Below are 57,366 nucleotides of genomic sequence, written 5' to 3' on the forward strand. Positions count from 1 at the left end.
CGATCTACCTGCCACCTCATCTGTTAAATGTGCGACCGTCATCGCGAGCAAGCTCACTCTCACAGGGTTTAGTGGCGATCAAAAAAACCGGGGATGACACCCATCCACTGTGGGAGCGAGCTTGCTCGCGATAGCAATTGTTCATTCAACATGGATGTCGACTGATCCGCCGCCATCGCGAGCAGGCTCACTCCTACAGGTGATCTCCAGCGAACTCAAAATCTGAGTAAGACAAAAATCCACTGTGGGAGCGGGCTTGAACTGGTCAAGTAATTCTGGACACCAGTTAAGGTTTCACGNTCCACCGCCATCGCGAGCAGGCTCACTCCTACAGGGGGCAGCGGCGATAACANNGCCCCCGTTGGAGTGCGGAGCGCTCCCAAAAATCTTCAATAGGTGCCGAGATTTTGGGGCTGCTACGCAACCCAACGGGGGCAAGCCCCCTAGCCACATAGCCCCCTCGCCACAGGGGATGGTGATTTACGCCTTCGGCTCGACGTTATCCAGCGCCTGGTTCACGGCCAATTCTCCCAACATGACCACTTGCGTGATCCCCAGCAGGGTCTTGCGGTGTGAGTTATCCAGTAACGCGGCGAAGTTGCTGAGCATGGTGGTGGCCGAGCCCAGTGATTCGCTGGCGTTGGCCAGCAGGGATTCGGTGTCGTACTTGGGGTTGGCGAGGAACATGGGTTCGGGTTCGTGGGGGCTTGCCATAATGTGGGCCCCCGGGTTGAGGTAGTGGTCGAGGGCGCGCTCGGCGGCTTCGTGGAGTTTTTTTGAATCGAGGGATTCGTAGGGGGATGCCGGATCGGTCTCCGGTGGGTTTGGCGTTGGTTTGATCATAGATGGAACTCCTGGATAACTAATGAGGAGCCATCACCCTTCGCTACCAAACGTAGGGTGGCGGCCATACACAGGTTGGTAGACCGGTCCAGGAACCCGGCGCCCCCGAAGGAGCCCTGCGCATGGCCACCATAAAAACAGAGATAAAAACGACCTCTGCAAAAGGTGGTGCTATGCGCCTGGACATACCGGGCTACCAAACCCGATCACTGTTTTTCAGTGACCCAGGAACGATAAAACCCATGCCCCAGACGCACAAGCCGGCGGATTCTGTCTTACGTGTAGGGAGTGGCGCAAGGCGTTGTAGCCTCCATGCGGTAACAGCAAGCTTCATTTAAACGTGTCTGATTTTTTGTTTAAACGGGCTGCGGGCAACCCTCACTCGGTCGTCACTTCAACAACCACCGCGCCATCAACCGCGTCGTCAACGGCATCAACCAATACACCATGTTGAACGACACCAACCCTGCAACCGTTACCTTGAATACCCAGACCGGCCATCGCAGATCAGCCAGTTCAAGCAGCATCGCCAACCCCCACGGCAAGAACACCGTCAACGGCAAAACGATCAACCACGACAGCACCCATTGCTTCCATCGCGCAACAGTCACCCGACCTTGCACTGGTTCAAACCAGAATTTCGAATCATCGTCAGTACGGTGATAATCCTGCCGCAACCAAGGCAAGGACTCGCGCAACAACGCATGACGAACCTGGGATTCCAGCCACGCCACAACGTGCCCCTTACTCACGAACCGCAAAATGATCGCGTAACGCAGGTGCGAGCCAACAGGCATGACCACGTCCGTCGCCAGGTAACCCGGAAACTGCCGATGCGCGTCGATGGCCTTGTTCATCCATTGCTCATACAACGCCTGATGCTGTGGATTGACCTCATGCACAATCACGCTGACGCCAATCTCGGCGTCAATGCTCATGCCTGCTGCCGCCTGAGCAGCGCCCGCTGGTAAATGCGTTCGCGCGCCAGAATCATCGGGTCGTCACTCGGTGCAATGCCGTCGGTCAAGCGCCCGGGATTGAAGTCGAGGCGCTGCTGGGCGGATTGTTGCTGTGCGGCAGGAACAAGCGCATCCAGGGTCAGAATCCCCAGTTCAACTTCATCGTGGCTGCGCGGCCATGGGATCGAACCGTCCTCGATGGCATCCCCAGGCGCCGACAATTGCACCACCAGACGCAACTTCACAGCGCCCCTGCCCAACCGAGCGCTGATTTCGTCCTGTAAATAATCCGCAGGCATCGCGGCGGCTTGCTGCTCATTCAATGCCGGTTCTGCCCGCAACGGTTCAATCCGGTAGCGACCGACATGCGCTTCACCCTGACGGTTGGTGAACACCAGGGCGTTGATGCCGAAGTACTCGATACCGGCGTAACTGCTCGGCGCGGGCTTGGGCGTTTGAAGGAAATGTTCGGCGCGGGGATGACTGGCCAGAAAGGTTTGCAGCGGCAGCGGGTCCGGCGGCGTAGCGAAGTTGGCGGCGATGCCTTGCAGAAAACTCAGGAAGTCTTCGGGTGTGGCCACCGGGAAGCCGTCGAACGAGTGGGTCACGATATCGGTGAATTCACCGTCCGGCAGGGTAAAACGAATGGCCAGGCCATGAGGGCTGGCCATCGGGTCGCCGTCCTCGGTGGCGGGTACGCCGCTGAAATTGGAGAACCGCAGCAACACCGGCACCGGTTGCCCCTGCAAATGGGCCGCCCGGCTCAGTACCGGAGCGGGCGGCGACGCCATGAAGGTTCCGCTGAGCAACACACCCTTGGCATGGGTCGCGCGAAAGCCCGGGTGATGGCCGAACGTCGCGGTCAGCGCGTCAAGTAACGCGTCGTAAAGTCTGTCCTTGGACATGGGGGCACTTCTCATGGGTGACACATCATGCTCGTGGGCGGCAAAAGCGGAGGGCGCGGTCAGCGTCCCCGCCAGCAGCGCGCCGATCAATAATCGGGTGGGCCGCATTAGATTCAGCCCTTGCGCAGGCCGGGATTGAGGGCGATGTGTTTGTACTCGACAAAATCATCCATGGCCGCCACGCCGTTCAGGCGCCCCTGCCCCGACTGTTTGAAACCGCCCTCCTCAAACTCGTCATAGACCACGGCCCAGTCATTGACCCACACCGTGCCCGCCTCCAGTTCGCGAGCCACCCGCAGCGCGCGGTCGACATCGCGGGTCCAGACACTGGCGGCCAGGCCGAACTCGCTGTTGTTGGCCAGTTCGATGCCTTCGGCTTCTCTGTCGAACACTTGCAATGTCAGCACCGGGCCGAAGGTCTCGCGCTGGACGATGGCCATGTCGGGATCGCTGACCCGCAGCAGCGTCGGGCGATAGAACGCGCCCTTGGCCAACGGCCCATCGGTCACCGGACCACCGCGAACGATGACTTGGGCGCCGGCGGTGATCGCCTCTTTCACGATTTGATTGACCCGTTGTACGTTGGGCTTATCGATCAACGGCCCCATCTCGCTGGCCGAATCGGCCGCAGGCCCGACGCGCACCGCTTCCAGCCGCGCGGCCAGTCGCTCGGTCAACGCCGTGGCGATATCCCGTTGCACCAACAGCCGCGAACCGGTCATGCAGAACTGGCCGGCGAATACCGTCAGGGCTTTCACCAGAGTCGGCACGGCGGCGTCGAGGTCGGCGTCGTTGAACACCAGCATCGGCGTTTTCCCACCCAACTCCAGGCCAAAACGCTTGAGGTGCTGGGCACCCGCGGCTGAAATCGCCCGGCCGGTGCTGGTGCTGCCGGTGAAGCTGATCACCGGAACACGCGGTGATTCCACCAGATGGATCGAGCCCGCCGCGCCCTGCTCGCTGAACAGATTGATCACGCCACGCGGCAGCGACAGCGCCTCGCTCATGATCCGGGCCACCAGGCAGTTGGTCTGGGCGGTTTGCCCGGGCATCTTGATGACCGTGGTGCAACCGGCCGCCAGCGCCGGAGCCAGCGAGCGAATCATCAAGACCACCGGCGAGTTCCACGGCACGATGATGCCCGCCACGCCCACCGCCTGACGAATCACCAGGGAAATCTTGCCGGGTTTTGGCTCGGCCGCACGCCCGTATTCGGCACGCGCCAGCGCCGCGTAATAGCGCAGCTTGGAGGGCACCATACCGACTTCAAACGCGGCTTCTGGCCGAATCTTGCCGTTCTCCAGTGCGAGGGTGTCGATCAGCTCATCGGCGTTGCGTTCGAAGGCATCCGCCAATTCCAGCAATACCTGTGCGCGCAACTGGCGGTCGTCTTTCCAGGGCGTTTTGGCAAATGCCCGTTGCGCGGCCTTGATGCCGGCTTGCGCTTCGTTCAAGCCGCCTTCTGCGTATCGGCCAATCAGCTCGTAGGTCGCAGGGTCGATGGAGTCTTTGTAAACACCGGAGTCCAGCCATTGGCCGTCGATCCAGTTCAATACCGGGGTGCTGTTCATAGAGGCAGGTTCCTGAAAATTAAGCGTAGAGACGGGCAATGTGCTCGGCGGTGGCAATCACGGTGATGTTGGTGGCGACCGAGGGCACGTCGGGGAAGATCGACGCGTCCACGACGCGCAGCCCCTGCACACCGATGACCCGCGCTTGCAGGTCGACCACCGCCCGCGCATCCCCCGGCCGGCCCATTGGTGCCGTCGAGGTCGGGTGGTGATAGGTGTCGAGACTGGCTTTGACGCTGGCCAGCAACGCCTCGTCCGAGTCGTTGCCTTGGCCGGGGTTGAGCTCGGAATGGATCAATGCATTCAGCGGCCCCGTGTTGCCGATTTTGCGGGCCAGGCGGATGCCATCCAGCAGGCGCTGGCGGTCCTTGGGCTCGGCGAGAAAATTCAGGTCGATGGTCGGTGCCACGAACGGATCACGACTGGCCAGCGTCACCTTGCCCCGGGACAGTGGCCGCGTCAGGGCGACGGCGAGCACGAAGCCGACACCGGTCGGGCTCTGATCATGAGGAAACAAGTGGGTGGCGGTGATGTGCAGGTCCAGCTCGCCATTTTCGGCGGAACGGCTGTGGGTCCAGAGCTTGGCACCGATGGTGGGCGACTGGCTGCCGATCACGTCAGGCTTGGCGGCATAGGCGTTGTAATAGAACGGGTGATCCACCAGGTTCTGCCCGACCGGTAGTTCAGCGACGGGTGGAATCTGCAAGGCACGCAGGTCTTCGCCAGGCCCAACCCCGGAACGCAAGAGAATCGCGGCGCTGCCGTAGCTGCCGGCGGAAAGGATCACTTCAGCGGCCAACAATTTTTCACCGTTGGCCAGTTGCACGCCGATCGCACGTTTGCCGTCGAACAGCACTTTGTCCACCAGGCTGTCGGTCTGGATCTGCAGGTTGTCGCGGGCGCGCACCTCGTCGGTGAGGTACGCCATGCCGGTGTTGACCCGCACGCCGTTGACGATGTTCATCGGGTACGGGCCCACGCCATGGGCGTCAGCGCCGTCGAAGTCCTCGATCACCCGGTAGCCATTGGCGAAGGTCGCGTAGATGAACGCGCGCTGCATGGGGGTGACATCGGCCTTGCCGAGTTGATGCACCGGCAGCGGTCCTTCATGGCCGTGCAACGCGCTGGCACCGCCGCTGTGGGTTTCCAGTTTTTTGAACGACGGCAGCAGTTCTTCGTAGCTCCAGCCTGGCAAATCCCAACGCTTGAAATCGGTGGCGCGGGCACGGATGGCCACCGCGCCGTTGATCGCCGAACTCCCTCCCAACACCTTGCCACGCAAGGCGCCGATGGGGTGGTCGATGTAGCCCGCTCGGGTCTTGTAACCCCACTCGAATTCAGGATTGGCGTTAGCGCCGACGATGTCGCTGCTGGCCACGATCTCGGGGTAATTGTGCGGGCCGTAGCCATGGCCGGCTTCAAGCAATAACACCTGGCGCGCGGTGTTTTCGCTCAAACGACGGGCCAGCACCGCGCCCGCCGAACCACCGCCAACGATGATCACATCTACTGCCGCGCGATCAGCGCCACGCTTGCCAGCCATACCGCTGGACTCCAACGCTTGCGCCAAACCACTGCCCGCCGCCAACGTCGCAGCGGCCACAACTCCGCCGGCCAGAACCGCCCGGCGAGCAGGATTGTCAAGGGTACTCTTCATCCGTTTTCTTCCCTGTCAGACGTCAGAATGCGTCTGTTAGGGAAAAGCATATGGGACGGTGCGCAGGCTCATAAGCCGGCAAAAGACGATTCCCGGTTTCGTTTTTCCAGAACGATTGAACGCGTGTGAGCCGCAAGCATTTGCTCCCACACCGGCGGGTTGCCGATCTGTTCGATGAGGAAGCTGGTCAGCGCATGAAGCTTGGGCGACGCTCGCTGGGATTGCCGGTAGACCGCCGAAATGTTGCCGCCACGCGGGGCATAAGGCGCCAGCACTTCCTTGAGCTCACCGGCCACAATCGCCGGCGCTGCCAGGAAGGTCGGCAGAATCGCCAGGCCCATGCCGGCCTTGGCGCCTTCCATGAGTTGATGGCCATTGTTGGTGCGCATCCGGCAGCGCACACGGAACGATTCCAGGGTGTTGTTCACCGGCAGCGTCCACATACCGTGAGGTTCGCGATTCACATAGAGCATGGCGAAATGCTGGGACAGCTCTTGCGGGGTTTGCGGTGTGCCGTGTGCGGCCAGGTATTCCGGGCTCGCGCAGATGATGTGGCGGTTGGGCGTGATGGTCTTGGCGACCAGCGAGGAGTCCGGCAACTCGCCGATGCGGATGGCCGCGTCATAGCGTTCTTCGTGCAGATTGACGTGGCGATCATCGAACTCGATATCCAGCCGCAACTCCGGGTAACGCACCGCGAAGGACGACAGGATCGGCGTCAGGTAACGAATGCTGAAGGCCATCGGCGCGGCAAGTCGCAGCACACCGCGCAAGCTCGATTGAAACGCCTGCACCGCGTCTTCGGCGTCTTCCACATCAGCGAGAATACGCACGCAATAACGGTAAAACACTTCGCCCGACTCCGTCAGCCGGGCCTGACGCCCCCGCTCCAGCAAAATACTGCCCAGGCGCTTTTCCAGTTGCTGGATCCGCAGGCTGACCATGGATTTTGCGATACCCAAACGCCGAGCGGCTTCGGAAATACTGCCGGTGTCCACCACCATGACAAAAGAATGCATCTCGGACAGCTTGTTCAAGTTTTAATAATCCAGAGAAAATCGGGGGCATGCCCNGCGAGAATCGTCCTGCGTAACATCTGAAGCTCCTTTAATGAACCAACCGAACGGCGGCAATCTAGGCGCTTTGCTGTCTTGTGAACCAGTCCCGAAAAACGGGTTTGTCTTTCCCATCCATTGGACGATCGTTCTTGTATAGTTGGCCTCTTTTGGCCGAATGGATGCCGCCCGGTGCTCGACCTCAATGACCTTCAGTACTTTGTGATGGTGGTGGACCACGGCGGCTTCGCGCCGACCGCACGGGCGCTGGGCATTCCAAAATCCAACCTCAGTCGCCGCATTGCGCTGCTCGAAGAACGCCTGGGCGTGCGCCTGATCATCCGTAACACCCGCAACTTCAAGGTGACGGAACTGGGCCAGACGTATTACGCCCATTGCCGTTCCATGCTCAAAGGCGCGGAAGCCGCCGAAGCCGCCGTCGCCATGACGCGCACAGAACCCGGCGGCTTGTTGCGCGTCACCTGCCCGACGGTGTTACTGGAGGAGTGCGTCGGCGGCATCATCACCCGATTCATGGCCATGCACCCGCGTGTCGAAGTGCATCTGGAAGCCAGCGACCGTCAGGTCGACGTGGTCGCCGAAGGCGTTGACCTGGCACTGAGAGTCCGCCCGCCTCCCCTTCAGGATTCGGACCTGGTCAACCGCGTCATGTCCCAGCGGCCGCAATGCCTGGTGGCCAGTCCCGCGCTGTTGAACCGCCTCGGTGTACCCCACGAGCCGGGAGAACTGGCACGATTCCCCAGCGTCCATCACGGCAGCCCGCAACGTGATTACAGTTGGACGTTGTTCCATCAAGATGGCGCGGAATTTACGATCCAGCATCGTCCGCAACTGATTACCAAGGGACTGCCGATGCTGCGCTGCGCGGCGATAGACAGCGTTGGCATTGCGCAGATGCCGATGTCGCTGGTGCATGACTTTATCGAGCGCGGGCAACTGGTGGTGGTGGTGCCTGACTGGGCGCCGCGGACTGAGATGATCTATGCGGTGTTTGCGAGCCGGCACGGGATGCTGCCGTCGATGCGGATGTTGATTGATTTCATGGTGGAGCAATTCAGGTTGCTGGATGATCCGGCGCGGGGGATGCGCGGGAGTCCGTTGGTTTGATAAGGCCAAATGCTGGACCTTGCAGGTGAGGTGCCAGACGGCCGCTATTCCACTGCTATGCTGATAGCATCTGTTTCTGCGGTCGAGACGAGTAGCATGGCAGCACAAGGCAAGCAATCCTCGTTCACGCTTAAGGCCATGGCCTACCTGGCTGGGATTTTCGTTGTCGCTTGGGTTGCCATAAATTCGCTCGAAACTTATTTCGAACTGACATTGTTGGCAGATACCACGAGCTGGCTGCTACGTTTGGGGGATTGGCTTTTGCTGGAAACGCCAATGCCGAATTGGTCGCTGCTGATGATTATCGCGATTTTCATCAGCACGCTGTCTGTAGCGATTTACTACGTCCGCATCCCTGATGGAACTGACGGCGAGTTACACGAGATAGAGCGAAAGGTTTACAAAAAGAACAATCCTCAGTTTCCAAAATTGACCGATAACCAAACGCTACTGATGGAAGTTTTGGCCTATCATGCGAACTTCAGAAAAGTTGCAAACTTGAACTCGGTTTGCAAACTGGTCTCACTCAGCACGTTAGAAGTTGAAACCGGTCTTAAGCAACTCCAGGCTAAACGTCTCGTGACGCAAAAAGTGACCCGAGGTACGTTTGGCGCCACCATTTTTGAACTTACTTTGGCAGGTAAGGATTATGCGTTGGAGCGATTTGACCTTACGTAGCAGTGATGCCTAAGGCGGCGAAAGAAACGGCGAAATGTTCGCCATCGCTCGCGTTATGTAAATGTCTTTCTCCCCCACTGGGGCAACGTAATGAAGCGCACTGCGTGCAGCCTCTACACCCGCCAGACGGCNATTTACTGTGTGGCGCGTTGAAACAGCCGCACTGATGGACGTGCAATCATCAAAAAAATTCTTAATCGCTAGGCGGCCAGCTCGACGTAACTCGACTCCCCTCCTCCAGTCTCACCCGGCAACTGATGCAAGATAAGACAAGCAGTGCCATAGAAATCAAGCCCCGAAAAATTCGGGGCTTGATGGGGTCAGACGACATCAGGATTTACGTCCTCCACCTCCGCTCATCCCATCATCATTGCGCCCTGTTCCAGACGACTTGTCGCGGTCATCGGCGAAATTGCCACCGCGTCCGCTTCCTTGCCCGCCGCTGGACGATTGATCAGCCTTGTTAGACTGCTGTCCGCCGGAAGCCTGGCCGCCTTTTTGGCCTGGCTTGGACATGTTTTCCTTATCGTCGGTAAATTCCCCTCCGCGATTGGTACCCTGCCCACCTCCAGACATGCTGCCTTTATCACGCGAGGGCTGTCCGCCAGAAGCTTGACCTCCTTTTTGACCGGCTTCAGACGCGCGTTGTGGATCGTTGGCAAAATTTCCGCCAGACGCTTCTCCGCCTTTCTTGCCGGCTTCAGAAGCCTTGTCCCGGTCATTGGAAAAATTGCCTGGATTGTTGTTTCCTGTATTGGCCATTTTGGTTCACCTCTACATCATTGGCACGAGCATGGGCCCGTACAATTCGGAGGACACGCAAAAGGGAAAGTTTGAACGGAAATACGGGGCTCACGACGAGCGGATTTGGACGTTTGGTTCCATTAAAATGTCGCTCATTCGACTGACGGCTGTCCCATTCGTCGATGCCACCTTACGATGGCTTTTCACACCAAATAATCGATGTTTACTAGACTGAATAGCGCTTGCAAGCCCTCCCTGCATCGCACTCAGGAGGTCAATCAATGACTGAACACATCGTGCATTTTCATTGCCAGATCGACCAGGCGACGACCGAACGGTTCAGGGATTGCTGCCTTGAGGCCATCGATCAAGGTGCCACCTCCCTTCTGTTGAACCTGTCCACTTGCGGGGGCAGCACCAATTTTGGCTTCACTCTCTACACGTTCCTGAAGTCCCTGCCGGTNCCGCTTTGCGCGATTAACGCGGGCAATATCGAATCCATGGGCATCATCATGTTCCTGGCGGCGAACCGTCGCATCACNTCTCCTCACGCACGCTTTCTGATTCACCCGATGAACTGGTACTTCAGCCAAAAATCCGTCGACCACCAACGACTGCGGGAATACCTGTCCAGCCTCGACAATGACCTCGCACGCTACGTGCAAATCTTCATGCTCGAAACCGCTGATGCAGCGACCAAACTCGACATTTTTCATTGCTTGTCTGCGGAGGAAAAAGTTATCGCCGCACATGAATCGCTGGCCTATGGTATTGCTCATGAGATGAAGCAGATGGTGTTTGCGGATGACGTGAAACATTGGAAGGTTAGTGGTGGGTAATTGATCGGACAACCGGATACAAAAAGCCCACTGACCGTCACCGGGTCAGTGGGCTTTTTTTTACTGCGTGACGCGTTGGAACAACGCCCTCCCAGTCCGTTGCTGAGTGATCAGTATTGGGCTGGAGCGATCTGATTGCCTTTGACCGCCCGTTCCTTGCCAATCCGGACCTGCACGCGCATATCGCCAACAACTCGCCTCTCAATCCGGTCGACCCGCGGTTCACGTTCTTCCATTGAGGAAGATGATTATGTATCGGCCAAGCACGGTTCCTTATCAGGAGCATCGAGGGTTCAGGCGAACGTTCACTCCGGGTCATTTGAGCCTGGGATTGTTCTTTCCTTTGGAGGCCTTCGATGGGGACACTCCGAGCATGCTCAACCAGGTCGAATTGGCCAAGCGAGCAGAGGCACTGGGCTTCTCCGCGCTCTGGTTTCGCGACGTGCCTCTTCGGGACCCTGGTTTCGGCGATGTTGGCCAAGTCTTCGACCCATGGGTTTACCTGGGCTATATGGCCGCTCATACGTCGGAGATAGCGCTAGGCACCGCATCCATCGCCATCCCTTTACACCATCCTCTGCACACGGCCAAGGCATCAGCCAGCGTCGATCAGTTGAGCGCAGGTCGATTGATTCTTGGGGTAGCCTCCGGCGATCGCCCAGTGGAGTTTTCGGCCTTTGACGTCGATCCCGAAAGGCGCGGAGAAATCTTTCGAGAGCACTACGAAGTGATTCGCCGAGCCCACAGCACAAGCTTTGAACCCATCCGCTGGAGCGGTGGTGAGCTGCAGGGCGCAGACCTCATTCCGAAACCCACAACCCAGGTCATTCCAATGCTCGTGACCGGGCATAGCCGCCAGTCACTGGATTGGATCGCGCGCGAAAGCGTCGGATGGATCAACTATCCGCGCGCGCCGAAAATGCAGCGACTGATCGTGGAAGATTGGCGACTGGAAGTCATGAAGCAATGTGGTTCCATCTATAAGCCCTTCACTCAGTCGCTTTACATCGACCTCAGTGAGAACCCGTCCACGCCACCCACTCACATTCATTTGGGGTTCAGGCTTGGACGCGTCCACCTCCGGGCTTTGCTGGAGGCGCTTGAGGAAATCGGGGTGGACCACGTTATCCTGAATCTCAAGTACGGAAAGCGCCCTGCTGCGCAAGTCATTGAGGAGCTGGGCGCTCACCTCGTTGCGCAAAATCTTTCACAGCAGAGCCCTCGATACATAGGACTGACCATCAGACGCACCGGGTGCGTCTGGCCGATTGAACAGGCGGATGCGGCACTGACTCACTCTAAGTCGAAACTTGCTCAAGGAATATAAGTTGCAAAGGCTCGGCCAGAAGGTCGTCGCTGGCCGCGGCAAAGCGCTGAAAGTACGGCGTGGCAAAATGCGCATCGAGTGCAGCCTGATCCGTGAAGGCTTCGCGCATGAAGAACGTGCCGGGCTCATCCTGTCGTTCAAACAACACGTAATCCAGGTTTCCCGGCTCCGCTCGTGTCGGTTCGACCAAGGCCAGGAGTGCTGCTTTCAAGGCCTCTTGCTGACCCGCTTTGGCCTTGAGTACCGCAATCGATACCCGTGCTTTTTCAATCTCAACCATGACCCNGGCAACCACTTTCTTTTATGCATAGTGCGCTCCTGATGGATCAGCCAGGCTGTCCATCTGTCATTGCCGGTGGGTGATCAGAAACCTTCGAGAACGATCTTGCCCTTGGCCTTGCCACTCTCCACCAACGCATGGGCGCGGCGCATATTGGCGGCGTTGATGGTGCCGAAATGCTCGCCGAGCGTTGTTTGAATCAACCCTTCATCGATCAGGCTGGCGACACGATTGAGCAGGTGATGCTGGTTAATCATGTCCGGAGTTTCGAAGAGCGATCGGGTAAACATCAGCTCCCAATGCAGGGACAGCGACTTGGTTTTGAGCGGCATCACATCCAGGCTTTGCGGGTCGTCAATCACCCCCAGACGCCCTTGCGGACGCAGCATTTCAACCAGTTGCTGAAAATGGATTTCAGTGTGGGTAAGGCTCGCGATGTAACTGACAGACTCCAGGCCCAGTGCCTGCAATTGCGCCGGCATCGGTTGATGGTGGTCAATCACATGGTGAGCGCCGAGTTGCCTGACCCAGTCGGCTGTTTCCGGGCGCGATGCAGTCGCGATGACCGTAAGGCCGGTGAGCTGGCGGGCCAGCTGAACCAGCATCGAACCGACTCCACCGGACGCCCCGACGATGAGAAGGCACTTGCCCTCCCCCGAACCCTCGACGACACCGAGCCGGTCAAACAACAATTCCCAGGCAGTGATTGAGGTCAACGGCAACGCGGCCGCATCGGCTGCACTCAATGAACGAGGCTTGTGCCCGACGATCCGCTCATCGACCAGATGGAATTCGCTGTAGCTGCCGGTGCGGGCAATCGAGCCTGCATAGAACACTTCATCACCCGGCTGAAACAGCGTCACCTCAGAGCCGACCTCGCGGACGATACCTGCCGCGTCCCACCCCAGTATTTTCGGTTCCTTGGCGAAAGTGCCGGCGCGAACCTTGGTATCGACGGGGTTGACTGAAACGGCCCGCACTTCCACCAGCAGATCCTGGGGGCCGGGCGCAGGTTTAGGGACCTCGGCGTCCTGCAGGGATTGAGGATCTTCAATCGGTAAGCCGTGTTGGGTAAACGTAATCGCTTTCATGGACACTCGCTGACTAAGGGGTTGATGCCTGACGTTGCGAGTAGTTTTGTCTTCCCCACGGCAAAGAAAAACCGGCAGAATGCGCCAACACTTTCACTGCTGGAGTGAAAATGATCCGTATTGATGACCTCGGTCTGTTTCTTCGCAGTGCGGCCTTGGGGAGTTTTACCGCCGCAGCGCATGAGGCCGACCTGCTGCCGGGCCAGGTCGCTGCCGCGATCAAGCGTCTGGAGCGAGAATTGAACGTGCGTCTGTTCGCACGGACAACCCGAAGCCTCCGTCTGACGGCCGAAGGCGAGCAATATTTGCCCACCGCGCTGTCAGTGCTTGAGGCCTTGAAGCAAGGACGCGAAAACCTGCGCGGTGAAAACGCCCGCCTGCAAGGGGTGCTTCAAGTCTCCGCGCCGTCGGATCTGGGACGTAATGTGCTGTTGCCTTGGCTTTCGGCATTCCGACGCGAACACCCAGCGCTCAGCCTGCGCTTTTTCCTTTCCGACCAGGTGGCCGACCTCTTTCGCGATCCGGTGGATGTCGCCATTCGCTATGGCCTGAACGAAGACGCTAACTACATCGCGTTGCCGTTGGCGCCGTGGAATCGGCGCGTGCTGGTCGCATCGCCTGACTATGTGGCGCGAAACGGCAGTCCACAGGCACCGGAGGATTTGCTGGATCACGCTTGCTTGCTGTATCTGCAAAACGGCCGAATCTACGACAAATGGAACCTGGGCCACCGCACCGTGCAGGTGTCCGGGCCGCTGTTCAGTGACGACGCCGACATCGCCCGGCGCTGGGCCATCGAAGGCGAAGGCATCGCCTACAAATCCTGGCTGGATGTGAGTGCGGATGTCATGGCAGGACGGCTCGTGGTGTTGATGGAGAATCATCAGGGTGAGGGTTTACCGCTGAGTCTGGTGTGCGCGCACCGCAAACAGGTGTCCCCGGCAGTTTCCCGGCTCCATGCATGGTTGACGAGCCAGTTCGTTACGCTGAAGCCTGTTTGACGTGGTCAGGGCTGCAGCATTCGCGTTCTCCCGCGCCTCAGGGTTCGGCGGCTCGATGCGCTCAATATTTCCCAGCACCAACGCTCGCCCGGCAAACAGCCCGCCCGATGTTTCCAAGGCAAAACGTTCGGCATCGCGTTTGCGCACTTCGTCGATCACCGCGTCGGCTTCGTGCTCCGACGCCCCCAGAGTCACCACGGCCTGACGGCCGAGCAGCAGGGCGGCCTCAAAGGTTTCCCGCACTATGTAGTCGGCGTCGTGTTTGACCAATTCCAGCGCATGTTCGCGGTCAAAAGCGCGTACCACCAATTTCACCTGCGGGCAGAAGTGCCGCGTACTTTCGACAATGCGAGTCGCGGCTTTTTTATCGTCCACACAAACAATGATGGCGCGAGCGTGATGGGCGCCAGCGGCGTGCAATATTTCATGGCGGGCGCCATCGCCGTAATAGACCTTGAAACCATAGGGTGTCACGGCGCGGATGACCTCTGGATTTATATCGATGATGGAAATTTTCGCTCCCTGAGCGAGCGGCGCTTGGCAGGCAATCTGCCCCACACGGCCAAAACCGATGATGAGTACATTGCAGCGCAGATTCTGTGCGGCTTCCACACCGTCCAGGGAAACGGTCCGCGCGCGAGCAAACCGTTTGTACAGCAATAAAGTCACCGGCGTTATGACCATGGAGAGCACCACAATAGCCGTCATATTGGCGTTGACTTCAGGACTGATGGCCCTGAGTTTGAGCGCTTCGGCAAACAGCACAAAAGCAAATTCGCCACCCTGCGCCATCAGCAAGGCGCGATCCAGCGCGTCGTCATGACCGCTTTTCGCGAGGCGCGCGACCGCATAAATACACAGCGCCTTGACCACCATCAGCGCCAGCACGCCGGAGATGATGAGCTTCCAGGCCTCGGCCACCAATTGCAGATCCAGCGACATGCCGACGCCGAGGAAAAACAGCCCCAGCAGCAGGCCGCGAAACGGCTCGATGTCGGCCTCCAACTGGTGGCGGAAAGTGGATTCGGACAGCAACACACCGGCCGCGAAAGCCCCCATCGCCATTGAAAGACCGCCGAGTTCCATCAGCAACGCTGCGCCCAACACAACCAGCAGCGCAGCGGCAGTCATTACCTCGCGCGCTTTGACTTGGGCCAATACCCGAAACAGGGGATTGAGCAGCCACAACCCGATGGCCACCAATGCACCCAAGGACAGCGCTGCGATACCTATGCGTTGCCAAAGTGGAGACGTGGGTCCATTCGCCAACTCCGTGGGCGCCAGAAATGCCACCACCGCCAGCAAAGGGGCTATCAACAGGTCTTCAAACAGCAAAATGGACACGACGTGCTGCCCTCTCGGCTCGGTAATGTCACCGCGTTCCGAGAGAACTTGCATAACCAGAGCCGTGGAGGTGAGTACAAAACCCGCTGCGCAGACAAATGACACCTGCCAAGAGAATCCGAAAGCCATGCCGACAAAAGTGAGCAGACATGCACTGACCACCACCTGCAGGCTGCCCAACCCAAAGATCTGCCTACGCAGGTCCCATAGGTGAGAGGGTTTCATCTCCAGGCCAATCACAAAAAGAAACATGACCACGCCCAACTCGGCCACCTCAAGGATGGTGTGGGGGTCATTGAAAAGTTGCAGTCCGAAGGGGCCAATGATCAGGCCCGCCGCCAGGTAACCGACCACTGAGCCGAGCCCGATGCGTTTGAACAGCGGCACTACCAGCACGGCGGCGGCAAGCAAAATGACGACGCCCAATAATTGTCCTGCATTGCCTTCAACGGCCATAGCATTGACCCTCATCCCACATCAGGACCGGTAATGCTTCCACGGCCAGGCGTGTTGAGCAGAGCTTTCAAGCTGAGCGCTCAGTTCTGCAAATTCTTCTGGACTAAGCACCAGATCCGGAGCGTTCACCAAGAATTGTAGCTATTCATCCTTATCACTTTCTCGTAAGTCATCCTTATCACGCTCTCGTAAGAGCCAGCAGACGATGCCGAGTACCAGGGTGGCAAATCCTAGTGCGGCAATGGTGAGCGCAGGAGTAGCGGCAGAATCGAGAATAACGAACTTCCGGCTGAGCGCCAGCAGGGCGATCAACAGCACTGTGCGAACCTGAACGATGCTGTTGCGTCTTAAGGCGGGGCGCACAATCGAATGCTTGAACTCCAGGGCTATCAGCACGGTGAAGATTGAGCCAAAGAGGGCCTGGAAAACATCGTGGTCCAGAGGATCAATCGCACCACTGATCAACAACGGCACGACCCTGCGACAGAGCTGCAGTAGCGCCATCATAATCACAGACGCGATGATGAGACTGAGCGCAAGAACAACCAATTGTTCGAAACGTTCGTAAGCACTCATCAGCGCCCACTGAAGTCTGAAATTTTTCAGCGTCGAGTTGCGCTCACGCCTTTCAGAATCAGGCTTTGACACGATAACCCTCCACACTTGCGTCTTCAGTCTGCCGGGCCCGTCCAAGCATGAGGCTAAGTCCCAGTCTCCGCGGCAGGTGTCAGATCATCCGATTGGCCAGGTGGACTACCCTTTTCGGAAGTCTTTGACGCATCCACCTCGACCTTTTTGAAGACCACTTCGCCACGCTCTTTGTCGTAACCCAACTCGACACTGTCGCCGGCTTTCAGCTTGCCAGCGAGCATTTCCTTCGCAAGCCGCGTTTCGACGGTCTGGCGAATCTGACGTTTCAACTCGCGCGCGCCAAACTCTGGCTGATAACCAACGTCCGCCAGATGATCAATGAGTGAGCCATCAACTTTCACTGTAATGTTCTGTGCAGCTGCGGTTCGAATGACCCGATCAAGCTGAATGTTCACAATCGATCGGATGTTGTCACGGGTAAGGGCATGAAACACGATGATGTCATCAATACGGTTCAGGAATTCGGGACGAAAATGCCCTTTCAAGACTCCCATCAATTCATTACGTAACGCTTTTTCCGTAAGGCGTTCATCTTCAGGGCGCTCGAGATTCTCCATGATGATGGGAGAGCCCAGGTTACTGGTGGCAATGATGATCGTATTGCTGAAGTCCACAACACGTCCCTTGCCGTCCGTGAGACGCCCATCGTCGAATACCTGAAGCAATACGTTGCTCACATCGGGATGCGCCTTCTCGATCTCGTCGAGCAGAATCACACTGTAGGGCTTGCGGCGGACACGCTCTGTCAACTGACCGCCCTCGTCGTATCCCACATAACCGGGTGGCGCACCGATCAACCGAGCAACTGCATGACGCTCCATGTACTCCGACATATCAATACGAATGATCGATTGCTCGTCACCAAACACCGTTTCCGCCAACGCTTTGGCAAGTTCAGTTTTGCCGACGCCCGTAGGGCCAAGAAAGAGAAACGTGGCAATAGGTCTGTTGGCTTGGCCAAGACCGGCCCTAGACAACCGAACGGCATCGCTGACTGCGAGCACAGCATCTTCCTGCCCCACCAGCCGATCACGCAAAGTGTCTTCCATATTCAAAAGCTTTTGACGCTCTTCCTGCGTAAGTTCGGTCACAGGAATACCGGTGAGACGGGACAACACCTCGGCAATTGACTCCAGGGTCACCTCAAGGGTTTCGGAACCTGTCTTGCGCTGCCAAGCTTCTGTTTCCTCTCCCAGTTGCGCTTGTTTTTGACCAATGCGTTCTTCAAAGCCTTTGGATTCATCAAAACGTTTACGGGAGGATGCATAATCCTGTTCACGTTTAAGTTGCGTAATCTCGGCTTCAAGCTCCTGGATGCTGGCCGGCCTTGACGAGGAACTGATTCGAACGCGGGCCGCGGCCTGATCGATTAGGTCTATGGCTTTATCCGGCAAATAGCGCGAGGTGATGTAACGATCCGACAGCTCTGCTGCCGCCACAAATGCTTCATCGGCGAATGTGACTTGATGGTGAGCCTCAAGCTTGTCGCGCAGCCCACGCAGGATAATGATGGTCTGCTCTACGGTGGGTTCGGCTATCAGCACAGGCTGAAAACGTCGTTCAAGCGCTGCGTCTTTTTCGATGTGCTTTTGATACTCATTGAGTGTCGTCGCACCGATCAAGCTAAGCTCTCCGCGTGCCAATGCGGGTTTGAGTACGTTGGCAATATCGAGGCCGCCCTCCTCACCACCCTGCCCCGCGCCAACGATCGTATGTAACTCGTCGATGAACAGAATAAGCTCCGAGCTTTTTGCGGCGACTTCATCAAGCAGTTGCTTGGCTCGCTCCTCAAATTCACCACGATATTTAGAGCCCGCAACCATTGAGTTCAGATTGACTTCAACAAGCCGCCTGCCACGCAGAATCTCAGGGACATCGCCCTTTACTATTCGTTGTGCAAGCCCTTCAACGATGGCTGTTTTACCGACGCCAGGTTCGCCGATAAGAACCGGATTGTTCTTTCTGCGCCGCGCCAGCACCTCGATGGTATTTTCGATTTCCTGCGCGCGCCCCAGTACGGGATCGAGTTTGCCCTCACGAGCCAGTGACGTCAGGTCGCGACCGAACTTGTCGAGTGTCGGTGTTCCCGTCGGGGTGTCGACTCGCCCATCCTCAGCCCCCTTACCCACCACCTTGACCACCTTCTGCCGCAAGGCTTCAGGCGTTACGCCGTATTTTTTAAGCAATGTCCCGGCGATACTTTCTGGTACAGAGGCAAGCCCGATCAACAAATGCTCTGGGCCAACGTACGAATGTCCTAAATCACGAGATGCCTGGAACGCAAAATTGAAAACTTTCTTTAACCGTGGCGAAATGCTCATCTGGTCCACCGGGGCCTGGGCCTCCGCTGTGCCCCTCTGAGCATGTTGATCGATGTAGCCTTTGATCTCGTCCGGAGAAAGCTTCAGCTCCTTAAGCAACGCCGTACCCACATCGGTATCCGCAAGCACATACAACAAATGCTCAGTATCGAGCTCGCTACGGTTGAGCTCATGGGCTTTCTCACCCGCGCGTTGCAGGATTTCCAGCGTCTGGGAACTGAATGCATCGGTTGCATCGACAGATTCTCGAGGCACTTGCGCAGAGAGCCTGAAGTCATCACCCGCTTGATCCTTTGCTCCGCCCATGCTGTCGAAAAAGCGGGACACACCCCCGCCCAGTAGAGAGTCGAATGGATTCAACATGCTTTGATGGCGTAAGAGTTGACGGTAATCGTGGTCGCAAATGGACATTGTCCTGGCTTGGCCATTTTGCGATACGGTCACTCGCGCTACAGCGGGTCTCGCATTACATATTTCACAGAGAGTAGCCATGATGAGTTGTCTCCAAAGATGGATAACACGGACTCATTCGGATGGATCTACGTCCCCGTAAACGATGCTCAAGACATAGGGGCATGAGATCCGCAATACGCTGAGATTGCTCAGGAAGACGATTACGTTGGAGGGAATGGTAGTCTCGGCAGACGACGCCATCCAATAACGATAGTCGGATCTCATCCAAACACGCTATGGGCGACCCAGGATACCGACGAACGACGTCTGATAAATTCGTGCTCAAAAATACCGCCAGTCGTAAACCACCAACTCATCAGCAAATGAGGCTATGGAATCACCAGCGTGATCGAGCAACGATTCGATGTCGGAATTCGCAGGGGCGAATCGATCAGCAAGGACATGATTGCGGTTCGCACCAAAACCATCGGATAAAAAAACCGCCGAAAATGACAGCAAAAGAACGAGCGCGCGAGATCTTGCCTGCACTGGAGGAAACGGAGAACGCGTTCAGCGATTACGGCAAGCGCCAACAACGACTATAGTCAATGGTGCGCCAGAGCGAATCCAGCCTTTCCGCTACCAACCTGGCCTCAATCCAATACCGCGAAGGCACGGCTGATCTCCTCGTGCTTCTTGATGCGGATCGTGAACGTCTCGCAACCGAAGACACTTAGGCTCAGGCCTCGAACGAGGTGTATCGAGGCATCGTCGCCATTTATAAATCACTTGGCGGTGGATGGAGTTATCCCCCCGGGCAAGTCGTATCCCGCTGAGCAGACCCCAACCGCCCATCTATAAGGGCTCAAGCCATGCACACTTCAGAATTGGATGATGCGAAAGAAACGAATGGCGACCTGGTTCAGGGGCCGCTGCCGGCCGGCACTGTCGCGCCCGACTTCACTCTGTACGCAACCCCTGATCAGCAGTTGTCCCTGCGCGGGCTAAAGGGAAATCCCGTGATACTGGCGTTTTATCCCGCAGACTGGACTTCGGTTTGTGGCGACCAACTGACCTTGTACAACCAATTGCTACCCACATTCAGAGAATACGGTGCGACGCTACTGGGTATCTCGGTTGACAGCGCTTGGTGTCATCAGGCCTTTTCCAAAGATCGGAATTTTCACTTCAGCCTGCTCGCCGATTTCGAGCCCAAAGGGGCTGTGGCGCGACAGTATGGAGCGTACGACTCCCACCTGGGAGTTTGTAAGCGGGCGTTGTTCGTGATTGACAAGGAGGGAGTGATCGCCTGGAGCTACATCTCACCAATGGCAATCAATCCGGGGGCGGACGGCATTCTGGATGCGCTGGATGCTCTGGCGAATTCATCACAATGCACGCCAACCTAAAATTAACAGGTGATCCCATGGCCACTCTCAAAGTCCCGGTAAGTGCCAGCGACCATCGCCAGGGAAGTGCGCATGCCAAGGTCACACTGGTGGAATTTGGCGACTATCAATGTCCCTATTGCGCTGAAGCGTATTGGATAGTCAAGAATCTGCAACAGCATTTTCGCGATGATTTGCTGTTCGTGTTCCGTAATTTTCCACTGACCACTGCTCACCCGCATGCGATGGCTGCAGCTGTCACCGCTGAGTTTGCCGGGAGTCGAGGATTCTTCTGGGAGGCGCACGACGAATTGTATGAAAATCAGGATCGATTGGGCCTGCCGCTGTTTCGGGCCATCGCTCTAAAACATGGCCTCTCCGACGAAGAACTCTATCTTGCCATGCAAGACGGTACCTACGTACCCAAAATAAAATCCGATTTTAATGGCGGCGTACGGAGCGGCGTGAATGGCACCCCAGCGTTTTACATTGACGGGCTTCGCTATGACGGGGCTCCAGAGTTCACCGAGATGAGTCAGATGATTGAGCTTTCGTTAGTGAGTTGACGAAATCGCTAGATAGTGAAATCGCTTGGCATCACCCACACCGTAGCCGAGGGCGAACGTGCCCCATTGCGCACGCGCACCAGGTGTGCATTCGATAATATTTCAATACGGGAGATTGAGGAATCCACGGTGCTGCCAACGATAAGCATCGCTCGTAAAGCAGCGGCACGAAAATATCAGCCCAGCGAACCGAGGACATAAAAAATGGCGATGTTAATTTTTGACAGCTCGGAAGATTCCATAGTCGAGGCGCGTGTCCTGGTCGAGGCGCTGAATGAATGGTTGGCGGAACAGCAGCCCAGTTGCCCGCTAAGGTCCGCCCGTGCGCAATGTTGCTATCGGCCCGATGGCACGCTGGATTCTGTATTGACCGTACTAACAGACGTGGTGGTGGACTAGGTCAGGTGTTGCACTCAGTTTTTGCGACCGTCCCCAAGGTTGACGCCTATACCCGTCCACCCGTTCGCTTATCCGTTAGTTTCCTTCTACATTAAAGAGGTGCACACGGAGCCAGCAGCGAATGAAATCTTTGAAGTATTATGAAAAAAATCGACACGCCACATGGTTAGAGTTGTTTTTTGACCTGATTTTTGTTGTTGCAATTGGCAAGGTTACGCATACTCTTGGACATCTTCATCACGGCCACTTTGAACAGGAGCAATTATGGACATTTTTACTGCTTTTTGTTCCATTATGGTGGATCTGGTCCAGCCACACGATTTACTCAAATAGGTTTGATACAGACAGTAACCTTCACCGCTTGGCAACATTATTTTTAATGTTGCTGCTCATTGTGCTGTCTGCACGGATTGGGGAAGAATTGGAAGTAAACTATGCGCTTGTCATTGCCTGCTATTTTGGTATACGTGCCATCATCAGTATTATGTACATTTCGTCCATAAATAAATTCGATCACCGTAGCGAATTCTCCTCCAGGCTTGGCTTCGCCCTGTTAGTTAGCGCAGTTGTTAGTCTTTCATCCATTCTTTTTGACCCACCTATGCGTTACTTTGTCGCTTACATTGGGATTTTACTTGACATTCTGCTCCCTCTATTTTCTTGGGGTAAGCTAAAGCCATTGCCCGCACATACAGAACACTTGGTTGAACGACTAGGTTTACTCACCCTCATCTTATTGGGCGAGTCGGTAATTAGCCTTTCTGGAGGGTTATCTGACATTCAATGGGATCGTTATAATGTGATGGCGGCAATCACCGGATTTATCATGATTTGCAGTATCTGGTGGATCTATTTTGATAGCTTTTACCTACTGAGCAAAAATGAAAGTAGTATGAGTGGACACTCCTTAATCTACTCGCACCTTTTTCTATTTATGGGGCTAGCACTTCTCGCAAATTTGATCAGGCATGCGATCTTGAATGACATTGCGATGCGCGATTTCCAGATTACGTCAATCATCGGCATGGCTTTATTTTTCTTAGGCAAGCAATATGGCTACTTCATAGCGGTACCTAAAATAAGGAAATACATACTACAAAACACCTTGATCGTGTTTTCTCTAGGTGGGTTGGTTATATTCCTACCCCGCGTCGAGTACATATTGGTCGGCCTGACAGCAACCATGATCTGCTATGTTTTCCTAAATTTCAGGTATCGTTGAATCTTTATAATTAAGCCATATCACGGGTGGATCAGCTATCCGCGCGCACCAAAGACTCAGCAGCTGATTGTCGAGGACTGGCGCACTGCGGATCGTGCCGAATGTGGTTAGCTGTTCAAGCCCTTCACCCAGTCGCTATACATCCCTACCAACGAGAAGCGGGTGGTCGCCTGGTAAAGCACGGGGGGGGAACACCGCGCGGCGGGAGGCCCGCGCCAAGCGGCAAAAACCTAATCAAAGAAGGCCAGGGTGCGAACTTCGATACTCTCGCGCGGCGGGGCTCCCGGCGGCGTATTGGGGTCTTTGAAGGCGGTATGGGGCGTGAAGCGGGCACGGCCGTCGTGACGTGAGTCATACCCCTTGATCAGCAAGACTTCGTCACGGGGCATGTCCGGAAAATAGTACCAGCGCTGTTGCGGATTGTAGGCCAGGTGGTAGATCTCACCGATACGATCCGGATAGACCAAGTCGGTGGCCAGCAGGTCATTGGAGTCAAGCGTCGAGGCGTCCAGCACGGCCAGCGGCGAGCGCTTGACGGGCCCGCTCATCGGGCGCCAGAGGTTAATCTGGGCCACCGACACCAGTGCGGCGGCCTGATCCAGGCCCAGCACGTCGCGAATACGCTCAGGACCCGAGCGCTCGGTGTAGTCATTATGCACACGGCTGGCTGGGCCGCGAATATCCCGCCCCTCGGCGTCGCTGCGCCTGGTGTGGTCGAAGATGACGACCCGGCTCGCGCCCGTCAGCTCCTTGATCAAGGCCTTGACCTCGTCATAGTAGACGCTTTTCACCAAGGCATCGTCGTAGAGGTCGTCGACCACCGTATCCCGCCGATGGAGCTCAAACCCCTGCTTGTCCAGAGACAGGCTGCCTGCCAACGGACGACCGTTGTGTATCGTGACCTCGCGCTCCTCCTGCTCGGCAAAGTAGTGCGGTTCACTGTCACCGGTCAGAGCCTCGGTATGCACATAGGGCTTCGCATCGTGCTTGACTAGGTAGGTAAGTGTCGTGATGACGCTAGCGGGCGTATCAGTTGTGTGCTTCAAGTAACACCTCCCGGTCTGCTGACCGCTTCCGGCGTGGTGTCACCGTGGCGGATCTGTAACTTGTACGTAGTCACCTTCCCGCTCAATCGTATGCCTTCGAATGGACACTATCAAATGCAGCCCGAGGTGCATGGCACCCGACCGGTAGAAAAGGACCACTCTTACCTCGGCATCGACGACCAGCTTGACCATGACTGGCGTGTCGCACTCCGGGTCTGCGCCGATCATGAGCATCCGATATCCCGGCCCGCCCGTTACAATCGTTTGTCTGCCATAACGGGTTCGGACGTTGGTTAAATCAAACTTCCCGTACCACTATCTAGAGAAGCGGAATGCTATAACTCACAAAAATACGATTCTGATCTACGTTACGAGATGCTTCGCTGTTGGACTTGCCGTTACGCCAGCCGAACCCGACGCCTTTTAGCGCTCCCGACTGAAGGACGTAGTCCAGGCTAATGTCTCTTTCCCATTCCTTTTGGTTGGTGCCTGACGTCGTTTTAATGTTACCGCCAGAGAGGTACATGACCGAGCCTTTTAGGCCAGGGACACCCAGAGCGGCGAAGTCGTAAGCATACTGACCGAAAGCTGTGCGCTCGCCTGCGCGGGTGAAGGTTTGGATCAGGCGGTCTGTATACAGATACAGGCTTGCTCCACCGGCGCCCTTGTCTACCAGGCTACCCTGACTGAGTTGAGTGAAGTTGCTGCCATCCGACACACTTTGGTACCCCGCAGTAATCGCGTGGCCACCCAGTGTGTAAATCAACGCGGCACTCCAGGTACGGTTGTCGATTTCTCCATCACCGTTTTTGGTGTAGCCACTAACTCTGTAGCCTGACGTACCGGAGCTATTTGCACCTGACGAGTCAGTTTTGAAGTAGCGCAGGTCGGTTTTTAGGGACTGATTGTCCGAGATGGCAAGGGTGTGAATCAATCCCAAAAAATGCTGCGTATAGTAGTTATCGAGGCCGGCGTAGTAGTACTGAGCTGTCAGATCCTTGGTGACTTTCCAATCGCCCCCGGCGAAGTCAAACTGATTGCTTTCACGCGTACCACCAGTAACGGCCAGCCCCGTCTGATCGCTCGAACCACGTCCTATTGCATGTTCGATCCGACCTCCAGTCAAGGTCAGGCTATTGAGCTCGCTCGAGGTGATTTGAACGCCCTCGAAGGTTTGCGGAAGCACGCGCCCATCGTTGGCGACCAGAATTGGGAGTTTCGGAATCAAGGTGCCGTAGCGAAGTTCAGTTTTCGACATTTTGACTTTTCCGGTCAGCCCCAGCCTGCTCCACCAGCTGTCCGCCGCTTTGCCGTCATCGTTGGGGATCATCGAGCTGCCCACGTGGCGGCCGGCACCGCTGTCGAGGGTCACGCCGAGCATGCCGACGGCGTCAAGGCCAAAGCCGACGGTGCCTTCGGTAAAGCCCGACTGGTAGTTGAGGATAAACGCCTGGCCCCACTCTTCGGTCTTCGACGGGGCGGCGGCGCCGTCACGGTTGTCGTTATTGAAGTAGAAGTTGCGCATGCTCAAGTTGGCTTTACTGTCGCTCAGGAAATCAGCGCTCGCCAAAGGGCTCAGGGCAATGCCCAGACCGCCGGTCAATACGCTTAATACATTCAACGTGGCTTTCATCAGGACGAACTCCGGCGCGGAAAGTAATAGAAGCAACGCAAGATTTTCAGGTGCGCGTTTTTTTATTATTCTTAACATCCTGCTGAAAACGAGAAATCGACGATGCCTCGCCCCTCCTGCATCAAGTTAATATTGTTAATGCAAGTTCCAAAGTCGCTCATCGCACCTGTTTCTGTTATGCAACGCGATAGCGATAGAGCGGATTGTGTGAGAAAGGCGCAGGGAGTGCCTTGCCTAGGGAAATGGAGTTCTGCGTTGCAGTCTGAAAATTTATCTTATCGTCTGAATTTCAGGATTGGGGCCGGACCCAATTGTCGGTCGAGTACCCAAAGGCTCAGCGGGCTGACCTGACGACTGTCCTCTATAGCAACCCGCGGCGCGCCGATCACGACGCCCAAGGCCCAGACTGCGGTGTAATCATCTGCGACAGGTACCGAGACGGACGACGAACATGGCGGTTCCCCCGCAATGCCGCCTACGCTTGTTGGATGGTCCCCATGCTTTTGCTCAGGCGATGTATCGGGTTGGAACGATCTGATTTATTTTGACCGCCCGCTCAATGCCAATCCGGACCTGCCCGCGCGTATCGCCAGCAACTGGCCCCTCACTCCGGTCGACCCGACCAGCATGTACGGCGCAACGGGCAAAGATTGCACCCACTACCCCACCTGTCGTTCCCAAGCGACCGATGCCGCAGCACCTCTGGAAACAGGGGCGCTGTTCACGTTCTCCCCATTGAGGAAGATTAGTATGTATCGGCCGAGCACGATTCCTTATCAGGAGCATCGAGGGTTCAGCCGAACCTTCACTCCGGGTCATTTGAGCCTGGGATTGTTCTTTCCTTTGGAGGCCTTCGATGGGGACACTCCGAGCATGCTCAACCAGGTCGCATTGGCCAAACGAGCCGAGGAGCTGGGCTTTTGCGCGCTCTGGTTTCGCGATGTGCCTCTTCGCGACCCTGGCTTCGGCGATGTCGGCCAAGTCTTCGACCCTTGGGTTTACCTGGGCTATATAGCCGCTCATACGTCAGAGATAACGCTTGGCACCGCATCCATTGCCATCCCTTTACACCATCCACTGCACACGGCCAAGGCGTCAGCCAGCATCGATCAGTTGAGCGCAGGTCGCTTGATTCTGGGGGTAGCTTCCGGCGATCGCCCTGTGGAATTTTCGGCTTTTGGCGTCGATGCCGAAAGGCGCGGAGACATCTTTCGAGAGTACTACGAGGTGATTCGCAGAGCCCACAGCACCAGCTTTGAACCCATCCGCTGGAGCGGTGGTGAGCTGCGGGGCGCAGACCTCATTCCGAAACCCACAACCCAAGTGATTCCAATGCTCGTAACCGGGCATAGCCGCCAGTCACTGGATTGGATAGCGCGCGAAAGCACCGGATGGATCAACTATCCACGCCAACCGAACATGCAGCGACTGATCGTGGAAGATTGGCGGCTGGAGGTCATGAAGCAATGTGGTTCCGTCTATAAGCCCTTCGCTCAGTCGCTATACATCGACCTCGCTGAGAACCCGTCAACGCCGCCCACTCGTATTCATTTGGGGTTCAGGCTTGGACGCGACCACCTCCGGGGTTTGCTGGAGGTGCTTCAGGAAATCGGGGTGGACCACGTTATCCTGAATCTCAAATACAGTAAGCGCCCTGCTGCGCAAGTTATTGAGGAGCTGGGCACTCACATCGTTCCGCAATTCGGAGTACAGCCTCGTTCCGAAGCGAACTGAAACCAATACGTTACTGGACGGATTCATCGTCAACTCTGCGACATAAAAAATGGCAGTGATGCCGCAGGCGGTTCAGAGGCCCGCAAGCGAGCCCGCCCGAGGAGTGAAGTCAGAAACCTTCTAGAACGATCTTGCCCCGGGCCTTGCCGCTCTCGACCAGCGCATGGGCACGACGCATGTTGGCCGCATTAATCGCACCGAAGTGCTCGCCCACAGTGGTCTGCAGAACACCTTGGTCAATCAGAGCGCTGACGTGCTGCCCTCTCGGCTCGGTAATGTCACCGCGTTCCGAGAGAACTTGCATAACCAGGGCCGTGGAGGTGAGTACAAAACCCGCTGCGCAGACAAATGACACCTGCCAAGGGAATCCAAAAGCCATGCCGACAAAAGTGAGCAGAACAGCACAGACCACCACCTGCAGGCTGCCCAGCCCAAAGATCTGCCGACGCAGATCCCATAGGTGCGAGGGTTTCATCTCCAGTCCAATCACAAAAAGAAACATCGCCACACCCAGCTCGGCCACCTCAATGATGGTGTGGGGGTTATTGATCAGTTGCAGTCCGAAGGGGCCAATGATCAGCCCCGCCGCCAGGTAACCGACCACTGAGCCGAGCCCGATGCGTTTGAGCAGCGGCACTGCCACCACGGCGGCGGCAAGCAAAGTGACGACAGCAAATAATTGTCCGACGTTGCCTTCAGCGGCCATAGCATTGACCCTCATCCCACATCAGGACCGGTAATGCTTCCACGGCCAGGCGTGTTGAGCAGAGCTTTCAAGCTGAGCGCTCAGTTCCGCAAACTCTTCAGGACTAAGCACAGCATCTGGAGCGTTCTCCAAGAACTCTCTGCGGTAGGAATGGCACCTGAAGTGTAGTGCAGCACACCGGCATCGTTTGAAAGGGTGACAAAAAATTCAGTTGCTTCTCCCCGTCCGTACCGTAAAGGGCCGGCTAACAATCCTTTCATTTATACCGAGCGCGCAGGCTTGGCTTGAATCTTTGGCCAGGTACTTTGGCCACGATATTAACCTTAAATATAAGTGTTTTAATTGGCCCTCATCAAATCCATCTGATACGGCTTTTTTTTGATCACCTGAGCCTTTTTCGTCAACCAACAGTCTATAAAGTGCATGCCCGATGTTCTTTAAAACAACAAAAAGCAGCCAACTCGTTTTGGCGCTTGGGCACACTGACGCGCTCAAGAATCTAGACCATCCCAGGATCAAAAATAGAACCCTGTTTTATCAGAACAAACGGGACAAATAATAATTCATTTGATTTGGAGATGGTGTCGTGCGAAAGCTTGGCTTGGGCTTCCTGGTAACTGGCGTTTTTGGGCAACTATCAGCACTACTATGGACCTACACGTCCACAGGACAAACTTGTCAAAATAACGTCGACAATTCACACATCCAGCAAAAAGTGACAAAGTTCGAACAACTATTCGATGACACCGCAAATAAAGTTGCGGCAGAGCTCAGTGCAAAAGATTCCGACGGGCTCGCGCACCTTGCGAGAAACGAATCCCGCATACCCGACTCAACGGAGGCTGAGGCCGTACAGTTTTTGATGGAAAAGCCAGATGAAACTACAGTACTTACGCTGCCTTCATTGCCCACACAGGCACACAAATGGACAATTATTCTAAGCGGTCTGATTGCTTTCACCGGCCTGCTCTTGGCACTCTTCGCTCGTAAAAAAACCATTCATACGCAATGGCATGTCTTTCGTACCATTCCAGGCTCGCTAATCACGCTGGAACGCCCGTGCTTGACATGCGGCGGCTATATTCTCCACCCTAAAAAAGAAGCTTCAACCACGCCTTCATCCGGCGTTTGGGTGGTCGAAATTGCATTGAACACACCCAGTCGCCATCGCGCAGTAAAAGCCATTCAACAGTTGGAGTTGCCGGTAGCGCGTAAAGAAAACAACTTTGTCGTCATCGGCCCGTATAAACAAAAGCAGGACGCGGCTCGCGTCGTGAAAGAGTTGAGTGAACGTCATGGCGTTCGAGGATGGATGATGGCAGGAAATTGACACAGTCCGATTTATCGCTGGGCCGACCTCGAACAACCAGCTACTTATTGCATTCCACAAGAGAGCATTCATGATCGCAAAAGAACTTAGAGCCGAACTCGCCCTGAAAAAGTTTCTGGACGCCAACTTATGGATCCAACTTGAACTCAGCGAGCTGAACTACAGCCTCGCTGAAAACTGTGGGCTCTCGCCGGAAGAATATCGCCTTAAATTTCTGAAAGAAGCATTTGAAGCAGAAGCCGACGCGCACGGCTGCGATTGCTGGGACTTCATCCTGCAGTGGGTGGCCGAAACCAAGGAAGAACTTGAGTTGATGCGCGAAGAACGCATGAAAGAGATTTATGACTTTCTGGACAATTAACAAGTGTTACAGCTTACGTAGTCTATAAAAGCCGTCAGCTTCAAGATGAAAGACTAACTTCATCGGCGGGAGTATTGCCCAACACCCCCGCCTTCGTCTCTATTTAAACCGTCGCATAACAATCCACTACACGCCGATACTGGCTGGGAGAAGCTCCGATGTGCTGGCGGAAAAACCGTGTGAAATGACCTTGCTCGGAGAACCCGAGGTTCTCCGACAACAGGCCCAACGTTCCACTGCGCTCACGCTCCAGCCAGGTAAAAGCCCGGCGCATGCGCGCGTCGTTCAGCAGCAAGGTCGGGGTCATGCCGGTATCTTTCTTGAACAGCGCAAAGAAGTGCGCCCGAGACAGTCCACAAGCCCGCGCGGCGTTGTCGATCGGGGTCGGATCATCGAGGTGCTCAAGCAACCAGGCGGTGCCACGGCGCACGCGCGCGTCCCGGAACTCACCTGAGTTCGGCGCACCCAGCATCGACAAATGCCGCCAACTGGAAAAGTCCTCGATCAGTTCGATCAGGAAGTCGAACAGCATGAATTCCATGCGTTCTTTCGGCACGATCCCGCAGCCATGCGCTTCGGCGACCAGGATGTCGGCCAAGGTGCGATTACGACTCGACAGCTCGATGCACGACCGGGCAAAAAAGTCCGGCCGACCGCTGAGCGCCAGCGACTGCTGGGCAGTGGCCAGCCAGGCGGGCTCGATGTAGAGCGCAAGGATCAGGGTGGCACCGGCGCCCGGCTGCGGATCGTAGAAATGCGGCTCCCAGGCGTTGACCAGCACCGCCGTGCGATCGCTGAGCGGAACCCGCCGACCGTTGACGTTGAAGTAAGTGTCTTCACCGGACACTTTAACCAGGACATGGCATTCGGAATGGGTGTGGGTGACCAGCGAACGATCCATATTCAGCAAGGCGACCCGTCCAAACCTGCCGTGGAAAACCCGTTGGGCAATCGACATCAGATTCCTCCGCTCGCTAGAAGCGATATTGTTACCGACCACAATGCATATCATCGGGGCGTCTATCTATTTCTCAACCCCGACGGTCACTCAATGGTTCAGCAACACGTGGCTGGCCACTATCGCGCGCGAATGACCGAGCGTCTACCTCGACTTTCGCAGCCCCCACACTCGTCGGAAAAACCGCCTTACAAGGCATGGCGTTCTTTCCCGTGATAAACGCGCAGGATATCGGCCACCACCGCCAGAGCGATTTCCGCCGGGGCCTTGCTGCCCAGATCCAGGCCGATGGGCATGTGCAAACGGGCAATCTGTTCATCCGTCAGACCACCGATGCGTTTGAGCCGCTCGGCGCGCTTGGCCGAGGTTGCCTGAGAACCCATGGCACCGATGTAAAACGCCGGGGTGTGGACCGCTTCCATCAGCGCCAGATCATCGATTCGCGGATCGTGAGTCAGCGCCACCACCGCGGTCGCCGCATGGCAACCTCCGGCGGCAATGAACATTGAGGGCAGCACACGTTGCATCTCCACACCTTCGAGATGTATATGCAGCATCTCTTCCCGGGGATCGCAGGCGATGACTTCGCAGCCGATGGCACGGGCAAAACCGGCGCAGACTTCAGCGACCGGCGAGAGCCCTGCCAGAATCAGTCGTAACGCCGGGCCAACGCTGATACGCACCTTTTCGTCGACGACTTGCACCCGCTCGCTGCCGTGTCCGGTGTCCGGGTCCAGGCGCAAGGCACCGCTGCTCAGCTCGACGTGACGCATCAGACGGCGCTGGCCGAGCAACGCCGCTTGCAGACTCTCCAGGTGGGCGATCCATTCGAGACTGGCAGCGCGGTGCTCAACCAGCACGATCAGCACGCCACCACAGGGCAATCGCAGACGGTGGCGTTGCTCGACGCTGTCGCCATAACTGACGATCTGCGCCGGTTCGCGTAACTCACCGCGCGTCAGGCTTTCGAGAAACTCCTCCTCGACGCAGCCACCCGACAGCGAGCCGACGTGTTCGCCTGTGCCATTGGTCACCAGCATCGCACCCGGCGCACGCGGCGCCGAGCCATAGGTGGAGAGCACTGTGCACAGCCACTGGGCCTGCCCGGCGCGAGCCCATTGCAGTGCCTGGTCGATCACCTGAACATCGAGATGACGCATGTTTTCTATACCTCAAGCAAAGCGTGGTACTGCATGCTGGGTTACGTTTACGGTAACCTGCGAGCAACCTTGTTCAATCGTTGATTCAACATGTCGCCACAACAATTTTTGCAACTTGGGCCGCTGCGCCTGGAATATCGCCAACTGCCTGCGGCTGACCCGTCGCGACCAACGTTTGTGCTGTTGCACGAAGGCCTCGGCAGCGCCGAACAATGGAAAGACTTCCCCCTGCGCCTGGCCCAGGTCAGCGGCTGCGGTGTGGTCACTTACAGCCGTCAGGGTTATGGGCAATCGAGCCCGGTAACCCTGCCGCGTCCGCTGAACTACCTGACCAGCGACGGCCCTCGGGAACTGCGGCAATTACTTGATGCCTTGCAACTGCCGCAAGTGGTCTTGCTCGGTCACAGTGACGGCGCATCCATCGTCCTTGCCTATGCCGCCACCAACGATCCACGCGTGTTGGGCAGCATCGCACTGGCGCCTCACGTGATTGTCGAGACCGAGAGCCTCGATGGCATTCGCCATACCACCGAGGCTTGGCATCTGGGCGAATTGCGCGAGCGCCTGGCACGCCACCATGGGACAAATGTCGATGGCGCTTTTCACGGTTGGAGCGACAGTTGGTTGCACCCGGACTTTTCCTTGGATGATCTCGAAGCGCAGTTGGCTTATATCGAAAAGCCGTTGCTGGTCATTCAGGGTCGCGACGACCACTACGCCACGCCCGAGCAACTGGTGGTCATCCAGCGACAGGTGCCTGGACCGTGCCGCTGTGTGTTGCTGGATAACTGTCGGCACTTTCCCCAGACCGAAGCGACCGAGCAGACCTTGCAGCTGATCTGCGATTTCCTGAAGCGCCTCCCCGCCTTTACTTGAAATTGCCTTGGGTTTCTGGAATCACCACGCTGCCAATCAGGTAGATCACCGACAGACCGGCAGCGAAAATCGCCAGCACCATGGGGATCTGCGCCGGGCTGCTGCTGACCAGGGACACAAAGGTTGGCATGGTTCCGCCGAGGGCGAAACCGATGTTCCAGGACAATCCGGTGCCGCTGGCTCGCAGCTCGGTGGCAAAGCGTTCGTTGAGAAAGATCAGAATCGGCGCGATGATCGCCCCACCTATGAAGCCTATGCCCACGCAATACAGCGCAGTACGGGTCAGCGAACCCGATTCGGCGACACCCAGAAACATCATCGGCAGGCTCACTAGGTTGATCACACCCAGCAGCATGAAGGTCTTCTTGCGACCGATCAGGTCGCTCAGGTAACCGAAGGCCAATGCTCCGACAATGGTTGCCACCGACCCGTACATGAGCAGCTGCGAAGTCTGCGCATGGGGCACTTTGGCGACCACGTTGAGCAACGTCGGCAGATAACCGCAGGCCAGGTAATACGTGGCACCGCCTCCGAACGTAATCAGCAGATTGACCAGCATCACGCCGCGGTACTCGCGACCGAACAGACGCTTGAGCGGCGACACGACAACTACTGCCGGCCCCTTGGTTTTACGCGCTTGTTGCAGTTGCTGCCAGACCGGGGTCTCTTCCAGGTAACGGAACATCACCAGACCGAACAATGTGCTGAGCAGGCCGCAGAAGAACATGAAGCGCCAGCCCCAGACGTCAAATTCCTCCCCGGGAAAGATCTCTGACAACACCAGATAGGTGAATGACGCCAACAGCGCGCCCATGCCGGCACCGGCGCCACCGATCAACCCGGACATCAAGCCGCGATAGCGCGGCGAGATGGATTCGGTGCCGATGGTGTGAGTGGAGGCAACGATGCCGCCCACGAAAATGCCCTGAATCACCCGCAAGACCAAAAACAGTATCGGGGCCAATATGCCGACCTGATGAATGGTCGGCAACGCGCCAAACAGTGCCGTTGAAATACCGACGCCGACCATCGACACCATCAACGCACGCTTGCGGCCGTGTTTGTCGGCATACGCGCCGAAGATCGCCGAGCCCAGCGGACGCACCAGCAACGCCACGGCGAACGAGGCATATACCGCGGCCAGCGACAATGTCGGGGTGTCCGAGGGGAAGAACAGGCGGCCGATAATCGGTGCCACATAAAGCAGAATGAACAGGTCAAACAAATCCAGCGCCCAGCCGAATGTCGAGGCAAATGCCGCGAGCAAGGCCTTGCCCGGTGGAATCTGTGGTGTATCGCTAGCGGCGCTGGAGGGTGATGCAGTTATTGTTGTTGTCGTAGTCATGGTTGCCTCACACAAACGGTGATCGAACGTTCTGCATCCCGGTGCACGGGTTGCGAGTAATCAGCAGGTCAGCGGTGAAAGCTTGATGTGCCCTTTCAGTTGCATTGAAGGGGCGGCAGGCCCTGCTCCGTAAGGCGTACGCTGTTATCAACATACTCCCGGGCCCGCTCGCCAGTACGATTTACTCGCCGATAAATACGGCCGTACGCTTGCTGTGAAACGCTTCAACGCCTTCCTTGAAGTCTTTGGAGCTACGCAGACGGCTGTAGCAGTGACCTTCCATTTCAATCGCGACGGTCAGCGGCGCATCTTCGTTGTCGTTGATCAGTTTTTTCGCCGTGCGCTGAGCCAGCGGCGAGAAGCGGCGCAGTTCATCGACCAACGCGTCGACGGTGCTTTCCAGTTCGGTATCCGGCACGACCTCGGTCGCGATACCCCAGGCGTAGGCCTGGTCACCGGTGATGCGTTTGGCGCGCATCACCATGTGTTTGGTGCGGGTGATGCCGATGATTTTCTGCAGGCGCGCGGAGCCACCCGAGCCCGGGATCTGACCGAGGTTCTGCTCAGGCAAGGCGTAGCGAGTGGTTTGCGAAGCAATGCGGAAATCGCAGGCCAGGGACAGTTCGAAACCGACGCCGAAGGTGTAACCCCGGTTGGCCACGATCACCGGTTTTTCGCAACGTGCCGGTGCCGCGACGTTCCAGGCCAGTTTCGAAACGTGCTCTGGCGACGCTTCGAGGAAGCCCTTGATGTCGCCACCGCTGGAGAAGTGTTCGCCCACCGAGCGCAGCACGATGACGCGCACGCCTTTGTGTGCATCGAGGGCTTCGAAGACCTGGCGCAGTTCATCACGCTGCCCCATGGAAATGACGTTCAACGGTGCGCGGTTGAGGATGATGTCGGCGCGCTCGCGGGACACATCGACTTCAACCTGGAAGCCATCGAACTGAGTGTCGAGAAATTGCTGGATCGCTTGCTGTTGCATGAGAGTGTCCTCTGGATGATTAGCTGATGGCCTTCAAGGCCTGTTCCTGAAATTGAGCCAGCAGCACGCGCCGCAGCACCTTGCCCACTGGAGATTTGGGAATCTGATCGATGAACTGATAACGCCGTGGCCGCTTGAATTTGGCCAGGCCCGAAGCAATGCAATGGGCATCGAGGTCGCTTTCCGATACCTCGGCGCGCAGCTTGATAAACGCGGCAATGATCTTGCCCCACTGCTCGTCGGGCAGACCGACCACCACCACTTCTTCCACTGCTGGGTGCAGAGAGAGCATGTTTTCGATTTCTGCCGGGCTGACGTTTTCGCCGCCGGTGATGATCAAGTCATCGACACGACCGGTGACGAACAGATCGCCCTCCAGATCGAAGTAGCCGATGTCACCCGTGAAATACCATCCATCACGCAACGCCTTGGCGGTCGCTTCGGGGCGGTTCAGGTAGCCTTCGAACGCCTCGTCACTCGCCAGGTCGGCGATGATCTGGCCCTCCTCCAATGGGTTGACCTGTACGTCCACCGTTTCGGCATCGATCGGCACCACGCGCACGCGCTGGTTCATTGCACTGCGCCCTGACGAACCGGGTTTGCGGCTGGCTTGCTGGTCGATGGTGAAGGTGTAGATCTCCGAGCTGCCGTAATGATTGACGAACAATTGCGGCTGGAACGCCTGCTCGACGCGACGCATCAAACCGTCGCTCATCGGTGCACCGGCAAAGCCGATTTTCTCCACACTGGCGACTCGCTCGCGGGCAAAGGCTGGGTGTTCGATGAGCATGTGGTAGAGCGTCGGCACCAGGTACAGGTTGCTGACCTTTTCCCGCTCGATGGCCTGCAGCGTGGCCTCCACATCGAACTTCGGCACACAGACGAAATGCCCGTCGATCAGCGCCATGGACAGCAACGAACGCACGCCCATGGTGTGGTAAAGCGGCATGACACCCAGCGTGCACTCGCCCTGGCGGTAGAGGTTTTGCGCTACGTGGGCAACCGCCGCGGCGCGTTCACTACGGTGCCGACGCGGCACGCCTTTGGGCTTGCTGGTGGTTCCGGAGGTGTACAGCAGCAGTGAAAAGTCTTCGGCGTCGGCCTGCAAAATGATGCCGGAGGGGGTCTGCGAACAGAGTTCCTCGAAACTCAGGTCGGTGTTGGCGGCACGGAGTCCGGTGGCGATCCGTGGCAACCTTGTGGCGGCGCTGCAACCGGCCACAGCGGTCACGGTTGCGTCGTCGTAAGCCACTGCACGGATTTGCGCATCTTCGATGCAGTAGCCCAGTTCCTCGGCAGTCGAACGCCAGTTCAACGGGGTCATGACGATGCCCGCGAACTGACAGGCCCAATGCAGGGTTGCCATCTGCCATCGGTTTTGCATCACTACCAGCAGTCGGTCACCGCGTTGCAGCCCAAGGCATTGCAAGCCCCAGGCGGCGCTCTGGATATCGACGAACCAGTCTTCATAGGTTTTCTTCAACGCACCGTCACTGACCGCCACGGCATGCGGTCGGCGTTCAACGGCAGCGAGGAAACTGCGTCCGAGATCGAACATTATTGTTTTACCCCTTTGTTCGTTTGGCGCTGGGCAGCGACTTCAAGCACGGCCTGGACGATGCCGGTGTACCCCGTGCAGCGACATAGATGCCCTGAAAGCATGTCGCGTACCTGGGTCTCGTCCGGGTTGGGTACCCGCTCGAGAAAATCCACGCAGGACATGAGAATGCCCGCAGTGCAAAAGCCGCACTGCAAGGCGTGATGACGGCGAAAGGCTTGTTGCAGGTCGCTCAGAGTGTCGTCGTCAGCCAGGGACTCGACGGTCTCGATTCGCCGCTCGTGCCCCTGTACCGCGAGCATCAGGCAGGAACGCATGGCGACTCCGTCCACCAGCACCGTGCAGGCACCGCAGACACCGTGTTCGCATCCGACATGGACACCGGTGGCACCGAGGTCGTGGCGCAGGAAGTCACAGAGTTGGGTCCGCGGCTCAGCCAGCGCTTCGCGGGAGCGGCCGTTGAGTTCCAGGCGGATCGGAAAGGTTTGGTCGGCAGTTACACGCATGTTCAGACTCCTTCGATCAGCTGATGACCCAGCTCGCGAATCAGTTGGCGGCGATAGGCAGCGCTGGCCTGCACATCGTCTTGTGCGTCGAGCGACCAGGCGGTTTGATTGAGCGCGTCCGGCAGCCCCGCACCGCGAGGCAGACTGCGACGTTGCGGACGGTCGGCGACCCCGCCGATGCCGAGTTCGACCTGGTCCGCGCCGATGGCTGCGGCCAGGGAGACAATTGCAAAGTCGCCGTGGCGCATGGCGATCTCGCGGAAGCGATAGGTGATGCCTTCACGTTTGAGCGGAAAACGCACCTCGACGACCAGTTCGTCTGCACGCTTGTCGGTGGTGAGAATGCCTTGGAAGAAGTCAGCAGCCTTGACAATGCGCTTGCCTTTTTTCGACTCCAGAACGATCTCGCCACCCAGCGTCACCAGGCACAGCGGCAACTCGGCGCTCGGGTCGGCATGAGCCACCGAACCGCAGACTGTGCCGCGATTACGCGTCTGGAAGTGACCGATCCAAGGCATTGCCAGCGCCAATAAAGGCACCTCGTCCATCAGGGTCGAACGCGCCAGCAACTGCGCCTGTCGTACCCCGGCACCTACCGCCAGACAATCCTTGCGCAGTTCGATATAGGCCAGGTCAGCCACATGATTGATATCGATCAACAACTTGGGCTGAGCCAGGCGCATGTTCAGCACCGCCATCAGCGATTGGCCACCGGCGATGATGCGAGCTTCCTGGCCGTACTCGGCGAGCAACTCAACCACCTGACGACGGGTATCAGCCCGAACGTAATCGAAAGCAGCCGGTTTCATTGCGCACCTCCCTTGCCAAACAGCGCGCCAAGCGAGGCCCGCAATCGCGCCCACCAGCCGGTGGAGATGGCTTGGCCGCTAACCCGTTGTGACAGGCGAGTAAATATTTGTCCGATGATCACTTTCGAGGCCCCTTGCAGCATTCGGCCGCCGACCGCGGCGACTTTGCCGCTGACCGCCACCTGGTATTGGTATTCCAGGCGCGTGTGGCCGTTTTCCAGTTCAACGAAACGCACCTTGGCCTGCCCCTGGGCCGACCCCATCGAGCTGCTGCCGGAACCGGACAGACGCAATGAATGCGGCGGGTCCAGATCACTCAGGGCAACCTTGGCCTCGAAGCGCGCGCGGATCATGCCGACGCCGACAGTGACGTCTGCGCGGTAACGGTTTTCGCCTTCAAGCACGAGGTCGTGACAACCGGGAATGATCGCAGCCAGCGTCTGCGGGTCGAGCAAGGTGTCGAAGACCTGTTGCGGCGAAGCAGGAATCACCACCGAGTCGTTGGCCCGCAGTGCCGGTCCACCGGCAGGTACTGCGTCGAGGTTTTCATCGGGCTCCATACCGGCGGGCCGTGGCGGCTCGTCGATCCCGATCAGCGTGCGTACTTTCGATGGCGTCAGTGGCAGACGGATGTCCGAGCGGCCGAGGGCGTCGGCCACCGCGTTGGCGACGCACACCGGCGTGCTCATATTGTTGCCCTCGCCCACACCCTTGGCGCCCAGTGGGGTGAAGGGCGATGGCGTTTCCATGTGCAGGATCATCGGTTCGATCACTTCCGGTGCGGTCGGCACCAGATAATCAGCGAAGGTCCCGGAGAGGAAGCTGCCGTCCTCGCCATAGGCGAACTCTTCCATCAGCGCCGCGCCGAGGCCTTGGGTGAAGCCGCCACGAATCTGGCCATCGACCAGTGCCGGGTTGAGCAGGCGGCCGGCGTCATGGCAGGTGACGTAGCGATCGATGTGGATCTCGCCGGTCATGCGGTCGATTTCCAGACCGCAGATGTCGAAGACAAAGCCGTAGCACAGCGAGCTGTTGACCTGATCCTTGTCGTCCGGTGCCTCCAATTGCGGCGGGCTCCAGAAGGCGGTTTCACGCAGACCGCCGTTTTCCCCTTCCGGCAGCAGGCCCGGCGACCAGTGGGTCGCACCGGCAATCCGATGAAATGGCGCTACCGCCCCGCCATTGACCACGAATATCTTGCCGCCGGCGAAACGAATATCTTCGGGACTGGCCTGCAATTGCTCGGCGGCAATCGCGGCGAGGCGATCGCGGATCTTCAGCGCGGCTTTGTAAACGGCACCGGCCACAGCGCCGGCGAAGCGGCTGGAATAGTTGCCCGAGGCAATCGACCAGGCGTCCTTCTGGGTGTCCAGCTCGACGTTGACCACGATGGATTCCAGCGCAACCCCAAGCACTTCGGCGACGACTTGAGCGACGGTGGTTTGATGGCCCTGCCCTTGCGGTGCCGAGGACACATGCACACTGACGTCACCCAACGGGCCGACGTTGATGGTTGCGGTGGCGACAGCGCCGTTTTTCGGACCGGCCTTGCGCCGCTCTTCGGGTGTCATCGCAGTGGTGATGTAGCCCATGTTGGAAATCGACGGTTCGATGACAGCGGCATAACCAATGCCATAGATCCGGCCTTCGGCACGCGCCTGATCACGACGTTTGAGCAACTCGTCGAGACCGCCATCAGCCGCCGCCAAGGCAATGCCAGCCTGGTAGTTGCCGGAATCGAGCAACGCACCGGCGGCCGCGCGATACGGGAAGGCATCGGCCGGCACCAGGTTGCGGCGGATCACGTCCAATGGATCAAGCTTTAACTGCACGGCGATGTGTTGCAGCAGCCGTTCAAGGGCGAAATACACCTGTGGGCCACCGAAACCACGGTTCAGGCCGGAAGGGGTTTTGTTGGTCAGCACCACTCGGTTGCGCACTTGCAAATTGCGGATCGCGTAGGCACCCGTCAGGTTGCCGTGCATGCGGTAAAAAGTCGCCGGTTCAGGCGCTCTCAGGTAGGCACCACAATCGTCGATCTGGTCATAACGCAAAGCGGTGATACGGCCATCCGCTTCTACCGCTGCTTCAATTTCGGTCACCCGATTGGTCGCCGAAGAAGCCCCCTGAAGATGTTCCAGACGGTCCTCGACCCACTTCACCGGTGCACCGACCTTGCGTGACGCCAGCCCCATCATCACCACGTAAGGGAAAACCCCTTGCTTGATGCCAAAGCTGCCGCCGGAATCTTTCGGTGTACGCAAACGGAGGCGGTTGCCGGGTACATTCAGTGCCCGGGCCATGACCGTGTGCAACGCATAGGGACCCTGAAAATTGGCCAGCACGTCATAAATGCCGGTGGCGCGCTCGTACTGAGCCAGCACCACATAGCATTCGATGGGCGTGCAGGAACTGCGCGGAAACTTTACTTTGAGCGAGACCTTGTGCGGCGCCTGCTCAAAGGCCTGCTCCGGCTCGCCATAACGAAAGTGCCGCTCATTGACCACGTTGCTGCCGACTGCTTCGTGCAGGACCGGCGCCTGTTCGGCAGTGGCCAGTTCAGGATCGATGATCGGTGGCAGCGGCTCGTATTCAACGCGCACCCCTTCGATGGCGTCCTCGGCCAGATAGCGGCTCTCGGCGATCACCACGGCCACCGGCTCCCCGACGTAACGCACCTTGTCGACGGCGACGCACCAGTGCTCCATCGGCTGACGCACACCCACCGGGAACGGCAGCGCCCAGCGTTTGACGTCTTCGCCGACCAGCACGCCATGCACGCCTTTCATCAGCAGCGCACGGGAAAAGTCCACCGAGGTGATACGTGCATGAGCGTGGGGTGAGCGGATGATCGCCGCGTGTAGCGTTCCCGGAGGGATCGCAGCGTCATCGGCATAGCAGCCGAGGCCGCGCAACAATGCGGCGTCCTCGACACGGGTCTGACGGGCGCCGATGTGGCTGGTCGGGCTTTCGGTAGCAGGCTGGAAAGTAGTCATTTTTTTCGCGGCTCTTGTTGTTGTGCAGCGCGATAGCGTTAGAGCCGAGTGTGTGAGAAAGGCGCGGGGAGCGCCTTGCCTGAGGAGAGGGAGTTCTGCGCTGGAGTCTGAAAATTTGCCTTAGCGTCTGATTTTCAGGACTGAGACCCGACATAATGGCCGGTCAGGGATGGGACGCGGGATGGCTCAGGAAAGCTTCGATTTCTGCACAAGGCATCGGTTTGGCGAAGTAATACCCCTGAAAAATATCGCAACGACTGCCCTTCAGGAAATCCACCTGGGACGCCGTTTCCACGCCCTCGGCGACCACCGTCAGACTGAGGTGATGGGCCATGGAAATAATGCCTTGGGTGATCGCTGCATCGTGAGGGTCGGTAGCGATTTCCTGAATGAACGAGCGGTCAATCTTGATCTTGTCGATGGGCAAACGCTTGAGATAGCTGAGGCTGGAAAAACCGGTGCCGAAATCATCGAGCGCAATGCGCACCCCCAGCGCCTTGAGCCGGTGCAACGTGTCGATTGCCTGTTCCGCGTTATGCAACAGCAGCGACTCGGTGATCTCCAGCTCCAACTGCTCACCACGCAGACCATGTTTCTCCAGGGTGGCCTGGACACACTGGACGAACTGGCCACGCTGAAAATGCATCGGCGAAATATTCACGGCCATTGAGATGCTCGTAATGCCCTGCTCGCCTAGCTGGCGCAGTTGCGCGCAGGCCGTATCGAGTACCCAAAGGCTTAGCGGGATGATCTGACCACTGTCCTCTGCCACCGGCACAAACACCGCGGGTGAGATAAAGCCTTTTTCCGGATGCTCCCAGCGCAACAACGCTTCGATCCCGACCACCCGACCCGTGCGCGCTTCTATCTGCGGTTGATAATGCAGCTTGAGCGACTGGGTCTCGATAGCCTTTTGCAGGTCATTGCGCAGGCTCGCGTGCTCGCAAACGCGCTGATTTAGATCGCTGGTGTACCACTGAAAGTTGTTGCGCCCTTGCTGCTTGGCTTTGTACATGGCCATGTCAGCCTGCTGAATCAGCTGCATCGGCTGCTCGATGTGACCATCGTTCAGGGTGATGCCGACACTTGCGCTCAGGTGCAGGTCAATGCCCTGGATGCAGTAGGGCCTGGCAATGCTGGCCATCAATCGCTCGGCTACCGGTACAACGTCCTCATCACGAAGCAAGTCCGGCAGCAGAACGATAAATTCATCACCGCCCATGCGCACGATGGTATCGCCGGGACGAATCTGCTGGGTCATACGCTGCGCCACCTCAATCAGCACCTGATCGCCGAAGTAGTGTCCGATCGAATCGTTGATGGATTTGAATCCATCCAGATCAATGCACATCACCGCCAGACGACGCCTGCGCCGACGACTGATGTGACAATCCAGAACAAGCCGTTCTTCAAGCGAAACACGGTTGAGCAAGCCGGTCAGCCGGTCATGGCTGGCGTTGAAGCTCAACTGGCGCTCGTAATGCTTCTGCTCGCTGATGTCCCGGGCAATGCCGAATACCCCGACGATTTCTCCGTTGACCATGATCGGCAGGTTAGAGATGTCCATGGTCAGCAGATTGTCACTCTCGTCGAGAACCCGTGCCTCGAAGCGCTGAGGTTCTCCGGCGCGGGCTGCGGAAAAATGCTGACTGACCCGCTCCAGGTCCTCTTCGAGTACCAGATGGGAAAAGTGATGACCAATGAAATCGGTTGCGGTGTACGGTTTCAGCTTCAGGCCTGCTGCGTTCACACTTTGGATATTGCCGAACAGATCGAGGGAGAACACGGGGTGGGGGTTGTAGGTGAACAATGAACGAAAACGTTGTTCGCTTTCCTCCAGTCGTTGGCCATCACGCTCATGACGAATCGCAATGACTGCCAGTTGGGCCGCGCGGTCCAGTCGTTGAATCTGCGCCTCGTCCGGCGCATGGACGCGGTTCTGGTACAGGGCAAATGTACCCAACACGCGTCCCTGATGGGAGAGCAAAGGCACCGACCAGCAGGAACGCAGGTTATGCCCCAGCGCCAGGCTGCGGAAACGCTCCCAGTTGGGGTCCCGGGCGATGTCTTCGGTGACTACAAGCTCGCGCCGGAACGCAGCGGTGCCGCAGGTTCCTTCCTGTGGACCAATGGCCATTCCATGAATCGCGTCACTGTATTCGACCGGAAGGCTGGGCGCCGCGCCACTCAGCAAGCGTTTGCCCTCGGCATCAGTGAGCAGTATCGAACAGAAGGTTTCGGGGGCCTGTGCGTCGTGCATCTGGCAGATGGCGCAGAGTATGTCGCCCAGATGATGATCGGTCGCGATCATACCGAGAATGTCACGTTGCGATTCGGGGAGTGTCTTGCTGCGAAAACCAGGACGAGTATTCATGGTGGTTCCTGAAGACTCTCGAGGTCGTCCGGTCTTCAGAGAGCCAGAAATAGTAGGCGGCCGATCACTGTCCACTAGTGCGTCGGACGCGCACTCTATAGAGCACCGACGCACTAAAAAAAGACTCAGATCCAACATAAAAAACAGTATCAGATTTATGAAACTGTCATCTCTGTCCATTGCTCCGATGCGGCCCAAAGACGCTCGGCATACTCAAGATCGACTGCCCATCTGGCCACGCCCTTGCGTCCCGTCTCCGATTCGTTGATAGAGGCGATATTGCAATCTTCGCAGTAAACACCGCCCAAGGTTGCAAGCGCGGCGCTGGTCGCACACCACAAGCCGGTTGCAGCGCCCTGCTCCAGTGTCTTGAGTCCGATCTCCGGGTTCAGGCGCTGCCGACCGTGCTCATCCAGCACGTCGAATGCGGCTATTTCGGCGCTGCTCAGATGGCGTCCGAGGCTGGTCAGGACTTGCCCCGGGTGCAGCGAAAATGCCCGCACGCCGCGATGACGTCCGCGTTTGTCGAGCGCCAACGCAAACAGTGCGTTGGCGGTTTTCGACTGACCGTACGCCACCCACTTGTCGTATGGCCGGCGCAAAAAATCGATGTCGTCAAAATCCACCCCGGCGATCTGATGCCCTCGTGACGAGACCGAAACCACGCGCGCCGCGCCCGCAGCAATCAGCGCCGGCCACAGCCCGCAAGTCAGACGGTAATGACCGAGATGGTTCGTAGCGAACTGACTTTCGTGCCCATCGCCGTCTCGCGTCAGTGGCGAGGCCATGACCCCGGCGCAGTTGATCAGCAGCGAGATCGGACGGCCACTGTTGAGCATGCGTCGGCTGAAGGCTTCAACCGATGCGGGTTGCATCAAGTCCATCTCCAGTACTTCGACCCGCTTGACCTCTGCCAGGGCAGCCAGGGCCCGGACCGAATCTCGGGCGGGAACGATAACGTGTGCGCCCGCCGCGGCCAGGCTTTTCGTGGTGACCAGTCCGATTCCCGAATAACCGCCGGTGACGATCGCAATTTTGCCGGTCAGGTCAACACCTGCCATGACCTCGGCGGCGGTACTGGCGGCATTGAAGTCGGAGTGAATAGGGTTTTGAAGCGTCGGCATGAGAAATCTCCCTCGCAGGTATCGAAGTGCTCGATTCTTCACTAAGCTCGCTGGACGAAACAGCTCAAGAAACCCGGTTTTCTATCGTGATCATCCAAAATTCAGTTTCTGATCCATTGTCCGAAGTCCTGGCGCTGTCAGGACTGCGTGCCGCCTGCTCCGTGCGATTGCAGGCAGGCGGCACTTGGGCATTACAGTTCCGGCCCATCGAATTGAAATTCAATGTCGTGCGACGAGGCGAGTGCTGGTTGCGCATGGACGGCATGGCGCCTTGTCATCTAAGGGCCGGCGACTGTTTTGTCGTTGCTCGTACGCCGTTCGTTCTGGCCAGCGGGCCGGATGTGGAGGCGATAAATGCCTCCGATGTGTTTTCCCATGCGGGGGCGTCGGCAATGTTCGGCGTGGGTGACGATGTCGAGTTGCTGGGCGGCAGCGTTTCACTTGTCGGTCCTGCGGCGATGGAGTTGCTCGATGCGTTGCCGCCTGCACTCATCATCCGCGCCGGGTCCGGAGGCGCATCGTCGTTTGGCTGGCTGCTGGATGAACTGGATCGTGAGTGGCAATCGAATCAAGCTGGCGCGCATGCAATGTGCAACGATCTACTGCGGCTGATCTTCATTCACGTGCTTCGCCATCGCATCACCGCCGCCGACGCTACTGATTTGAATTGGCTGGGAGGACTTCGAGATCCGGTCATCGCCAAGGTGTTGCGTGCCATTCATGGCGCACCCGAAAAATCTTTGAGGCTGGCTGAAATGGCGGATATGGCTTGCATGTCCCGCTCTGGCTTTACTGCATTATTCAAGACGCGCGTGGGGCAGTCGCCCGGCGAATATGTCACGCGATGGCGCATGCAAGTGGCAGCGTCGAGGTTGCGCGATGGCACGGACAACGTCGCTACCGTTGCCGCTTCGCTGGGTTATCTGTCGGACGCTGCCTTTGGAGTCGCGTTCCGCCGTGTGGGTAATTGATCGGACAACCGGATACAAAAAGCCCACTGACCGTCACCGGGTCAGTGGGCTTTTTTTTACTGCGTGACGCGTTGGAACAACGCCCTCGACTACCCCTAGCAGATAGCAGATGTCACTTTTTCTTTTTCGCCGGCTTTTCTGCCTTGTCTGATTTCTTAACCTTGTCTGGCTTGCTATCAGCTTTTTTTGCAGATTTCTTCGGTTCGGCGTCTTTTTTCTTGTCTTTCTTTTCGGAAGATTTCGAAAGCGCCGAGGCCGCCGCTGATTTCTTTGCCTTGGATGACTTCTTGTCTTTCAAATCCTTGCTGGCGTTCGAAGCATCACCTTTGCTTTTCTTCTCGTCTTTAGCCACGTTGACCACCTCTCGAAAAATGCCGGTATTGGCACATTGCCTGTGCGATTCGTCCACAAGCTAATCATTAGGCGAGCGCGTCCAAAGGCGGTTCAAAGTTTTTTGATGCGTTCAGACAGGCTTTGGATGAAGCACCGAGATGTGGGCCCAGATGAATCTACCCCCTCGAAAACCACTCCCCACAAAAAAGCCCACTGACCGTCCCCGATCAGTGGGCTTTCTCTGATTACGCTCCTACTTACAAAGCCATATCACTGGCAGCATTAGCCTTCGGCGCCTTTGCCTTATCAGCATCAGCCGGAGCGGCAGCCGGAGCCGCGACCTGACCAATCGCCGGCGGCGGAGTCAGTTGCAGCACCTTGGCGGTGTAAGCCCACTCCTGCGCAACCTTCTCAGGACTGCCGTTCAGCTGAGTGCCATAGCTTGGCACGATCTGATGCAGCTTTTCCTGCCAGGCAGGCGAAGCTACTTTGTCCTTGAACACTTTCTGTAGGTGCCAGTCTTCGGCTTTGGCGTTCGGGAAGTATTGGTCGTGAATGGGCTAAAAAGGGTGGCCATGGTTGTCAGCGGATTCTTTGTGTAACAATCCTCCACTTCACATTTTACAAGGACGTTCAAAATGGCTGGAAAACCTGCTGCCCGAGTCACGGATCCCACAAGCTGTCCGCTACCCGGCCACGGAGTAAACCCCATCGCCGCTGGCTCTCCCGACGTATTCTTTGACGGGTTGGCTGCTGCTCGCCAAGACGACAAAAGTACGTGCGGCAGCCGCATTGTAGGAGAGGTCGCTTCTACCGTTCTTATAAACGGTAAACCCGCCGCAACGGTCGGCAGTGTTGGTGCCCACGGCAACAACGTGGTGAGTGGCTCCGGAACGGTGATCATTGGCAACGTCCACTCGCCTGCGGACTTCGTCCCGCCCTTACCTATGCCGTTGTGGTTGCAGCCATTCAATGAGCAGTTTCGTATTCTCGGGAGCGACGGCCAGCCTCTTGCCTATGTGCCGTATCACATCAAAGATGAAGCAGGCCGGGTTTACACCGGCTTTTCTGACGAGTCAGGACATACGCCACGAATCACAACCAAAAAACAGGAAACGCTGGAAATCACCACAGGTGTTGCCGCGCTCGAAAAGTGGGGCGATGCATGACTGAGTTTTCTTGTAAAGTCCCTACAAATCAACAGGCCGGGTCGGTTAGCAATGTGCCTGGCTATTCAATGCCTGCCAACATTCACTTGTTCGTTGTCGTCGATGAAATAGGTAAAGATGGCTTTCTAGTTCGCAAAATCTACTCCTCACCAGATAATCCTCACCTTGTCGCAAAGAACCTCCCCGCGTTTCAAATCAAGCACGAGGTATGGCCGGAAAAATTTGGCATGATACCTATAGACCCGAAATCCAACGCCACGGTAGCGGAGCACGTATTTAGCAGCAGAAAATATCCGTCCAGCTATCTATCTACCAGCTCTGAATTTCCAAACGGGTCGCCGCGATTCGAGGGCAAGACCGTTTACATTGATATAGAAAAAGCAAAAGCAGCAGGTGCAAAGCTTGTATCCACCGAAGAGATATTAAAGTCACTCGACGAATACAAAAAAGTCGCCCCAAAGAAAGTCGTCCAGATAGACCAAATCGCAGATTGGGTTAAGAATATAGACAAAGAAGTACTGGTTCAGGCTGAAAAAGTACCGGCCAAAGCAGTCTTTAGCCCAAGTTCCTACAAAGCAACAAACATGTTGATTAAGGGAGCGAGAGTTGTAAGGGTTTTTGCCATCGGTTTTACCGCCTATGACTTGAAGTTGGCTACAGATGAGTCAATCAAGCAAAATAGCGTCAAACCGATCTCGGTCGAAGTAGTCAAGCAAGCTGGAGGTTGGGGGTCCGCAATCGCGGGAGGACGGATTGGCCTGGCGGTAGGTGCTGCTGTTGGTATAGAAACGGGCCCAGGAGCAATTGTCAGTGCTGCTGTTGGTGGAATTATCTTCGGTACGGCGGGTTATTTGGGTGCAACCTGGCTTACTGATTACGTACAAGACTGAGGTCTGGTGATGAGTTTTTTTAGTCGTTTCAAATCCTTCATGAAGCAAGAACCAGAAGAGCAAATTGCTGGATATTCCATTTCAGAGCTAAAAACCATTTTCGCTGATCCTTCAACAAGCGAAATTAGTCGGCTGCCCTACTACCCCAAAACATCATCTTTAGAAGGACTGGGTATTCCAGCCTTTTATTCTTCATTTTTAATTGAGCACGCAGACACTCATAAATTTCTGGCGTTCGTCGAAGCAAATTTTAAATACACATCTGAAAAAACATTTAATGAGCTACCTGCAAAGCACTATGTTAACGATGAAAAAAACGAGCAATTAGTATTTTTTACTTCCACAAGGGAGTTCAACTCAACAACTGTTCGAATGGTTACGAACAGCATCGATTTCATGAATGTTATTTTGCGCGAGAATTTTGCCCCTCCTCCCCCATGGATAGCGTTTGAAGGGTACAACCCTTCCTGGTGGGGTGGAGAGATGCAAGGTGCTCAAGGGTACTACAACGACAATTACTTCATTCCCTTCCTCACTCAATTGAGTGACCTGGAAAGAATGAAGTATTACGCAAGATTTGGCGCTACAAACGAGTGGATAGAACGCTTGGAATTGATGTACCGCTCTGAATGAGCATGGCCTGAACGGGTCTGCTCCGCAGCCCACCGGGAGCAAGCTCCCTCGCCACAGAGGCGGTGTCAGTCTTGGATATTACGGGCCAGCAAGTGCTGAGTTTGAAGCACAAAAAAGCCCACTGACCGTCCCCGATCAGTGGGCTTTCTCTGATTACGCTCCTACTTACAAAGCCATATCACTGGCAGCATTAGCCTTCGGCGCCTTTGCCTTATCAGCATCAGCCGGAGCGGCAGCCGGAGCCGCGACCTGACCAATCGCCGGCGGCGGCGTCAGTTGCAGCACCTTGGCGGTGTAAGCCCACTCCTGCGCAACCTTCTCAGGACTGCCGTTCAGCTGAGTGCCATAGCTTGGCACGATCTGATGCAGCTTTTCCTGCCAGGCAGGCGAAGCCACCTTGTCCTTGAAGATTTTCTGCAGCACGGTCAGCATGATCGGTGCAGCGGTCGATGCGCCCGGCGATGCGCCCAGCAGGCCGGCGATCGAGCCGTCAGCGGAAGCAACGATTTCAGTACCCAACTTCAGCACGCCACCCGCCGCTTCATCACGCTTGATGATTTGCACGCGTTGGCCGGCTTGCCACAGGCGCCAGTCTTCGGCTTTGGCGTTCGGGAAGTATTCTTTCAGGGCGTTGAGGCGGTCTTCGTCAGACAGCATCAGCTGGCCGGCGAGGTACTCGACCAGCGGGTATTCCTTGATGCCGACTTTGGTCATTGGCCAGATGTTGTGGGTAGTGGTGCTGGTCAGCAGGTCCAGGTACGAGCCTTCTTTCAGGAACTTGGTCGAGAAGGTCGCGAATGGGCCAAACAGAATCACGCGCTTGCCNTCCAGGACACGGGTGTCCAAGTGCGGAACCGACATTGGCGGTGCGCCAACGGAGGCTTTGCCGTAGGCCTTGGCCAGGTGTTGCTCGGCGATGGTCGGGTTTTCGGTGACCAGGAACGAACCGCCGACCGGGAAGGCAGCGTAGTCCTTGGCTTCAGGAATGCCCGACTTTTGCAGCAGGTGCAGTGCACCGCCGCCCGCGCCGATGAACACGAACTTGGCGTCGGTTTCGGTCTTGGTGCCGTCTTTCAGGTTTTTGTAGCTCACACGCCAGGTGCCGTCGTCGTTCTTGGTGATGTCTTGCACTTCGCTAGACAGTTTCAAGTCGAACTTCGGTGTGGTTTGCAGGTGCGCGACGAACTGGCGGGTGATCTCGCCGAAGTTCACGTCGGTGCCGATCGGGGTCCAGGTGGCCGCGATTTTCTGGTTCGGGTCACGCCCTTCCATCATCAGCGGAACCCATTTGGCGATCTGCGCCGGGTCTTCGGAGTACTGCATACCGGCGAACAGCGGGCTCGCTTGCAGGGCTTCGTAGCGTTTTTTGAGGAACTTGATGTTGTCATCGCCCCACACGAAGCTCATGTGCGGTGTGGAGTTGATGAACGAACGCGGGTTCTTCAGCACGCCCTGCTGGACCTGCCAGGACCAGAATTGACGGGAGATTTGGAACGCTTCGTTGATCTCGACCGCTTTCGGGATCTCAACGTTGCCGTTCTTGTCTTCCGGGGTGTAGTTCAGCTCAGCCAGGGCCGAGTGACCGGTACCGGCGTTGTTCCAGCCGTTGGAGCTTTCTTCGGCCACGCCATCGAGGCGCTCGACCATCTCCATCGACCAGTCCGGCTGCAGCTCATTGAGCCATACACCCAGGGTCGCACTCATGATGCCGCCGCCGATCAGCAGCACATCGACTTTCTTTGCCTCTTCCGCGTGAACGGAGGTGATCCCCATCGACAAAGCCAGCCCCAGCAGGGCAGTGTTTACTTTTTTAAACATCAGTAGCACCTATGATAAAACGCCATCCGCCCTTCCATCTTCAGTTACGGAGCCCCTGTTCACGGCATTCAGGCAGGATGTCGTGGGTGCTCGTACATGAAGATTGGAGGGTGGGCACACAAGGCCGACTGTCTGCATCGACCTCAGTTTATATGTCCCTACTGAACTGACTTTTTATCATTATTGGCTTCAGCTACTTGAGCGACATTGATCCTGTCGGCACGTCTCAGGGACGTGCAAACTGAATAGGTCAAACCAAGTTGGCGCGCAGAATATCATGGCTCGACGACCGCGCGCTCTCAAAAGGACTTATGAGTCTAGTCCAGACGAGGCTCGTTCGCCGCGTCCCGGCCCAAACGATTCAGCACAAACACCTTGGCGTTGTGGGTCATTTGGTCCAGGTGCCGGTCGCGTTGCTTTTCGGCATCGACCATCGCGCGCTTTCCGTGTTTTTGCAGCAAGTAGGTATGTATCTGCCGGACCTCTAGAGAACTGTAGATAAATGTGACGTCCAACAGCCCCATCAAGCCTTCGCTGCTGCGGTCGCGGGTGTTCATCAGCACCTGCGTGCCGCGCACGCCCAGCACCTGAAAACCCATTGACTCGAACCACGGCACCTTGGCCACGGTGCAGGTCAGTTCGGCGTGGGGGTAGCGGCTGATCATGTCTTGCAACATGGACCGCGCGACGCCGCGGCGACGATGACCCGCGTCGACGGCCATGTAGGCGACGCCGCACGCTTCGGGATCGTCCTTGACCGGCAGGTACAACAGAAAGCCGATGACCTTTTCAGGGTCTTCATCGTCGGTGGCGACGATCAACTCGACCGCAATGCCCTTGGACCCGCCGAGGGCTTCCAGGTACAGATGCACTTCGTAGCCGACCGCGTACTGATACACGTTGTACAGCGGGTTGCTCGGCGCGATGCCGACCATGCTGATGTCGGTCAGGTTGTCGACAACCATCTGCAGGATCTGGCTGTTGATGTGCTCCGGGCACGGGGTTTCAAAGTGGCTGAGTTGGGGCATTGCGTGACTGACTCCGAGGTTTAAGGCGCGCCAGAAATGGCTGCATCGCCACCAATTGATCGCCACGCCGCTTGCGCCAGCAGTTCTCTGTAAGCCTTCGGACTGCCCGCCACCCTCCCCGACAACCATGCCCGGCAGTAACTGTCCGCCTGGCCGATGATCAGCGACGGCAACAATTCGGCAGGAAACGCTCGCAATTCATCGCGTCGGCCGGGCTCTGCCAGCCATTGGCCGAGTTTTTGGTTACGGGTTTTGTTTCGGGTGGCCAGTTCTTCCTTGAACGGCCCTTTGGTGACGGCAAATCGCGCGTGGTACTGGAACCGTGCCCACTCGGGTTGGCTGTCGACCCAATCGACGTAGCTGTAGACCAGCGCGTGCACGCCCTCTTCGCTCGTCTGTGCCTCGGCGAGGTAGCTGTCGCGAAGCAGTGCCTGATCGTCCAGCGCGGTAAAAAACAGCGCGGCTACCAGGCCTTCCTTGTTGCCGAAGTGATGGTAGATCGCGCCGACGCTGGTATCGCATTCGGCGCGGATCATTTCGATGGTCGTGGCTTCGAGTCCTTGTTCGTTGAACAGGGCCAAGGCTTTTCTGAAGATGTCGCGCTTGAGTTCGGCTCTTCTGCCGGGGTAGCTGCGCTCGAGTAAATCTGCGGTTTCCATGCGGGATACAGGCCAGAAAATTCATGACAAGGCAGCCGGCTGCCCGTGAGAAAGCTGCGCTAGGTTGACAGATTTCCTCGCGACAGAATACTGTTCCGTCACAGAATATTATTCTGTTACGGAACATGATTCTGTAAAACCACACCCTCAGCGAGGCTTCAAAATGAGTCAGTTTCTCAGCATGTTCAACAGCGCCGGTCCGGAAGCGTTCAGCAAAATGGCCTGCCAGGTGGCACCTTATTTCAGCACCATCAAGCCGCTGATCTCGGCGTTGCGCCCCGGTCACGCCACGGTGCAGGTGCCATTCAGCAAGGAGATCACCAACCACTTGGGCTCGGTTCATGCGATTGCGATGTGCAACGCCGCCGAACTGGCGGCCGGGACGATGACCGACGTGTCCATTGCGGCCGGTGCGCGCTGGATTCCGAAAGGGATGACGGTTGAGTATCTGGCCAAGGCCAAGAGCGATGTGACGGCGGTGGCCGATGGCGAGGCGGTGGATTGGCAGACGGAGGGCGACAAGATCGTGCCGGTGGATATTCATGATGCCGAAGGCAAGAAGGTGTTCACGGCGCGGATCACCATGAATGTGAAGCTCGCTTAAACAACGAACACAAAACCTGTTGCGAGGGGGTTCACCGGGCTCGGGCTCTGAGTGTTAGCGAAGGCCCTCGGNGGACGGGCAGCGGGTAATCGCCATTTGATCCGACTCGACTAAAGTTGTCCCTCCGCTCGCCGACTCCTTCCTCTGAACCCACAGACGAAGGACCGTGAGATGTATTACCCCCGAGAAGCTGAAAAAGATCACCTGTTCAACCGCGTGATCCTGCTCACCGTGGCCTGCTGCGTGGTGCTGATCCTCGCCGGCATGGCCCGGCACGAGGGCATTGCCTACGCCGCCATCCGCTTGAGCCCCGTCGAGACCACCGGCACGGTGACGCAGCTGGACGACATCCTGATGAATAGCGACGGTAAAGTGATCCATTACCGCTACACCGATGACAACGGCCAGGCGCACGACGATCAATACGTTGACGAGCGCTATGCACAGAAAACCGCGTATGAAACCGGCGGCAGCATTGACCTGCTTTACTCGCGCTGGCTACCGGGGCAAAACAGCATTGCCCGAGAGCTAAACGGCAATCGTCCGGGGTTTTACATCATGCTGGGTGGGGTGTTGCTGGCGTTGTTGTTCCTGGGGATATCGGCCAGGACGCTGGTGCGGATTTATGCGATGAAGGAAGAGGACCGGTTTTATTGAGTCATGCTGTTCACTTAAGACAATCTTCAGTCGAGCAAGAACCTGTGGCGAGGGGGTTTAGCGAAACGTCGCACCGCCCCGCTCGGCTATGAAGCAGTCGTAAATTCGGACGAATTGGTTTCGATGGAGGAGAATAATTTTGACTGGTCGAGCTGGGAAGATGCCGCTGCGGCAGAAGCGGAGCTGCTCGGGCTGGTCAACCTTCTGAAAGCCGGCACACTACCCGAGCGACTGAAAGTAGCGGTCCTGTTTGCAGTGACAGGCCCGCTGCAGGAAGTCAGTCTGAGCAGTGGGTGGGCAAATACCTTTCTGAGGTTAGCTGGCACGTTTGACGAAGTTGAAGCGTTGCTGTGGGATACCGCCGATTTTTCTTGAGCCGTTTACGGATAAGGCCTGAGGTCGAAAATCCGCTATTCGTTGACACCCCATCCGCCTCTCCCGCCGCTTCGCAGCCCAGCGGTAGCAAGCTCCCTCGCCACAGGTTGTCCAGCGCTCGTTGTATCGCGTGAATGCTTTCAAGCAGGGCCGAAAAACCTCTCCACATCCCTACTCCGAAACAGCCACCTGATTACGCCCACGCGCCTTCGCTCGATAGAGCGCTTTATCCGCGTTATTCAGCAAACTTTGAAAATCGTTGTCGCCGATATCCATCGCTGCCACACCGAGACTGGCCGAAATGCGGTGAACCGGCCCGGTCATCAATCCACCGATCGACTGGATCAGTTGCTCGGCGATGTTAAGGGCAACTTCAATGGAGGTGTCCGGGAGCAGGATCGCGAACTCTTCACCGCCGAGCCTGCCGAAGACATCGGTGTCGCGGAAGGACCGATTGATGATCACGCCCATCTGCCGCAACACCTGATCCCCGACCTGATGACCGTATGTGTCATTGATGTGCTTGAAGTGATCCATATCCAGCATCACCGCGCACAACGGTAACCGGTTGTGTTTGCAGTCATGGAACAATTGCTGGGCATGCTCGAAAAAAGCGCGGCGATTTTTCAGGCCGGTGAGTTCATCGGTCTGTGCGGCGTAGGTGGCAATGCGATGGGCGCGTTCCATTTCGCGGGTTAGCTGGAAGGCGGTTTCCAGGGCTTCGGACAGTTTGCGTGTCGCGCTGGCCACGAATGAGGCGAACACAATCACGGCCAGCGCCATGCCGACCTGGATCGCAGACGGTTGAAACAGCAGCCAGAACGTACACGGCAACAACACAAGGCCGATGGACGCCAACGTCATGTATCGATACGCCGAATAACACGACACCGCGCTGACCGACATGCCCACGGCAAAAAGCATGACCAGTGCCTGGGCCAACAGGTCGTTTGCCGGCATGACCGCAAACGCACCCGCCCCCCAGATACCGGCGGACAACATCAGCGTGAACCCGTATCTCTTCTCCCAGCGTTGCGGGGTGCGCTCACTGTCAGGGCAGCGAAACCAGGCCACGAACATCAGGATGCGCAGCAACGACGACGCTGTCAGCAGCCCAATCCACGTAAAAATGACGGCGTGATCAAAACGCTCCCAGCACAGCCCGCACAGCATGATCGCGGCCAGAAAGCTGCCGAAGATTGCAGGGAATGACTGGTGGAATAACTGATGCAATCGATCACTGCGCACCTGCGCTGCGATGACAAAATCCTGGTCGTGCCGAAATCCTGGGCCACCCATTTGATCCGCCTGATCATGATGCTGCGACAAAAAAAGCGATTGTGGCACCCTGCCACTCAGGCAAACAAACAATTACAACTTGTGGGTACTCGCACATTCGCTCTAATGCGCCCCTGAAGGCCTCAGTGACAATCGTCAGAAAAGTAATAGCACACAAGTGCGCTCCTCACGTCCCGTAGTTATCAAGTCCGATGACATGCATCGTCAACGTGCAATGCGTTCGCCCTGCTACGCTTTTGAGGCCTCCAATGGAATCGGGTGATAATCACAAATACGGGGGGAGCCCCTTGACTGTTGAGGTTGCGCAATGTGAGAGCCCAATTTATCAGCGCCGTCATTACCCTGACCATGATAGGTGTGACGACTTATGGATTTATCGAATGGAACGCTGGCGAGCGCGCGCGCCGGGATGCCGTGTGCAAGACAGCTCAACAGCACAAGGAAGAGGTGGAAATTCGAGCGCGAGCGATGGCTGCCGGGCTGTCTGTCGATGCTTACGCCGAAGCCGAGAAAGCCGAAGTCGGCAAACTGGTCAGTTCCCTGGATACCGCGAAGAATGATGCCGAGGTTGAGGCCGTCATAGACGCGCACGCCGCCGAGTTGCAGGCGCAGGACGCCGCCACCGACGCGGAGCTGAAAAACCAGGGCAGCCAGCAATTCCTCGAACAGAAGTTTAAGGAACAGCGGATCACCACGGACATCAAGCAGGAAATTGAACGGGCCGAGAAGGCGGTGGCGGATGCTTGCCGTTAGACCCCACTGACCGCTAACGCTGCGGCGCAACCATCCGAAACCGGATAGAGATGTCGTCGGAAACAACCGTGTCGCCCCATTCACCCTCGCCGACCTTGAAGTCGCTACGCTTGAGCGTTAGCTGGCCATCGAAGATCCCGATGGCGTTCTCCTCTTTCAGGAGGACCGGAACGGTCACCTCACGGGTGACGCCTCTGAGCGTGAGTTCGCCGGTGATCGAATAGCGGTGGTCACCCAGCGTTTTCACGCCTGTCGATTCAAACGTCGCCTCGGGATACTTCTGCGTGTCGAACCAGGCGGACTTTCGCAGTTCGGTGTTGGCGTCCTCGCTGCCGGCATCGATGCTGTCTAGTTTTATGGTCAGCGCAGCATGGCCCGCTGCGGGGTTTGCCGTGTCGAAATCCAGCGTGGCCTTGAACGTGCCAAACGTGCCGTACACCCGCGAGCTGAACTGGTTGTACGTAAAGGAGATCGTGCTGGCGGTTTCATTTACTTGCGTATATTCGGCGGCTTCGGCACAGGAAAAAACGCCAAAGGCCAACGCAACAGCCAGTACGGAAAACGACGGGAATAGAGAACTCATGGGATGCTCCGGTCGTGGCATACGCTGGCCAGACAGGTGGACTAAAGCAAAGAACCGCCGTTTATGCCACTTGGCATCGAGACTTCCGACCACCTGTCGGCAACGTGCATCCGCGCCCGATACGGCCGCCCGGGCAGGTGTTTAATGTCTCAAGCACTCACCGCTTCGGGAGACAGGACATGAAAATCGTCGTCATCGGTGGCACCGGGCTGATCGGCAGCAAGCTCTGCCAGAACCTGCAGGATCTGGGGCACGATGCTTTGGCGGCGTCGCCAAGCACCGGCGTCAATGTCATCAGCGGCGAGGGGCTGACGCAGGCGTTGAAAGGTGCGGACGTGGTGGTCGACGTCTCGAACTCGCCTTCGTTCGAAGACCACGCGGCGTTGCACTTCTTCGAAACCGCCGGGCACAAGCTGATCGCGGCGGAGAAGATCGACGGCGTCAAACACCATGTTGCGCTGTCGGTGGTCGGCACCGAGCGCATGCTCGACAGTGGTTATTTCCGGGCGAAAATGGCCCAGGAAAAACTCATCAAAAAGTCAGGGATTCCGTACACCATTCTGCGGGCTACGCAGTTCTTCGAGTTTATCCATGCCATTGCCCACTCCGGGCGCGAGGAAGGCGACACCATTCACTTGACGTCCGCCGCGCTGCAACCGGTGGCCTCGGCCGATGTAGCGGCGGCACTGACGAACATCGCGTTGAAAGCACCGACCAATCAGACCGTCGAAGTGGCCGGCCCTGAAAACCGCCCCCTCATCGAGTTCGCGAGCGACTACTTGAAGCACACCCGGGACCCGCGCCAGACCGTCGCGGACGACACGGTTCCTTACTTTGGTGCGCCGATCAATGACCAGTCGCTGACACCGGGCGCCAATCCCATGATCGGCGCAACCCGGTTTCAGGACTGGCTTGAGACTCACTAGATGACAAAGCCCAATCAAATCTGAGGCGATGCGCTATGCCACCGCCTCGATCAACTGCATCGGCGTCATCTTCGTGACCATCATCATCACGATCACAAACATCCCCGCAAAACCCGCCACGCCCATCCAGAACCACTTCTGGTAGACCGACCGGTATTGCGCATCGAGCCCCTCGCCCGTCTCCACCGCGCTCAACGCCATCCCGTGCAGCCGCTTTTGCAGCACCAAGACCGGCAGCCACAACGACCCCACGCACAGGAAAATGATCAACGAGGTCAGAATCCATTCCGTGCTCATGGGCAGCCCGGACACTTTCATCAGCAGGTAACCGGTGACGATCTGAATGAAG

General features: G+C 57.2%; 50 protein-coding genes and 7 pseudogenes (1 of these 57 only partly in view). 22 read left to right on the forward strand and 35 right to left on the reverse strand.

Annotated elements, in window-relative coordinates:
- Positions 1-480: 480 nt before the first annotated feature.
- The 6 genes from B7L09_RS03855 to B7L09_RS03880 all read right to left on the reverse strand — a co-directional run bounded on the left by B7L09_RS03855 (position 481) and on the right by B7L09_RS03880 (position 6,972).
- Positions 481-843, reverse strand: coding sequence for a DUF6124 family protein (locus tag B7L09_RS03855; protein WP_094467820.1), 363 nt, complete (start codon positions 841-843; stop codon positions 481-483).
- Between the two features lie 389 nt (positions 844-1,232).
- Positions 1,233-1,781 carry a putative antibiotic biosynthesis monooxygenase gene (locus tag B7L09_RS03860; RefSeq protein WP_094467821.1) on the reverse strand — a complete coding sequence of 183 codons (549 nt, stop codon included), beginning with the start codon at positions 1,779-1,781 and terminating at the stop codon, positions 1,233-1,235.
- Positions 1,778-2,707: a catalase family peroxidase gene (locus tag B7L09_RS03865; protein ID WP_094467822.1), complete on the reverse strand. Its 930-nt coding sequence runs from the start codon at positions 2,705-2,707 to the stop codon at positions 1,778-1,780. Before B7L09_RS03865 ends, B7L09_RS03860 begins: the two co-directional genes overlap by 4 nt.
- Positions 2,708-2,820: 113 nt before the next feature.
- Positions 2,821-4,278 carry an aldehyde dehydrogenase family protein gene (locus B7L09_RS03870; RefSeq protein WP_094467823.1) on the reverse strand — a complete coding sequence of 486 codons (1,458 nt, stop codon included), beginning with the start codon at positions 4,276-4,278 and terminating at the stop codon, positions 2,821-2,823.
- 19 nt (positions 4,279-4,297) lie between these two features.
- Positions 4,298-5,935 carry a GMC family oxidoreductase gene (locus B7L09_RS03875; RefSeq protein ID WP_094467824.1) on the reverse strand — a complete coding sequence of 546 codons (1,638 nt, stop codon included), beginning with the start codon at positions 5,933-5,935 and terminating at the stop codon, positions 4,298-4,300.
- Positions 5,936-6,003: 68 nt separating this feature from the next.
- Positions 6,004-6,972: a LysR family transcriptional regulator gene (locus B7L09_RS03880; protein WP_094467825.1), complete on the reverse strand. Its 969-nt coding sequence runs from the start codon at positions 6,970-6,972 to the stop codon at positions 6,004-6,006.
- Between the two features lie 210 nt (positions 6,973-7,182).
- Between B7L09_RS03880 and B7L09_RS03885 the strand changes: the two genes are divergently transcribed.
- Positions 7,183-8,118 carry a LysR substrate-binding domain-containing protein gene (locus B7L09_RS03885; RefSeq protein WP_094467826.1) on the forward strand — a complete coding sequence of 312 codons (936 nt, stop codon included), beginning with the start codon at positions 7,183-7,185 and terminating at the stop codon, positions 8,116-8,118.
- Positions 8,119-8,214: 96 nt separating this feature from the next.
- Positions 8,215-8,796, forward strand: a complete 582-nt coding sequence (locus tag B7L09_RS03890; RefSeq protein ID WP_094467846.1) for a hypothetical protein — start codon at positions 8,215-8,217, stop codon at positions 8,794-8,796.
- A 9-nt stretch (positions 8,797-8,805) separates the two neighbouring features.
- Here B7L09_RS03890 and B7L09_RS32225 read toward each other — a convergent pair.
- Both B7L09_RS32225 and B7L09_RS32230 read right to left on the reverse strand, forming a co-directional pair.
- A pseudogene (locus B7L09_RS32225) lies at positions 8,806-8,925 on the reverse strand (AraC family transcriptional regulator); the annotation flags it as partial.
- 471 nt (positions 8,926-9,396) lie between these two features.
- Positions 9,397-9,558 (reverse strand): annotated as a pseudogene (locus B7L09_RS32230) (con-10 family general stress protein); the annotation flags it as partial.
- A 263-nt stretch (positions 9,559-9,821) separates the two neighbouring features.
- Here B7L09_RS32230 and B7L09_RS03905 point away from each other — a divergent pair.
- Together B7L09_RS03905 and B7L09_RS03910 are read left to right on the forward strand one after the other, a co-directional pair.
- A complete protein-coding gene (locus tag B7L09_RS03905) occupies positions 9,822-10,379 on the forward strand; it encodes an ATP-dependent Clp protease proteolytic subunit (RefSeq protein WP_094467828.1) in 558 nt (185 codons plus the stop codon).
- A gap of 250 nt (positions 10,380-10,629) precedes the next feature.
- Positions 10,630-11,580, forward strand: a pseudogene (locus B7L09_RS03910) (LLM class oxidoreductase); the annotation flags it as partial.
- 97 nt (positions 11,581-11,677) lie between these two features.
- Here B7L09_RS03910 and B7L09_RS03915 read toward each other — a convergent pair.
- Together B7L09_RS03915 and B7L09_RS03920 are read right to left on the reverse strand one after the other, a co-directional pair.
- Positions 11,678-11,986, reverse strand: coding sequence for a putative quinol monooxygenase (locus B7L09_RS03915; RefSeq protein ID WP_094467847.1), 309 nt, complete (start codon positions 11,984-11,986; stop codon positions 11,678-11,680).
- 83 nt (positions 11,987-12,069) lie between these two features.
- Positions 12,070-13,077: a zinc-binding alcohol dehydrogenase family protein gene (locus B7L09_RS03920; RefSeq protein ID WP_094467829.1), complete on the reverse strand. Its 1,008-nt coding sequence runs from the start codon at positions 13,075-13,077 to the stop codon at positions 12,070-12,072.
- Between the two features lie 110 nt (positions 13,078-13,187).
- Here B7L09_RS03920 and B7L09_RS03925 point away from each other — a divergent pair, with 110 nt between their 5' ends.
- On the forward strand, positions 13,188-14,078 hold the full coding sequence (locus tag B7L09_RS03925; RefSeq protein WP_094467830.1) for a LysR family transcriptional regulator: 891 nt from the start codon (positions 13,188-13,190) through the stop codon (positions 14,076-14,078).
- On the opposite strand, the gene B7L09_RS03930 is transcribed toward B7L09_RS03925, so the two are convergent.
- The 3 genes from B7L09_RS03930 to B7L09_RS03940 all read right to left on the reverse strand — a co-directional run bounded on the left by B7L09_RS03930 (position 13,974) and on the right by B7L09_RS03940 (position 19,345).
- The gene (locus B7L09_RS03930; RefSeq protein WP_094467831.1) at positions 13,974-15,878 is read right to left on the reverse strand and encodes a monovalent cation:proton antiporter-2 (CPA2) family protein; all 1,905 of its coding nucleotides are present in this window, start codon (positions 15,876-15,878) and stop codon (positions 13,974-13,976) included. The genes B7L09_RS03925 and B7L09_RS03930 overlap by 105 nt on opposite strands.
- A gap of 141 nt (positions 15,879-16,019) precedes the next feature.
- Entirely contained in the window at positions 16,020-16,454 is a 435-nt protein-coding gene (locus B7L09_RS03935) for a phosphate-starvation-inducible PsiE family protein (protein WP_049870760.1), read from the reverse strand.
- Positions 16,455-16,579: 125 nt separating this feature from the next.
- On the reverse strand, positions 16,580-19,345 hold the full coding sequence (locus B7L09_RS03940) for an ATP-dependent Clp protease ATP-binding subunit (RefSeq protein WP_420802909.1): 2,766 nt from the start codon (positions 19,343-19,345) through the stop codon (positions 16,580-16,582).
- Positions 19,346-19,773: 428 nt separating this feature from the next.
- Between B7L09_RS03940 and B7L09_RS32240 the strand changes: the two are divergent.
- From B7L09_RS32240 to B7L09_RS03965, 4 genes and pseudogenes are all read left to right on the forward strand, one after another.
- A pseudogene (locus tag B7L09_RS32240) lies at positions 19,774-20,079 on the forward strand (TolC family protein); the annotation flags it as partial.
- Between the two features lie 36 nt (positions 20,080-20,115).
- On the forward strand, positions 20,116-20,652 hold the full coding sequence (locus B7L09_RS03950; protein WP_010459443.1) for a redoxin domain-containing protein: 537 nt from the start codon (positions 20,116-20,118) through the stop codon (positions 20,650-20,652).
- Between the two features lie 17 nt (positions 20,653-20,669).
- On the forward strand, positions 20,670-21,197 hold the full coding sequence (locus B7L09_RS03955; protein ID WP_010459441.1) for a DsbA family protein: 528 nt from the start codon (positions 20,670-20,672) through the stop codon (positions 21,195-21,197).
- Between the two features lie 520 nt (positions 21,198-21,717).
- On the forward strand, positions 21,718-22,818 hold the full coding sequence (locus B7L09_RS03965) for a low temperature requirement protein A (RefSeq protein ID WP_010459437.1): 1,101 nt from the start codon (positions 21,718-21,720) through the stop codon (positions 22,816-22,818).
- Between the two features lie 230 nt (positions 22,819-23,048).
- Here the strand turns inward: B7L09_RS03965 and B7L09_RS03970 are convergent, their stop codons facing one another.
- Together B7L09_RS03970 and B7L09_RS03980 are read right to left on the reverse strand one after the other, a co-directional pair.
- Entirely contained in the window at positions 23,049-23,864 is an 816-nt protein-coding gene (locus B7L09_RS03970) for a CmcJ/NvfI family oxidoreductase (RefSeq protein ID WP_042932130.1), read from the reverse strand.
- A 319-nt stretch (positions 23,865-24,183) separates the two neighbouring features.
- A complete protein-coding gene (locus B7L09_RS03980; protein ID WP_094467832.1) occupies positions 24,184-25,497 on the reverse strand; it encodes an OprD family porin in 1,314 nt (437 codons plus the stop codon).
- A 750-nt stretch (positions 25,498-26,247) separates the two neighbouring features.
- Here B7L09_RS03980 and B7L09_RS03985 point away from each other — a divergent pair.
- Positions 26,248-27,231, forward strand: a complete 984-nt coding sequence (locus tag B7L09_RS03985; RefSeq protein WP_010459427.1) for an LLM class oxidoreductase — start codon at positions 26,248-26,250, stop codon at positions 27,229-27,231.
- A gap of 109 nt (positions 27,232-27,340) precedes the next feature.
- Here B7L09_RS03985 and B7L09_RS32985 read toward each other — a convergent pair.
- Positions 27,341-27,490, reverse strand: a pseudogene (locus tag B7L09_RS32985) (zinc-binding dehydrogenase); the annotation flags it as partial.
- A gap of 6 nt (positions 27,491-27,496) precedes the next feature.
- A pseudogene (locus tag B7L09_RS03990) lies at positions 27,497-27,952 on the reverse strand (cation:proton antiporter domain-containing protein); the annotation flags it as partial.
- Positions 27,953-28,523: 571 nt separating this feature from the next.
- On the opposite strand from B7L09_RS03990, the gene B7L09_RS03995 reads away from it, so the two are divergent.
- Together B7L09_RS03995 and B7L09_RS04000 are read left to right on the forward strand one after the other, a co-directional pair.
- A complete protein-coding gene (locus B7L09_RS03995) occupies positions 28,524-29,267 on the forward strand; it encodes an SPOR domain-containing protein (protein ID WP_010459423.1) in 744 nt (247 codons plus the stop codon).
- Positions 29,268-29,337: 70 nt separating this feature from the next.
- Entirely contained in the window at positions 29,338-29,628 is a 291-nt protein-coding gene (locus B7L09_RS04000) for a DUF6388 family protein (RefSeq protein ID WP_010459421.1), read from the forward strand.
- Positions 29,629-29,731: 103 nt separating this feature from the next.
- Here the strand turns inward: B7L09_RS04000 and B7L09_RS04005 are convergent, their stop codons facing one another.
- Together B7L09_RS04005 and B7L09_RS04010 are read right to left on the reverse strand one after the other, a co-directional pair.
- On the reverse strand, positions 29,732-30,586 hold the full coding sequence (locus tag B7L09_RS04005) for a helix-turn-helix transcriptional regulator (protein ID WP_010459419.1): 855 nt from the start codon (positions 30,584-30,586) through the stop codon (positions 29,732-29,734).
- A gap of 188 nt (positions 30,587-30,774) precedes the next feature.
- Entirely contained in the window at positions 30,775-31,746 is a 972-nt protein-coding gene (locus B7L09_RS04010) for an XdhC family protein (RefSeq protein ID WP_010459417.1), read from the reverse strand.
- Between the two features lie 90 nt (positions 31,747-31,836).
- Between B7L09_RS04010 and B7L09_RS04015 the strand changes: the two genes are divergently transcribed.
- Positions 31,837-32,622: an alpha/beta fold hydrolase gene (locus B7L09_RS04015; protein WP_010459415.1), complete on the forward strand. Its 786-nt coding sequence runs from the start codon at positions 31,837-31,839 to the stop codon at positions 32,620-32,622.
- Here the strand turns inward: B7L09_RS04015 and B7L09_RS04020 are convergent.
- The 8 genes from B7L09_RS04020 to B7L09_RS04055 all read right to left on the reverse strand — a co-directional run bounded on the left by B7L09_RS04020 (position 32,615) and on the right by B7L09_RS04055 (position 44,319).
- Positions 32,615-33,967 (reverse strand): MFS transporter, encoded by a 1,353-nt coding sequence (locus tag B7L09_RS04020; RefSeq protein WP_042932132.1) that lies wholly within the window; start codon positions 33,965-33,967, stop codon positions 32,615-32,617. The two genes, B7L09_RS04015 and B7L09_RS04020, sit on opposite strands and share 8 nt — an antisense overlap.
- Positions 33,968-34,148: 181 nt before the next feature.
- Positions 34,149-34,952, reverse strand: coding sequence for an enoyl-CoA hydratase/isomerase family protein (locus B7L09_RS04025; protein WP_010459412.1), 804 nt, complete (start codon positions 34,950-34,952; stop codon positions 34,149-34,151).
- A 19-nt stretch (positions 34,953-34,971) separates the two neighbouring features.
- The gene (locus B7L09_RS04030; RefSeq protein ID WP_010459411.1) at positions 34,972-36,510 is read right to left on the reverse strand and encodes an AMP-binding protein; all 1,539 of its coding nucleotides are present in this window, start codon (positions 36,508-36,510) and stop codon (positions 34,972-34,974) included.
- Complete coding sequence (locus B7L09_RS04035) at positions 36,510-37,016, reverse strand: (2Fe-2S)-binding protein (RefSeq protein ID WP_010459409.1); 507 nt, start codon at positions 37,014-37,016, stop codon at positions 36,510-36,512. Before B7L09_RS04035 ends, B7L09_RS04030 begins: the two co-directional genes overlap by 1 nt.
- A gap of 2 nt (positions 37,017-37,018) precedes the next feature.
- On the reverse strand, positions 37,019-37,825 hold the full coding sequence (locus tag B7L09_RS04040) for an FAD binding domain-containing protein (RefSeq protein WP_010459406.1): 807 nt from the start codon (positions 37,823-37,825) through the stop codon (positions 37,019-37,021).
- Entirely contained in the window at positions 37,822-40,821 is a 3,000-nt protein-coding gene (locus tag B7L09_RS04045) for a xanthine dehydrogenase family protein molybdopterin-binding subunit (protein WP_010459403.1), read from the reverse strand. Before B7L09_RS04045 ends, B7L09_RS04040 begins: the two co-directional genes overlap by 4 nt.
- Positions 40,822-40,984: 163 nt before the next feature.
- On the reverse strand, positions 40,985-43,195 hold the full coding sequence (locus B7L09_RS04050; protein ID WP_010459401.1) for a putative bifunctional diguanylate cyclase/phosphodiesterase: 2,211 nt from the start codon (positions 43,193-43,195) through the stop codon (positions 40,985-40,987).
- 155 nt (positions 43,196-43,350) lie between these two features.
- Complete coding sequence (locus tag B7L09_RS04055) at positions 43,351-44,319, reverse strand: oxidoreductase (RefSeq protein ID WP_010459399.1); 969 nt, start codon at positions 44,317-44,319, stop codon at positions 43,351-43,353.
- A gap of 26 nt (positions 44,320-44,345) precedes the next feature.
- Between B7L09_RS04055 and B7L09_RS04060 the strand changes: the two genes are divergently transcribed.
- Entirely contained in the window at positions 44,346-45,290 is a 945-nt protein-coding gene (locus tag B7L09_RS04060; protein ID WP_255141748.1) for an AraC family transcriptional regulator, read from the forward strand.
- Between the two features lie 112 nt (positions 45,291-45,402).
- Here the strand turns inward: B7L09_RS04060 and B7L09_RS04065 are convergent, their stop codons facing one another.
- Both B7L09_RS04065 and B7L09_RS04070 read right to left on the reverse strand, forming a co-directional pair.
- Complete coding sequence (locus tag B7L09_RS04065; RefSeq protein WP_094467849.1) at positions 45,403-45,651, reverse strand: hypothetical protein; 249 nt, start codon at positions 45,649-45,651, stop codon at positions 45,403-45,405.
- 229 nt (positions 45,652-45,880) lie between these two features.
- A pseudogene (locus B7L09_RS04070) lies at positions 45,881-46,135 on the reverse strand (malate:quinone oxidoreductase); the annotation flags it as partial.
- A gap of 126 nt (positions 46,136-46,261) precedes the next feature.
- On the opposite strand from B7L09_RS04070, the gene B7L09_RS04075 reads away from it, so the two are divergent.
- Genes B7L09_RS04075 through B7L09_RS04085 form a run of 3 tightly spaced genes read left to right on the forward strand, consistent with a single transcriptional unit; the run spans position 46,262 to position 48,315 of the window.
- On the forward strand, positions 46,262-46,792 hold the full coding sequence (locus B7L09_RS04075) for a PAAR domain-containing protein (RefSeq protein ID WP_010459391.1): 531 nt from the start codon (positions 46,262-46,264) through the stop codon (positions 46,790-46,792).
- Positions 46,789-47,682 carry a glycine zipper family protein gene (locus tag B7L09_RS04080; protein ID WP_042932134.1) on the forward strand — a complete coding sequence of 298 codons (894 nt, stop codon included), beginning with the start codon at positions 46,789-46,791 and terminating at the stop codon, positions 47,680-47,682. The genes B7L09_RS04075 and B7L09_RS04080 overlap by 4 nt, the downstream gene beginning before the upstream one ends.
- 9 nt (positions 47,683-47,691) lie before the next feature.
- Positions 47,692-48,315 carry a hypothetical protein gene (locus tag B7L09_RS04085; protein WP_010459387.1) on the forward strand — a complete coding sequence of 208 codons (624 nt, stop codon included), beginning with the start codon at positions 47,692-47,694 and terminating at the stop codon, positions 48,313-48,315.
- Positions 48,316-48,480: 165 nt separating this feature from the next.
- Here the strand turns inward: B7L09_RS04085 and mqo are convergent, their stop codons facing one another.
- The 3 genes from mqo to B7L09_RS04100 all read right to left on the reverse strand — a co-directional run bounded on the left by mqo (position 48,481) and on the right by B7L09_RS04100 (position 51,820).
- A complete protein-coding gene (mqo, locus tag B7L09_RS04090; protein ID WP_094467833.1) occupies positions 48,481-50,133 on the reverse strand; it encodes a malate dehydrogenase (quinone) in 1,653 nt (550 codons plus the stop codon).
- A gap of 317 nt (positions 50,134-50,450) precedes the next feature.
- Positions 50,451-51,161, reverse strand: coding sequence for a GNAT family N-acetyltransferase (locus tag B7L09_RS04095; RefSeq protein WP_094467834.1), 711 nt, complete (start codon positions 51,159-51,161; stop codon positions 50,451-50,453).
- Positions 51,162-51,181: 20 nt separating this feature from the next.
- Positions 51,182-51,820, reverse strand: coding sequence for a TetR/AcrR family transcriptional regulator (locus B7L09_RS04100; protein WP_094467835.1), 639 nt, complete (start codon positions 51,818-51,820; stop codon positions 51,182-51,184).
- Positions 51,821-51,983: 163 nt separating this feature from the next.
- Between B7L09_RS04100 and B7L09_RS04105 the strand changes: the two genes are divergently transcribed.
- From B7L09_RS04105 to B7L09_RS04115, 3 genes are all read left to right on the forward strand, one after another.
- The gene (locus B7L09_RS04105) at positions 51,984-52,424 is read left to right on the forward strand and encodes a hotdog fold domain-containing protein (protein ID WP_094467836.1); all 441 of its coding nucleotides are present in this window, start codon (positions 51,984-51,986) and stop codon (positions 52,422-52,424) included.
- 171 nt (positions 52,425-52,595) lie between these two features.
- Complete coding sequence (locus B7L09_RS04110) at positions 52,596-53,081, forward strand: DUF3592 domain-containing protein (protein WP_094467837.1); 486 nt, start codon at positions 52,596-52,598, stop codon at positions 53,079-53,081.
- 123 nt (positions 53,082-53,204) lie between these two features.
- Complete coding sequence (locus B7L09_RS04115) at positions 53,205-53,456, forward strand: hypothetical protein (RefSeq protein ID WP_255141750.1); 252 nt, start codon at positions 53,205-53,207, stop codon at positions 53,454-53,456.
- Positions 53,457-53,627: 171 nt separating this feature from the next.
- Here the strand turns inward: B7L09_RS04115 and B7L09_RS04120 are convergent, their stop codons facing one another.
- Positions 53,628-54,755 carry a GGDEF domain-containing protein gene (locus tag B7L09_RS04120; RefSeq protein ID WP_094467838.1) on the reverse strand — a complete coding sequence of 376 codons (1,128 nt, stop codon included), beginning with the start codon at positions 54,753-54,755 and terminating at the stop codon, positions 53,628-53,630.
- 309 nt (positions 54,756-55,064) lie between these two features.
- Here B7L09_RS04120 and B7L09_RS04125 point away from each other — a divergent pair, with 309 nt between their 5' ends.
- Positions 55,065-55,508, forward strand: coding sequence for a hypothetical protein (locus tag B7L09_RS04125; protein ID WP_094467850.1), 444 nt, complete (start codon positions 55,065-55,067; stop codon positions 55,506-55,508).
- A gap of 13 nt (positions 55,509-55,521) precedes the next feature.
- On the opposite strand, the gene B7L09_RS04130 is transcribed toward B7L09_RS04125, so the two are convergent.
- Positions 55,522-56,091 (reverse strand): YceI family protein, encoded by a 570-nt coding sequence (locus tag B7L09_RS04130; RefSeq protein ID WP_094467839.1) that lies wholly within the window; start codon positions 56,089-56,091, stop codon positions 55,522-55,524.
- Positions 56,092-56,270: 179 nt separating this feature from the next.
- Here B7L09_RS04130 and B7L09_RS04135 point away from each other — a divergent pair, with 179 nt between their 5' ends.
- Positions 56,271-57,017: an SDR family oxidoreductase gene (locus B7L09_RS04135; RefSeq protein WP_094467840.1), complete on the forward strand. Its 747-nt coding sequence runs from the start codon at positions 56,271-56,273 to the stop codon at positions 57,015-57,017.
- A gap of 33 nt (positions 57,018-57,050) precedes the next feature.
- Here B7L09_RS04135 and B7L09_RS04140 read toward each other — a convergent pair whose 3' ends face one another.
- On the reverse strand, positions 57,051-57,366 hold the 3' portion of the coding sequence (locus B7L09_RS04140; RefSeq protein ID WP_094467841.1) for a DUF2269 family protein. The gene runs 176 nt beyond the window's last position; the window shows 316 of its 492 coding nt (coding positions 177-492); its start codon lies beyond the right edge, outside the window — the gene reads right to left on this strand; the stop codon is at positions 57,051-57,053.

Origin of the sequence: Pseudomonas mandelii (genome assembly GCF_002251635.1) — a bacterium.
Classification (GTDB): Bacteria; Pseudomonadota; Gammaproteobacteria; order Pseudomonadales; family Pseudomonadaceae; genus Aquipseudomonas; species Aquipseudomonas mandelii_B.

Excerpts from the sequence above, each read along its gene's own strand:
- B7L09_RS03855 (WP_094467820.1), bottom strand. The coding sequence starts at position 843 with ATGATCAAACCAACGCCAAACCCACCGGAGACCGATCCGGCATCCCCC.
- B7L09_RS03860 (WP_094467821.1), bottom strand. The coding sequence starts at position 1,781 with ATGAGCATTGACGCCGAGATTGGCGTCAGCGTGATTGTGCATGAGGTC.
- B7L09_RS03865 (WP_094467822.1), bottom strand. The coding sequence starts at position 2,707 with ATGTCCAAGGACAGACTTTACGACGCGTTACTTGACGCGCTGACCGCG.
- B7L09_RS03870 (WP_094467823.1), bottom strand. The coding sequence starts at position 4,278 with ATGAACAGCACCCCGGTATTGAACTGGATCGACGGCCAATGGCTGGAC.
- B7L09_RS03875 (WP_094467824.1), bottom strand. The coding sequence starts at position 5,935 with ATGAAGAGTACCCTTGACAATCCTGCTCGCCGGGCGGTTCTGGCCGGC.
- B7L09_RS03890 (WP_094467846.1), top strand. The coding sequence starts at position 8,215 with ATGGCAGCACAAGGCAAGCAATCCTCGTTCACGCTTAAGGCCATGGCC.
- B7L09_RS03915 (WP_094467847.1), bottom strand. The coding sequence starts at position 11,986 with ATGGTTGAGATTGAAAAAGCACGGGTATCGATTGCGGTACTCAAGGCC.
- B7L09_RS03920 (WP_094467829.1), bottom strand. The coding sequence starts at position 13,077 with ATGAAAGCGATTACGTTTACCCAACACGGCTTACCGATTGAAGATCCT.
- B7L09_RS03925 (WP_094467830.1), top strand. The coding sequence starts at position 13,188 with ATGATCCGTATTGATGACCTCGGTCTGTTTCTTCGCAGTGCGGCCTTG.
- B7L09_RS03930 (WP_094467831.1), bottom strand. The coding sequence starts at position 15,878 with ATGGCCGTTGAAGGCAATGCAGGACAATTATTGGGCGTCGTCATTTTG.
- B7L09_RS03935 (WP_049870760.1), bottom strand. The coding sequence starts at position 16,454 with ATGAGTGCTTACGAACGTTTCGAACAATTGGTTGTTCTTGCGCTCAGT.
- B7L09_RS03950 (WP_010459443.1), top strand. The coding sequence starts at position 20,116 with ATGCACACTTCAGAATTGGATGATGCGAAAGAAACGAATGGCGACCTG.
- B7L09_RS03955 (WP_010459441.1), top strand. The coding sequence starts at position 20,670 with ATGGCCACTCTCAAAGTCCCGGTAAGTGCCAGCGACCATCGCCAGGGA.
- B7L09_RS03965 (WP_010459437.1), top strand. The coding sequence starts at position 21,718 with ATGAAATCTTTGAAGTATTATGAAAAAAATCGACACGCCACATGGTTA.
- B7L09_RS03980 (WP_094467832.1), bottom strand. The coding sequence starts at position 25,497 with ATGAAAGCCACGTTGAATGTATTAAGCGTATTGACCGGCGGTCTGGGC.
- B7L09_RS03985 (WP_010459427.1), top strand. The coding sequence starts at position 26,248 with ATGTATCGGCCGAGCACGATTCCTTATCAGGAGCATCGAGGGTTCAGC.
- B7L09_RS04000 (WP_010459421.1), top strand. The coding sequence starts at position 29,338 with ATGATCGCAAAAGAACTTAGAGCCGAACTCGCCCTGAAAAAGTTTCTG.
- B7L09_RS04005 (WP_010459419.1), bottom strand. The coding sequence starts at position 30,586 with ATGTCGATTGCCCAACGGGTTTTCCACGGCAGGTTTGGACGGGTCGCC.
- B7L09_RS04010 (WP_010459417.1), bottom strand. The coding sequence starts at position 31,746 with ATGCGTCATCTCGATGTTCAGGTGATCGACCAGGCACTGCAATGGGCT.
- B7L09_RS04015 (WP_010459415.1), top strand. The coding sequence starts at position 31,837 with ATGTCGCCACAACAATTTTTGCAACTTGGGCCGCTGCGCCTGGAATAT.
- B7L09_RS04020 (WP_042932132.1), bottom strand. The coding sequence starts at position 33,967 with ATGACTACGACAACAACAATAACTGCATCACCCTCCAGCGCCGCTAGC.
- B7L09_RS04025 (WP_010459412.1), bottom strand. The coding sequence starts at position 34,952 with ATGCAACAGCAAGCGATCCAGCAATTTCTCGACACTCAGTTCGATGGC.
- B7L09_RS04030 (WP_010459411.1), bottom strand. The coding sequence starts at position 36,510 with ATGTTCGATCTCGGACGCAGTTTCCTCGCTGCCGTTGAACGCCGACCG.
- B7L09_RS04035 (WP_010459409.1), bottom strand. The coding sequence starts at position 37,016 with ATGCGTGTAACTGCCGACCAAACCTTTCCGATCCGCCTGGAACTCAAC.
- B7L09_RS04040 (WP_010459406.1), bottom strand. The coding sequence starts at position 37,825 with ATGAAACCGGCTGCTTTCGATTACGTTCGGGCTGATACCCGTCGTCAG.
- B7L09_RS04045 (WP_010459403.1), bottom strand. The coding sequence starts at position 40,821 with ATGACTACTTTCCAGCCTGCTACCGAAAGCCCGACCAGCCACATCGGC.
- B7L09_RS04050 (WP_010459401.1), bottom strand. The coding sequence starts at position 43,195 with ATGAATACTCGTCCTGGTTTTCGCAGCAAGACACTCCCCGAATCGCAA.
- B7L09_RS04055 (WP_010459399.1), bottom strand. The coding sequence starts at position 44,319 with ATGCCGACGCTTCAAAACCCTATTCACTCCGACTTCAATGCCGCCAGT.
- B7L09_RS04075 (WP_010459391.1), top strand. The coding sequence starts at position 46,262 with ATGGCTGGAAAACCTGCTGCCCGAGTCACGGATCCCACAAGCTGTCCG.
- B7L09_RS04080 (WP_042932134.1), top strand. The coding sequence starts at position 46,789 with ATGACTGAGTTTTCTTGTAAAGTCCCTACAAATCAACAGGCCGGGTCG.
- B7L09_RS04085 (WP_010459387.1), top strand. The coding sequence starts at position 47,692 with ATGAGTTTTTTTAGTCGTTTCAAATCCTTCATGAAGCAAGAACCAGAA.
- B7L09_RS04095 (WP_094467834.1), bottom strand. The coding sequence starts at position 51,161 with ATGCCCCAACTCAGCCACTTTGAAACCCCGTGCCCGGAGCACATCAAC.
- B7L09_RS04100 (WP_094467835.1), bottom strand. The coding sequence starts at position 51,820 with ATGGAAACCGCAGATTTACTCGAGCGCAGCTACCCCGGCAGAAGAGCC.
- B7L09_RS04105 (WP_094467836.1), top strand. The coding sequence starts at position 51,984 with ATGAGTCAGTTTCTCAGCATGTTCAACAGCGCCGGTCCGGAAGCGTTC.
- B7L09_RS04110 (WP_094467837.1), top strand. The coding sequence starts at position 52,596 with ATGTATTACCCCCGAGAAGCTGAAAAAGATCACCTGTTCAACCGCGTG.
- B7L09_RS04115 (WP_255141750.1), top strand. The coding sequence starts at position 53,205 with ATGGAGGAGAATAATTTTGACTGGTCGAGCTGGGAAGATGCCGCTGCG.
- B7L09_RS04120 (WP_094467838.1), bottom strand. The coding sequence starts at position 54,755 with ATGGGTGGCCCAGGATTTCGGCACGACCAGGATTTTGTCATCGCAGCG.
- B7L09_RS04130 (WP_094467839.1), bottom strand. The coding sequence starts at position 56,091 with ATGAGTTCTCTATTCCCGTCGTTTTCCGTACTGGCTGTTGCGTTGGCC.
- B7L09_RS04135 (WP_094467840.1), top strand. The coding sequence starts at position 56,271 with ATGAAAATCGTCGTCATCGGTGGCACCGGGCTGATCGGCAGCAAGCTC.